Origin of the sequence: Muricoccus nepalensis (genome assembly GCF_006438825.1) — a bacterium.
Lineage (GTDB): Bacteria > Pseudomonadota > Alphaproteobacteria > Acetobacterales > Acetobacteraceae > Roseomonas > Roseomonas nepalensis.
On record NZ_RCZP01000001.1, the window covers coordinates 393,784 to 449,271 of the forward strand.

Here is a 55,488-nt window from a genome sequence, read left to right on the forward strand (position 1 = left end):
TGATCGAGTTCCTCGACGCCATGCCGCGCACCGAATCCGGCAAGCTCCAGCGCTTCGCCCTCCGCCGGATGGCCAACCCATGACCGCCCCCGGCCGGCCCGCCCCGCGCCCGGCCCCGGTGCCTGCCGCCGCCCTGCCCGCCGCCGCCTTCCGCGGCCGGGCGCGGGTCCGCTTCGGCGACTGCGACCCCGCGGGGATCGTCTTCTTCCCCAACTGGTTCACCATCGCCCACGGCACCGTGGAGGACCTCTTCCGCGAGCGCCTGCGGATCGACTTCCACGACCTCCACGGCGCCCGCGGCATCGGCACCGGCTTCGTCCACGCCGCTGCCACCTTCATGCGCCCGGGCCTGATGGGCGACGAGGTCGCGATCACCCCCCTCGTCCGACGGGTCGGCCGCGCCTCCTACGCCCTCGACGTCCACCTCCACCGCGGCGAGGAGGAGCTCGCCCGGCTCGACCTCGTGACCGCCACCACCAGCCTCGCCCGCCGCGCCAGCGTGCCCGTGCCCGACGACCTCCGCGCCGCCCTGCTGCGCTACGGCGCCGAGTGCGGGACGGTCGCCGGCCCGGAGACCGCGCCATGACCGACTCGCCGCCCGAATCCCTCCGCCCGCTCGACATCCTCCAGCCGCCGGGCTGGCCGGCCCCGCGCGGCTACGCCAACGGGGTCGCCGGGCGCGGCCGCGTCGTGCTGGTGGGCGGCCAGATCGGCTGGGACGAGGCCGGCCGCTTCGCCGAGGGCTTCGTCGCCCAGGCCGAGCGGGCGCTCCGCAACATCCTGGCCGTCCTCGCCGAGGCCGGCGCCGGGCCCGAGCACGTCGGCCGCCTCACCTGGTACGTGGTGGACATGGCCGAGTACCGCGCCTGCCTGCCCGAGCTCGGCCGCGCCTACCGCTCCGTGATGGGCCGCAACTTCCCGGCCATGGCGCTGCTCGGCGTCGTGGCGCTGGCCGAGCCCGAGGCGCGGCTCGAGATCGAGGCGACGGCGATCGTCCCGGACTGAGGGACCGGCCGCGGCCCGGCGGGCAGCTCCCGCTCCGCCGCGCAGGAGCACACCACCTGCCCGTCCCCGAGACGGTTCGGCACCGTCGGCTCCCCGCAATGCGGGCACTCGCGAACGCTCTCCATACCTCTCCCCTCCCTCGGGTCCCTCTCCGTGAAGGCATGAACGCGCCGCAGCCCAGGAAGCGTCGCGCCCCGCCTTGCCCCTGTCCCGCCCCGGTGCGAATGTCCGGCCGCCGCCGGGGGGGCCCCTCCCGGCCCCCTGCGCGCGGGCCCAGCCCGACCCCTTTTCCTGCGGGCGCCCGCCCGCCCAGTGAGCCTGCGAGGACCGGAATGGCCAAGATCAAGGTGAAGACCCCCGTCGTGGAGATGGACGGGGATGAGATGACGCGGATCATCTGGGGCTTCATCAAGGAGAAGCTGATCCTTCCGTACCTCGACGTCGACCTGAAGTACTACGACCTCGGAATCGAGTACCGCGACCAGACCGACGACCAGGTGACGGTCGATGCCGCCAACGCCACGAAGCAGTACGGCGTCGGCGTGAAGTGCGCGACGATCACCCCGGACGAGGCGCGGGTGAAGGAGTTCAACCTCAAGAAGATGTGGCGCTCCCCGAACGGGACCATCCGCAACATCCTCGACGGCACGATCTTCCGCGAGCCCATCATCTGCCAGAACGTCCCCCGCCTGGTGCCGCACTGGTCCAAGCCGATCGTCGTCGGCCGCCACGCCTTCGGCGACATCTACCGCGCGGTGGAGATGAAGGTGCCCGGCGCCGGCAAGGTCAGCATGACCTACACGCCCGCGGACGGCGGCGCCCCCGTCGAGATCGGCGACTTCGCCTTCAAGGCGCCCGGCGTCTTCATGGGCCAGCACAACCTGAACGCCTCGATCGAGGGCTTCGCCCGCGCCTCCTTCAACTACGGCCTCGCGCGCAACTACTCCGTCTACTTCAGCCACAAGAACACGATCCTCAAGGCCTATGACGGCCAGTTCAAGGACATCTTCCGCGCCATCTACGACGCCGACTTCAAGGCCGAGTACGAGAAGCGCGGCCTGACCTACGAGGACCGGCTGATCGACGACATGGTCGCCTCCGCCCTCAAGTGGGAAGGCGGCTACATCTGGGCCTGCAAGAACTACGACGGCGACGTGCAGTCCGACATCGTGGCCCAGGGCTTCGGCTCCCTCGGCCTGATGACCTCCGTGCTGCTCTCCCCCGACGGCACCACCGTCGAGTCCGAGGCCGCCCACGGCACCGTCACCCGCCACTACCGCGAGCACCAGAAGGGCCGGGAGACGAGCACCAACCCGATCGCCTCCATTTTCGCCTGGACCCGCGGCCTCGCCTACCGCGGCAAGTTCGACAACACGCCGGACGTGGTGGACTTCGCCGACGCGCTCGAGCGCGTCTGCGTCGAGACGGTCGAGGCCGGGCACATGACCAAGGACCTCGCGATCCTCATCGGCAAGGACCAGCCCTGGCTCAACACCCAGGCCTTCCTCGCCAAGCTCGACGAGAACCTGCAGAAGGCCCGCGCCTGACCCCAGGCCGGCCGCGCGCGTGAGGGAGGGGCGGGCGCCGCAAGGCCCCGCCCCTTTCCCGTGGGCCCCTTCCCATGGCCCCGTTCTTGAAAGCCCGCGGAGGACGATGACCATGCCCGGCTTCCTCACCCCGCTCGACCTGATCGCCCTCCTCGTCTTCTTCCTCTGCTGGATCGGCTACGCGACCCTGGTGGACCGCGTCCCCTCCATCCGCCGCCGCAGCGTCATCCACGCCATGGACGAGCACCGCCGCCGCTGGCTGGCCGCCGCCATCCCGAAGGACAACCGGATCGCCGACGTCGCCATCGTCGGCAACCTCATGTCCTCCACCTCCTTCCTCGCCAACACCTGCATCTTCATCATCGGCGGCGCCATGGCCCTCCTCGCCTCGCCCGAGACCGGCCGGCGGGTGCTCGGCGCCATGCCCTTCGCCGAGGGCGCGCTGACCGACGGCGGCTGGGAGGCGCGCATCCTCCTCATCCTCCTCATCTTCGTCCGCGCCTTCTTCGAGCTCACCTGGGCGCTCCGCCAGTTCAACTACGGCTCCATCCTGCTCGGCGCCCTCGGCCGGACGGAAGCCGCGCGCCCGGCGGCCGAGGTCGCGGCCCAGGTGGTCAACCGCGCCGCCCGCCACTTCAACACGGGGCTGCGCGCCTACTACTTCGGCCTCGCCGTCCTCGCCTGGATGGTCCACCCCGTGGCCTTCATGCTGGCCTCCCTCTGGGTCGTGTCCGAGCTCCACCGGCGCGAGTTCCGCTCCGCCGTGCAGGCCGCGCTCAACGCGCCGGGCTAGCGCCGCTCCTCAGCCCGCGAAGCCGAGCGCCCGCAGCGCCGCGATCGACCGCTCCGCCGAGACGTGGTGCACGAAGGTCCCGCCCTTCGCCTCCCACCCCGCGCGCGCCGAGGCCCGGTCGTCCACCAGCACGTGCCCTGGCCCCGACCAGCGCGGCTTCTCCCGGCTCAGGCAGGTGATGACCGGCACGTGCGCCCCCAGCATCCGCGCCACCCAGGCCTTCTTCTGCGAAGGCGCCCAGCTCCCCAGCGGCAGCCCCGTCAGGATGGTCGGGCGGTGCGGCGCGAGGAAGCGCCACAGCGCCTCCGGGTCGTGCAGGAAGTCCAGCGCGTGTCGAAGAAGGCCGGCGCCTTCGCCAGCGCCCTCCACAGGGCCCGCACCGGCAGCTCCTCCGGCCGCCGCCCGGTCACCGCCACCACGCCCCGGTCGAAATCCGCCAGCACCCCGTCGAGATCGACGAAAAGCCTCACGCCGCCGCGTGCTGCTCCCGCAGCTTGAGGAACTTCAGCGTCGGCCATTCCTCCTCCGCCCGGTTCCGCCGCCAGTCGCTCGTGAAGAAGGCCACCAGCGCCCCGTCATGGTCCTCCGCCGTGTCGTGCGGCGCGGAGCGGCGGAACTCGTCCATCGCCGCCCGGTCCTCGGAGGCCACCCAGCGCATCATCCCCCAGGGCGTGCTCTCGTAGCGGCTCGGCACCGAGTATTCCGCCTTCAGCCGCTCCGCCAGCACGTCGAGCTGCAGCGCGCCCACCACGCCCACCACCGGCGGCGTCCCGTCCAGCGGGCGGAAGAGCTGCACCACCCCCTCCTCGGCGAGCTGCTCCAGCGCGGTGCGCAGCTTCTTGCCGACCATCGCGTCCTCGATCATCACGCGGCGCAGGATCTCGGGCGCGAAGCTCGGCACGCCCCGGAAGTTCAGCGCCTCCCCCTCGGTCAGGGTGTCGCCGATGCGGAGGATGCCGTGGTTGGCGATCCCCACCACGTCCCCCGGCCAGGCCTCCTGCGCCACCTGTCGGTCCTGCGCGAAGAAGAACAGCGGCGCGTTGACGGGAACCTGCTTGCCCGTCCGGGTCTGCCGAAGCCGCATTCCCTTCTCCAGCCGGCCGGAGCAGATGCGGAGGAAGGCCACGCGGTCCCGGTGGTTCGGGTCCATGTTCGCCTGGATCTTGAAGACGAAGCCCGTCAGCGCCGGCTCCTCCGGGCGCACGCGCCGCGTGTCCGCCGGCCGCATCCCCGGCTGCGGCGCGAAGCGCGACAGCCCCTCCAGCAGGTGCCCGATCCCGAAGTCCCGCAGCGCCGAGCCGAAGTAGACGGGGGTCATCGTCCCCTCGCGGAAAGCCTCCAGGTCGAAGCTCTTGAAGGCCCCCGCCAGCTCCGCGCCCTCCCGCAGCGCCTCCGCCTCGGCGGCCGGCACCATCTCGTCGAGCCTCGGGTCGTCGAGCCCGGTCAGCTTCACCGGCCCGGATCCCTCCGCCAGCAGGTGCAGCGCCGGCTCCAGCATGTCGTAGGTGCCGAGGAACCCGCGCCCCGACCCCACCGGCCAGGCCGCCGGCGTCACGTCCAGCGCAAGCGTCTTCTCGATCTCGTCCAGCAGCTCGAAGACGTCCCGGCTCTCGCGGTCCATCTTGTTGATGAAGGTGATGATCGGGATGTCCCGCAGACGGCAGACCTCGAAGAGCTTCCGCGTCTGCGCCTCGATTCCCTTGGCGGCGTCGATCACCATCACCGCCGCGTCCACCGCCGTCAGCGTCCGGTAGGTGTCCTCCGAGAAGTCCTCGTGGCCCGGCGTGTCCAGCAGGTTGAACACCACCCCATCCCTCTCGAAGGTCATGACGGAGGTCGCGACCGAGATGCCGCGGTCCTGCTCGATCTTCATCCAGTCCGAGCGCGTCCGCCGCCGGTCGCCCTTGGCGCGCACCTGGCCCGCCAGCTGGATGGCGCCGCCGCGCAGCAGCAGCTTCTCCGTCAGCGTCGTCTTGCCGGCGTCGGGGTGGGCGATGATGGCGAAGGCCCGCCGCCGCGCGGCCTCGCGCGCCACGTTGGCGCTGGCGGGGTCCGTGCGGAGGGCCTCGATCGGGGTGGTCTGGTCCATGCCCGCTATCTGGCGAGGTTGCGGCCCCGCTGCAACGCATAAGGCTGCAACCCCCGGCACCCCGTGGAACAGGGCTCAGCCGTAGCGCCGACGCAGCTGGTTCAGCCCGACCGTCATCAGCCCCCCGAAGAGGATCACCAGCGTCACCGGCCGCGGCGTGCCGTCCGCGAGCAGCCCGACCGCCGTGCTGCCGAGCGCCGCCACCGCGAACTGCATCGTCCCGAGCAGCGCGGACGCCGTCCCCGCCCGCTGCCCGTGCCGCGCCAGCGCCCCCACCGCGGAGTTCGGCAGCACGAGGCTGCTCGCGGTCAGCAGCAGGACCACCGGCGGGAAGACGCCCCAGATCCCGCCCCAGCCCGTCCAGCCCAGCAGCGTCAGCAGCGCCGCGGCGCCGAGGACGGCGAAGGAGGCCGCCGTCAGCACCCGCCCGGACCCGAAGCGCGCCGCCAGCATCGGGTTGAGCTGCGCCCCCCCGATGAAGCCCGCCGCCGAGGCCCCGAAGATGATCGCGAACTGGCCGGGGGTGATCCCGAAATGCTCGATGTAGATCGCCGGTGCCCCGCTGATGTAGGCGAAGACGCAGAACATCACCGCCGAGCCCAGCAGCGCGTGGGTGAGGAAGACCGGCTCCGTCACCACGCGGCGATAGCCCCGCAGCAACCCCCAGAGCCCCTGGCGCAGCCGGCGCTCCACCGGGAGCGTGTCCGGCAGCAGCCGCCAGACGAGCAGGCAGGACAGCGCCCCGTAGCCCGCCATCACCCAGAAGATCGAGCGCCACCCCGCCACCCCCAGCAGCAGCCCGCCGAGCGAGGGCGCGAGGATCGGCGCCGCCCCCATGACGAGGATGAGCCGCGACATCAGCCGCGCCGCCTCCAGCCCCGTCGCGATGTCGCGCACCACCGCCCGCGGGATGACCGAGCTCGCCGAGGCGCCGAAGGCCGCGATCCCCCGGAAGAGCGCGAGCGTCCCCATGTCCGGCGACAGCGCGCAGCCGATGGAGGCGAGGGTGTAGACCACCGTCCCCACGATCAGCGGCCCGCGCCGCCCGAAGCGGTCGGACAGGCTGCCCTGCGTCACCTGCCCGACCGCGAGCCCGATGAACCAGGTCGCGAGCGTCAGCTGCGCGCTGCCCGCGCCCGTCCGGAACCCCGCCTCGATCGTCGGGAAGGCCGGCAGGTACATGTCGGTCGAGATCGGGTTGATCGCGGTCAGGAAGCCGAGCAGCAGGGGGAGCCAGGACGGCATGGGCACCTTCTTCCGATCACGCCCGCCTTGCTGCACCGCAGCAAGCGCCTTTGAAAGGCCTATTTCCGCATGGCCCCTGCGCCCGGGCGGCAGAATGCGACGCCGATCACTTGCGAACGATTATCATTGTCGCCAGACTGCCGGAGCACCCCGCATCGGAGAGACCCCATGACCACCCGCGGCCTTCCCACCTGGCCCTGGAGCAGTGCCGCCCCGGAGGACCTTCCCCCCGCCGAGTCCGTGCTGCTGGACGCGACCCGCGCCTGGGTGGAGGCGACCTGCGAGGGCCGGCCCGCCCTCGCCGCCCTCCGCCTGCCGCTGGTCACCGAGGGGATCGGGGAGGCCGCGCGCCCGCTCGACGCCGTGCTGCAGGGCATCGCCCTCCCGGGCTCCATGGGCTGCCGGCTCTGCCCGCGCCTCACCCCGGCCGAGGGCGCGCTGCTCATGGCCCTCGCCCTCGCCCAGCGCGCCCCGCGGCGGGAAGCGCTCGCCGCCTTCCTCCGCCTCGCACCGCCCGGCGCCGCCTACGCCGCGGTCGGGCCCGCGTTGGCCCTCGGCCTCACGCTCCGGCGCGCCGGGCTGCTCCTGGCCAACCCGCTCCGCGCGGAGCCCTGAGGCCGGCGCCGCGCCGCCCGCCGGCGCGGCCCGCCTACCAGCGGCGGGACTGCCCGCAGTCGAGGTGCACGAAGCCGTCCCGCCGGTAGAGCCCGACGCCCCCCAGCCCCATGGTCGCCGCCAGCCGCGCCATGCCCACCGAGTCCCGCCCGGGCAGCCGCATGTCCCCGGCCATGCCCGACATGTGCAGCGACACCGTCGAGACCCGCGCGAGCCGCCGCCCGAGCGCCGCGTTCGTCTCCTCGGCCCGGTAGCCGCTGATCACCTCGAAGGCCTCCGTCGCCTCCATCCGCGCGGCCACCGCGTTCATCACGTCGAACAGGCGCGGGTCCATGGGCGTCACCTCCTCGCGCGAGAGGTCGCGGAACACCCAGTCGAGCTCCTTCAGCGCCTCCGCCACGTAGCGGCCGTCGGCGAAGTAGACGCCGGAGAAGAAATCGCTCGTGTAGGCGCGCCGCACCGTCAGCCGCCGCGCGCCCCGCGCCGCCTGCGCCTCCGCCCGCCCCGGCACGGCCGCGCAGGCCAGCAGCCCGAGCCCCGCCCCGAGCAGGTTCCGCCGCCCCGTCGCGCCGCAGCAGTCGCAGGCCGGCGCCGCCGGCCGCTTGCCCCCGAAGACCCGCATCACCGCACCACCCCGCCGGAGAGGGCGACCCGCACCGCCCCCCGGTCCATCTCCCGCGCGTAGGCCTGGTCGAGGCCGTAGACATCCGGCCGCACCCGCGCCCGGCCGCCCTCCACCGTCACGGTGCTGTAGTGCAGCCGCACCGGCAGGCTCCGCCGAAGCGCGATCGTCTGGGTCTGCCGGCTGTCATAGGCGCGCGCGATGCGCGCCGCGTCCCAGCCCATGCCCTCGAGGACCACGGCCAGCAGCGCGTCGGGCTGCCCGAGCCGGATGCAGCCGGAGGAGAAGGCGCGGTCCGGCCGGCCGAAGAGGCTGCGGTCCGGCGTGTCGTGCAGGTAGATGTCGTCGGCGTTTGGCATGATGAACTTGATCCGTCCGAGCGCATTGCCGTCGCCGGCGTCCTGTCGGATGAGGTAGGGAAAGCGGTCCGCGCGCACGGCGGACCAGTCCACGCCGGCGGGATCGACCTCGATCCGCTCGCCGCCCAAGACGCTGTAGAGGCGGAAGCCCTTCGCGGTCATCCCCGCCGGGTCGCGGCGGAAGCGGGGCAGCAGGTCCTCGCGCGCGTTGCGCTCGGGCACGCCCCAGGTCGGGTTGAACTGCACGGTGGTCAGCCGCGCGCGCATCGTCGGCGTCGCGCGCGCGGGCTTGCCGACGACGACCGCCATCCGCAGCAGCGCCCGCTCCCCCTCCATCACCGTGAGCTGGAAGTCGGGGATGTTCACCTCGACGCGCCGCTCCTCCCCCGGCCGCGCCGCGTTGCGCCGGAGGTCGAGCGCGGCCCGGAGCTGCGCCACGCGCCAGGAGGCCGGGCGGTTGAGCAGCCCCTGGCTGATCGCGCCCACGCGCCCGTCCGCCTCAAGCCCGTTGGCCGCCTGCCAGCGCCGCACCGCCGCCTCGAGGGGCGCGTCGTAGGTCGCGCCGCCGTCGCGCGCCGCGGCCAGCACCGGGTCCTCGGCCCGCAGCCGCGCCCGCAGCGCCGGGACCCGGACCGCGTCCACCAGCCCGGGGTCCAGCGTCGCCGCGCCCGGGGCGATCGGCTGCCAGCCGCCGGCGGCCACGATCCCGGCGGCGCGCGCCAGCTCCGCCCGCAGCACGGCGGCGCCCTCGGGCAGGTCCGCCGCGCGGTCGATCACGCGGGCGGGCTCGGCCGCGCCCACCAGCTCGGCCTGCCAGCGCGGGAAGTCGGCCGCCGCCGGGTCGCGCAGCACGTCGCCGCGCCCGGAGGGTTGGCGCAGGCGCGCGAGCACGAGGTCCCCCATCGCGGCGTTCGCCGCGTGGTAGACCCCCGCGTGGAAGGCCGCGGGATCGGAGGCGCCGAGCCCGTCCGGCGGGATCGCGTAGGACGCGGGGTCGAGCCCCTCCTGCCCCAGGCGGCGCAGCCGCGCGGCGAGCCGGAACACGGCGTCCCAGCTCCCCGGCCCCGGCCCGGCCGGCTGGACCGGGGCGGTCTCGGCCGCCTCGGCGGAGGGCGGCAGGAACTCCGCGCGCCCGATCGAGGGAAGGAGCCCGGCCATCAGGCCGGCGAGGGCGTCGCGTCTGCGCATGGCGCACGCATAGACCCCGGGCGGGCCGGATGCCAGCCGAATGCGGCGCCTTCCCGCGCCCGGCGCGCGGGAAATCGGCCGGCCGATCAGCGGCCTGCCGGGCACGCGTCCCGCTCGCTGCCCCACCGGCGCCTCCGCCCGCGACGGGCCCGGCGCCGCTTTTCCGCCCGCCCCCGCTTGCCCCGGCCGGGCAACCCCGCGAGTCTGGCGGCATGTCACAGCACGACCCCGGGGAGGATCCCGACCCCATCCGGTCCGGCCTCGCCCGCTTCCTCGACGGCCGAATCGCCCCCGGGCTGCGCCTGGTGGCGCCCGCCCCCCTCGCCGCGCTCCCCGGCGCCCCCACCCCGCCCGAGGCGGAGCCGCCCGGCGCCGAGCTGCCGGACTGGGCCGTCGTGCCGCGCGCCGGCGCCTTCCCCGAGGAGCTCCTCCGCCGCCTGCTGGCCGAGGCCTCCCCGGTCTTCGCGAACGACGGCTACGTCGTCTTCGCCCGTCGCCCCACCTTCGGCCTGCCCAACCTCCGCGACACCCCCCCGCTGCGCGCCTTGGCCGACCGCGCGGCCGGACGGAGCGAACCGGCCCCGCCGCCCCGGCCAGCCCCCGCGCCGGGCCTGCCCCCCAGCCGGCCGCCCATCCCCCCGCCCGCGGCCCGCCCCACCGCCCCGCCGCCGCCCGCCCGCGCGGAGCCTCCCGCCCCGCCCGCGATCCCGCCCGTGCCTGCGCCCGCGACCCCGCCCGGCGAGGCCGAGTTCCCGCCTCCGCCCTCCCTCGGCGGCCCCGGCTGGGGCGGCCTGCCCGCGCGCGTCGCCGCCATGCTCGGCCCGCTTCCGGGCCGCCGGGTCGGTGCCCTCGGCACGGACGCGAACGGCACCGCCCGGGCCCTCGCCGCCGCGGCCCTACCCCCCGGCGCCCTGCTGTTCGGCGGGGAGGAGGCCCTGCCCGAGAGCTGCCTCGACGCCGCGCTCCTCCTGCCCGGCGGCGCACCGACGGGTGAGGCCGCGCGGCTGGCCGGGCTGCTCCGCCCCGGCGGCCTCGCGTTGCTGGTGGCCGAGAACGCGGCCTCCCTCGGCCGGCGCCTCGCCGCGGCGCTGAACCGCCCCGTCCCGCCCGGCGGCACCACGGCGGAGGCGCTGCGCGGCGCGGCCCACGCGGCCGGCCTCGTGCCGCTGCGCCTGGAAGGCCACGGCCTCGACGCCTGGCGCGCCACGGCCGAGGCCCCGCCCCGCGGCCTCGGCCCCATGGACGCCGCGGCCGCCCTGCTCGAGGAGGCCGGGCAGGACGCCGGCCCGCGCCACGCCGCCTGGCTCCTCCTCCTCGTCCGCAAGCCCTGATGCTAGCCGCGGAACGGTCGTGTAGTGTCGCGCCGAATGAGCAAGGGGCGCGCGGCGCATGACCTGGTCCATCGTCGCCCATGATCCCGCGACCGGCGCCTTCGCCGTCGCCGTGACCACCTGCAACTTCGCGGTCGGCGCCTCCTGCCCGCATGTCCGCGCGGGCGTGGGCGCCGTCTCCACCCAGTCCTTCACCAACCGCTACCTCGGCCCGGCGGTGCTCGACGGCATGGCGCGCGGCCTGCCCCCGGCCGCGGCGATCGAGGGCGCGCTCGCCGGCGACGACGGGCGGCACCTACGCCAGGTCCACGCGGTGGACCGCTTCGGCCGCAGCGCCGCCTTCACGGGGGCGAACTGCGTGGAATGGGCGGGGGACTACGTCGCGACCGGCTTCTCAGTCGCCGGCAACATGCTCGCGGGCCCGGCCGTGGTGAACGACACCGTCGCGGCCTTCACCATCAACGCCGGGATGCCCCTCCCCGAGCGGCTCGCCCTGGCACTCGACGCCGGCGAGGCCGCGGGCGGCGACCGGCGCGGCCGCCAGTCCGCCGCCATGCGGATGATCACGACCGAGGACTTCCCCGACCTCGACCTCCGCGTCGACGACCACCCCGAGCCCCTGGCCGAGCTGGCGCGGCTGCTCGCGATCTGGCGGCGCGACCGCGCGCCCTTCCTCGACCGGCAGCCCCGCAAGGCCAACCCCACGGGCTACGTCGACATGGAGGCCATCGAGGCCGCCTGGAAGGCCGCCGGGCTGGACCTCCGCTTCCGGCGGTAGCCCGCCTCAGGCCGCCTGGACGTCCTGCAGCCCCGCCTGCACCTGGAACTCGGCCGCCGACATCGGCCGCCCGAAGAGGAAGCCCTGCGCTTCCTCGCAGCCCTCCGCCCGCAGCATGGAGAGCTGCCCCTCGTCCTCCACCCCCTCGGCGTTCGTGATGACGTCGAGCGCGCTGCCCATCGCGATCACGGCCCGCAGCAGCGCGATGGCCTTGGGGTCGTTCTCGACGTGGCGGATGAAGGAGCGGTCCACCTTGATCTTGTCGAACCGGAACCGCTGCAGGGTCGCGAGCGAGGAGTAGCCCGTCCCGAAGTCGTCCATGGCCAGCCGGACGCCGAGGCTCCGCAGCCGCGACAGCACGGCCAGCGTGTCCGCGGTGTTCGCGAGCATGGCCGCCTCGGTGATCTCGAGCTCCAGCCGTTCCGGCGGCAGCCCCGAATGGGCCAGCGCGCGCTCCACCGTCGCGACGAAGCCCACCTGCCGCACCTGGATGGGCGAGACGTTCACCGCCAGGTTCAGCCCCTGCCAGCCGCGCGCGATCTGGCAGGCCTCCTCCAGCACCCAGGCGCCGATGGGAACGATCAGCCCCGTCTCCTCGGCCAGCGGGATGAACGTGTCGGGGCCGATCAATCCGCGGGTCGGGTGGTACCAGCGCAGCAGCGCCTCCGCCCCCTTGATCCGCCGCGTGGCCGTCGAGACCTGCGGCTGGAACAGGATCGTCAGCTCCTGCCGCTCCACGGCCTGGCGGAGATCGGCCGTCAGCGCGCGGCGCGTGCGCAGCTTCTCGTCCATCCCCGGCTCGAAGACGCGCAGGCACCCCCCGCCATCCGCCTTCGCCTGGTAGAGGGCGAGGTCCGCGTCCTGCAGCAGCGCCTCCGGCCGGTTGCCGAAGCCCTGGGTCGGCAGGACGGCGGCGCCGATCGACAGGCCCACCGCGCGGCTCTCCGTCCCCACCGGCACCGGCTCCTCCATCGCGGCGAGCAGGCGCGCGGCGAGGAGCGTGAGCCCGGCCTCGCCGTCCAGGCCGGGCGCGACGAGCACGAACTCGTCCCCGCCCACCCGGGCCAGCGTGTCGGTCGAGCGCAGGCAGCCCCGCAGGCGCCCGGCCACCACCCGCAGCACCTCGTCCCCCGCCGCGTGGCCGAGGGTGTCGTTCACCTCCTTGAAGCGGTCGAGGTCCATGGCGAGCACCACGAGCCCGGTCCCGTCGCGACGGGCCGAGGCGAAGGCGAGCTCCAGCCGGTCCCCCATCAGCGCGCGGTTGGGCAGCCCGGTCAGACCGTCGAAGTTCGCGAGCCAGCGCAGGCGCTCCGACAGGCGGCTGCGCTCCGCGGCCGTGTCCCGGAAGGAGGAGCAGGCCTCGATGAGGTCGATGATCTCGGTCGCGGCGCCCTTGGGCGGCGGCGGAATCGTCACGCTGAGGTCGCCGCGCCCGAGGCGGCGCAGCGCCTCCGTCAGCCCCGTCATGATGCCGCCGATCCGGCGCGCCGCCGCCACGGCGCCGAGGGTCAGCAGCAGGAGGAAGACGGCGACCGCCTGCGCGATGAAGCCGAGGTTCCGGTCGACCTCCGAATCCGCGAGCTCGTGCGGCACGAGCAGCAGGGCGGCGAGCCGCGGCGCCACCGGCGCCGCCTCGCCGATCCCGGGCAGCGGCACGACGGCGCCCGTCCAGCGGCGCCCGCCCGCCTCGATCGGCCCGGCCCCGGCCCGCTCCTCCGCGAGCGCGGCCAGCGCCCAGGCGGGCGCGCCCGCTCCCAGCGCGTCCCCAGTGCCGGCCAGGCTCGCCGACCGGACCTCCCGGCCCGCGACGAGCAGCATCCCGCCGCCTTCCCGGCCGACCAGCCGCTCGGCCAGCGTGTCGTCGAGGAAGGCGGCGAGCCGCAGCGCGGCGCGCGCCCCGCCGGGAAGCCCGAAGGCGACCTCGGACTGCGCCACCAGGAACTCCGGGCGCGCGCAGTCGCTCCCATCCGCCAGCGGGCAGGCCTCCGCCGCGCGCCAGCTCCGGGCGGTGCCGGCGGGCGGGGTTACGACCGCCTCGATCGAGCGGAGCATGGGCTCGGTGCGGCGAAGCTCCGCGAGAAGGCGCGCGAGGGCCTCGCCCGTCGTCACCGGGGCCCGCGGCGAATCCGCCGCCGCCAGCGCCTCCCGCAGCCCCGCGTCGCGCCCGAGCATCCGGGAGAGGCCCTCCACCCGCGCCCGGGTCTCCTCGAGCTCCGCGCCGAGCCGGGCGCCGGAGGAGTGGAGCAGCCGCTCGCCGATCCCCCCGTGGAGGTCGTGCATCAGCCAGTGGACGGAGGCGAGGAGCGCGAGGACGCAGACGACGGACGGCGCGGCCGAGAGCAGGATCACCCTCGTCCGCAAGGTTCGCAATGGGAAGAACCGTCCCGCCATCGCCCAACTCCCGTCACGTTCAGGGAGGCAGAGTGGCGGAACGGCCTTGACCGAGGGTTAAGCGCGCCCGGTCCCGCGGCGGCCCCGCGTCACGAGACGCGGCGCGCCGGCTCCGGCCCGGGGAGCTCCACCGCGATCGCCAGCGTCGAGAGGTCGCCGCCGCGCTCCAGCGAGACGTTCACCCGCTCGGGGTCGATGGAGACGTGGCGCGCCACGAGCTCCACGATCTCGCGCTGGAGCTTCGGCAGGAAGTCCTCCCCCTTGCGGGAGATGCGCTCGTGCGCGAGGACGATCTGCAGGCGCTCCTTCGCCTGGGGCGCCGTGGCAGGGGCCTCTTCCTGCTTGTTGCGGAAGAAGTGCAGCCAGTTCATGCGGCCCTCCCGCCGAACAGGCGAGAGAAGAAGCCCTTCTTCTCGTAATCGGTGAAGCGCATCTTCCGGTCCTCGCCCAGGAAGCGGGCAACCGCGTCCTTGTAGGCCTGGCCGGCCGGCGAAGGCTCGTCCAAAATCACGGGATTGCCCGTGTTGGAGGCCTTCAGCACGCTCTCGCTCTCGGGGATGACGCCGAGCAGCGGGATGCGCAGGATGTCCTGGATGTCGTCGAGCTTCAGCATCTCGCCCTTCTCCACCCGGTTCGGGTCGTAGCGGGTGACGAGGAGGTGCTCCTTCACGGGGTCCTTCTTCTCCTCGGCGCGCTTGGACTTGGACTGCAGCACGCCGAGGATCCGGTCGCTGTCGCGCACCGAGGAGACCTCAGGGTTCGTCACCACGATCGCCTGGTCGGCGAAGTAGAGCGCGAGCAGCGCGCCCTTCTCGATGCCCGCGGGGCTGTCGCAGAGGATGTAGTCGAAGTCCTTCGACAGCTCCTCGATGACGGTCGCGACGCCCTCCTTGGTCAGCGCGTCCTTGTCCCGCGTCTGGCTCGCCGGCAGGATCGACAGCGTGTCCACGCGCTTGTCGCGGATCAGCGCCTGGCTCAGCCGGGCCTCGCCGCTGATGACGTTGACGATGTCGAACACGACCCGCCGCTCGACGCCCATGATCAGGTCGAGGTTGCGCAGCCCGACGTCGAAGTCGATCACCACGGTCTTCTTGCCGGACTGGGCCAGCCCCGTCGCGAACGCTGCCGAGGACGTGGTCTTGCCCACGCCTCCCTTGCCCGAAGTCACCACGATTACTTGCGCCATGCGCAGATCTCCGCCCCCTTAAACCCTCGTCCGCCCGGCCGGCCGCGTCTTTCGCACGCCCGGCCTCGGCCCTGGAAGGGCCTTCCGCCGGATGCCTGCGAGCGCCCCGCCCGGCGGCTCAACCCAGCTTGTCGAACCGCATGCTCTCGCCGATCAGGCAGACCTGCACCGGCCGCCCGAGCGGCGCATCCCCCAGCCCGTCGCGCACCGCGTAGTAGCCGGCGATGGAGACGAGCTCGGGCTCGAAATTCAGCGCGAAGATCCGGGCCGCCCGGTTCTCCGCCCCGCCGGCGATCGCGCGGCCCTTGAGCGTGCCGTAGACGTGGACGTTCCCGTCCGCGATCACCTCGGCGCCCGGGTTGACCGTGCCGCGGATGATGAGGTCGCTGCCCTGGGCCCAGATGCGCTGCCCCGCGCGCACGGCCTGGTCGATGATCATCGTCGGCTGCCAGCCCGAGGGCGGCGGCGCCTCCGGCGTGGCCTGCGGCTCGGGCGCTGGCAAGGGCATCGGGGCCGGCTCGGCCGAGACGGGCGGCGCCTGCTCCCCCCCGGCGGCGCGGAGCGGCGGCAGCCCGGCCGCCTGGGCCGCGGCCCGGAGCTCCGGCGCGCCGCCCGTGGTGCCGATGGGCGCGATCTGCACGGCGCGCAGCTGCGCGGTCAGGTGCCCGAAATCCGGCGCGGCCGCGGGGTCGAGGTCGTCCAGCCCGAGCACGATGGGCGCGTTGCGCAGGAAGCCCGGCGCGCGGCGGAACTGGTCCGCCAGCGCCGGCACGATCACCTCCACCCGGGGATCGAGCAGGCGCAGGACCAGCAGGTTGAAGTTCGCCCCGCGCAGCCGGAACGGCTCCAGTCGGGCTTCGGACGCGGGGGAGGACATTCTGTCGTCAAGGTTCCAGGGCGTTGGGCCGCGGCGTCACATTACAGCGAACTCCGCCGCAGGCGAAGCCTTGCGTGGTCGATCGCGCGAGGGGAGTTTGCGCGCGACCACCCCCGAGGAGACCCCATGAGCGAGAGGAAGCGCCCGATCCGGGCCGATTACCGGCATTTCCTGGCCATTCCCACCCGCTGGGGCGACAACGACGCCTACGCGCATATCAACAACACCGTTTATTATTCCTTCTTCGACACCGTCGTCTCCCGCTTCCTCCTCGAGTCCGGGGCCATCGACCTCAAGACCTCGGCGGTCATCGGCGTGGTCGTGGAGACCGGCTGCCGCTACCTCGCCCCCGTCTCCTTCCCCGACCTGGTCACGGCCGGCCTCCGCGTCGCCCGCCTCGGCCGCACCTCCATCCGCTACGAGATCGGCATCTTCCGCAACGACGAGGACGCGGCGAGCGCCGAGGGCCACTTCATCCACGTCTACGTGGACCGCGCCACGCAAACGGTCCCCACCCCCCTGCCCCCGGCGCTCCGCGACGCCGTCGCGCCCCTTCTCGTCGGCTGAGACGCCCCTTCAGGCGGCCGGCGTCGCCCCGGCCGGCCCGCCCTCGGGCAGGAAGCGCACCCCGGCCCGCGCCAGGCCGCCGCCGATGCCGACGGGCGTCCCGTCCGCCCGCCAGCAGGCGGCGCCGGTCATCTCACCCTCCGGCCCAAAGGCGATGGCCCCCATGCCGCCGCCGACCGCCCGCACCCGCTCCACCCGGTGGCCGCGCGCGACCAGCGCCGCCTCCGTCTCAGCGGAGATCCCGGGCTCGAGCTCCAGGAGGTGCCCCTGGGTCCAGACCCGCGGCGCCTCCACGGCCTCCTGCAGCGACATGCCGTGGTCGATCAGGTTGATCACCGCCTGCATGGCCGAGCCGAAGATGCGGAGCCCCCCCGGCAGCCCCAGCGCCATCACCGGCGCCCCGTCCCGCAGCACGATGGTCGGCGCCATGGAGGTGAAGACCCGCTTGCCCGGCGCGACCGAGAGCGCCCGCCCGGGATGCGGGTCGAAGTTGTACATGTAGTTGTTGGCGACCATCCCCGTGCCCGGCACGGTGAAGCGCGCGCCGAAGAGGCTGTTGATGGTCTGGGTCGAGGAGACGATCGTCCCCCGGTCGTCCGCGACCGTCACGTGCGTGGTGTTCGCCGATTCGAGCAGCCCCGGCCCGGGCGCCCAGTCCCGCGCCCGGTCCATCGACACCTCCGCCCGCCGCGCGGCCGCGTAGGCCTTGGAGGTCAGCAGCCCCACCGGCACCGCGACGAAGGCGGGGTCGGCCGTCGCCACCGCCCGGTCCGCGAAGGCCATCTTCAGCGCCTCCGCCAGCAGGTGCACCCCGTCCGGCGTGCCCGCGCCCAGCGCGCGGAGGTCGTACCCCTCGAGCAGGTTCAGCATCCCCGCCACGTGCACCCCGGCCGAGGAGGGCGGCGGCGGCCCGATCACCTCGTACCCCCGGTAGAGCGCCCGGATCGGCTCCCGCTCGACCGGCGCCACGCCCCGGAGGTCCGCCGCCGTGATCAGCCCGCCCGCCGCCCGCATATGCGTGGCCAGCGCCTCGCCGAGCGGCCCGTCGTGCAGCGCCTCCGCCCCGTCCCGGGCGACCAGCCGGAGGCTCTCCGCGTAGTCCCCCCGCACCACCCGCTCCCCGGCGCGGACCGGCGCCCCGCCCGGCAGGAAGACGGCTGCGAGGCCGGGGTCCGTCGCGAGCTCCCGCGCGTTGTCCCCCACGCTGTCCGCGAGATAGGGCGTCGCCCGCCACCCCCGCGCCGCGAGCCGGATCGCCGGCTCCAGCACCTCCGCCAGCGGCAGGGTCCCGTAGGCGGAGAGCGTGTGGCACCAGGCCCTGAGCGCCCCCGGCACCGCCATGGCCAGCGGCCCCAGATGGTTCCGCCGCCCCTCCGTCTCCTGGTAGTCCGGCAGCACGTCGGACACCGTGCGGTACATGTCCGGCCGCGCCGCGGCGGGCGCGGTGGAGAGGCCGTCCACGACCACGTGCCGCCCGTCCGGCAGCCGCAGGTGGGCGACGCCCCCGCCGAGGATGCCGACCATCATCGGCTCCACCACCGTCAGCGCGAAGAGCGCGGCGATGGCCGCGTCCACCGCGTTCCCGCCCGCGAGCAGCATCTCCGCCCCCGCCCCGGAGGCCAGCGGGTGGTTCGTCACCACCATGCCCTTGCGGGCGGCGACGGGATGCTTCTCGGTCATGGACGTTCCCCTAGTCAGCTCGCTGCCGGCGCAGCGCCAGGTCGAGCAGCAGCAACAGCACGGTCATCCCCACCAGCAGCACGGCGACCGCCGCCATGGCCGGGTCCAGGTTCTCGTTGATGCCGTCCCAGATCTTGCGCGGCAGGGTGAAGACCCGGCGCGAGGCGATGAAGAGCACCACCACCAGCTCGTCCCAGGAATGGATGAAGGCGAAGATCGCGCCCGAGACGATGCCCGGCATGATCCGCGGCAGGATGACCCAGCGCAGCGTCTGCGCCAGCGTCGCCCCCATCCCCCGCGCCGCGCTCTCGAGCCGCGGGTCGAAGGCGGCCAGCGCCGTCGAGACGGTGATGACCACGTAGGGGATCCCCGTCACCCCGTGCGCGACCACCACCCCCGTGAAGCTGTCGAGCAGCCCGAGGCGCGCGAAATAGCGGTAGAGCCCGACCGCGTAGGCGATGCTCGGGATGATGATCGGCAGCAGCATCAGCGCCCGCACGAGCTCCGTGCTCCGCCGCGACAGCCGCCAGCACCCGATCGCGCAGGCCGTGCCCAGCACCACCGCGACGAGCGTCGAGGCCGAGGCGATGAGGGCCGACTGCCCGATCGCGTCCGTCCAGGCCGGCGTCGTCAGCAGCCGCGCGTAGTGCTGCAGCGACAGCGCCTCGTACGGCAGCGAGAGGAAGCGCTGGTCGGTCAGCGAGACCGGCAGGATGATGGTGATCGGCAGCAGGAGGTAGAGCACCGTCGCCCAGGAGACCCAGGCGCTCAACCATCCCGGCCGGTGTCCGCCCATCCCGCTAGCCCCCCGCCCCGAAGAGCCGCCGCAGGTTCACCAGCCGCGAGAAGACCGCGAGGGTCGCCAGGATCGCCACCACCAGCACCGTCGCCAGCATCGCCCCCAACCCCCAGCGGATGAGGTCGAGGATCTGCAGCTTGATCCACTCCGCCGCCATCAGCGTCTTGCCGCCGCCGAGGATCGCCGGCGTGATGTAGAAGCCGAGCGAGAAGATGAAGACGAGCACCCCCGCCGCGATCACACCGGGCAGGGACAGGGGCAGGAACACCCGCAGGAAGGCCCCCGCCCGCCCCGCGCCGAGCCCGCGCGCCGCCGCCAGCACCCGCGGGTCGATCTCCCGCATGGCCGAGAGCATCGGCAGCACCGCGTAGGGCACCATGTAGTGCACCATCCCCACCACGATCCCGAACTCGTTCCACACCAGCGCCAGCGGCTGCTCGATGGCGCCCGCCGCCATCAGCCCCTGGTTCACCAGCCCCTGCCGCCGCAGCAGCGTCACCCAGGCGAAGGCGCGCACGAGGACGCTGATCCAGAGCGGCACCAGCACGGCCAGCAGCCACCATCGCTGCGCCCGCGGCCCCGAGAGCGCGATGCGGTAGGCCAGCGCGTAGCCCAGCAACAGGGCGATCGCCGTCGTCACCACCCCGATCCGCAGCGTCGTCCCGATCACCCGCTGCACGCTCTCGCTCGTCAGCAGCCGCTCGTAGTTGCCGAGGCCGGGCTGCGGCTCGGTGAAGCTGATCGCCAGCACCTGCAGGATCGGCGCGACGTAGAAGGCGGTCATCAGCAGGAAGGCCGGCAGGATCAGCCCCCACCAGCCGAGGGCGTGCCGGCCCGCCGGCCTCACGCGGGGTCTTCCGCCACGGCCACCGCCGCCCCGCGCGGCCAGCCGAGCCGCACCGGCATCCCCTCCGCCGGCACCAGCGGGATGCGCCAGGCCGGCAGGTGCACCTTCAGCTCGCCGAGATCCGCGGTCGCGACGGTGATCGCGTAGCCCGCGCCGAGATAGGACCAGGCGGCGATCCGCCCCTCCACCACGTTCTCCTCGCCCTCGCCCTCCGCGAGCACCGTGATCTTCTCGGGCCGGAGCGACAGCAGCGCGGGCCCGGGCGGCGCCTCGCCCACGCCGAGCACGCGGGTCCCGCCGCGCCGCAGCACGATGCCGCCCGCGTCCCGCTCCGCCTCGCCCTCGACGAAGTTCGACCGCCCGAGGAACCCCGCCACGAAGCGCGTCGCCGGCCGCTCGTAGAGCGCGCTCGGCGCCCCCACCTGCACCAGCCGCCCGGCGTTGAGGATCGCGATCTCGTCGGACAGCGAGAGCGCCTCCTCCTGGTCGTGCGTCACGTTGATGAAGGTGCGCCCGACCCGCCGGTGCAGCGCCTTCAGCTCGTCCTGCAGCTCCGCCCGCAGCTTCTTGTCGAGCGCCGAGAGCGGCTCGTCCAGCAGCAGCAGCGCGGGATCGAAGACCAGCGCGCGCGCCAGCGCCACCCGCTGCTGCTGCCCGCCCGAGAGCTGCGACGGCCGCCGGTCCGCGAACTGGTCCAGCTGCACGAGGTCGAGCGTCGCCCGCACCCGCGCGTCCCGCTCCGCCCGCCCGAGCCGCCGCACGCGCAGCGGGAAGGCGACGTTCTCCGCCACCGTCATGTGCGGGAAGAGCGCGTAGCCCTGGAAGACCATCCCGAACTCGCGCCGCTCCGGCGGCACGGCGGTGATGTCGCGCCCGTCCAGCAGCACGCGCCCCTCGCTCGGCTCCACGAAGCCCGCGATCATCATCAGGATCGTCGTCTTGCCCGACCCCGAAGGCCCGAGCAGCGTCAGGAACCGCCCGCTGCCCACCTCCAGCGAGGCGTCCTGCACGGCCACGAAGCTGCCGTAGCGCTTCGAGAGCCCCTGCAGCGAGAGCGCGTGCCCCGCGCGGCCGCTCACGTCCGGTAGTCCGGCTGCTCGCGGTCCATCTTCCGCCGCAGCGCCTGCCAGGGCAGCCAGCCCTTCACGGGGCTCTCGCCCATCTGGTCGCGCGCGCGCACCACCACCTCCTCCGGCGGCACGGAGAGCGGCGCGCCCGTGGACTGCGCGGCCACCTGGATGCGGCAGGACTGCTCGAGGTAGTACATCCAGTAGAAGGCCTCGGCCACCGTGCGCCCCGCCGTCAGCAGCCCGTGGTTGCGCAGGATCATGCAGGGCCTCTCGCCCATGTCCCGCACCAGCCGCTCGCGCTCGGCAAGGTTGTCCTCCGCCGCGATCCCCTCGTAGTCGTGCACCGCGACGCGCCCGTGGAACTCCGTGCCCATCTGGTTCAGCGGCAGCAGCCCGCCCGCCTGCGCGGCCACCACCATCCCCGCCAGCGTGTGCGTGTGCATCACGCATTGCGCGTGGGGCGCGCCGAGATGCAGCGCCGAGTGGATCACGAAGCCCGCCGGGTTCACCGGCCAGTCCGTCCGCTGCGCCGGCTCCCCCGCCGCGTCCACCAGCACGAGGGAGGAGGCCGTCACCTCCTCGAACAGCAGGCCGTAGGGGTTCACCAGGAACCGATGGCCCTCCCCCGGCACCCGCACGGAAAGATGCGTGTAGACGAGGTCCGTCATCCCGAAATGCGCGAAGAGCCGATACGCCGCGGCCAGGTCGCGCCGAAGCTCCGCCTCGTCCGGCACGTGGTCCGGGTCGGGCCGCGCGGGCGGGGGCGGCATGGGCATGTCAGTAACCCCGCACGGGATCATAGAGGTTGGGCAGCGGCCCGCCCGCCTCGAACCCCGCGATCGCCTCCGCCACGTAGCGCGCCCGCTCCCGCCGCCGCGCCACGCTCGCGACATGCGGCGTGACCGTCACCTTCGGGTGGGACCAGAGCGGGCTCTCGGCCGGAAGCGGCTCGGGGTCGAAGACGTCCAGCACCGCGCCGGACAACTGCCCGGAATCGAGCGCCGCCACAAGGTCGGGCACCACCGCGTGCGGGCCCCGCGCCGCGTTCACGAAGCCCGCCCCCGGCCGCAGCTTCGCCAGCAGCTCCCGGTTCACGATCCCCGCCGTCTCCGGCGTCGCGGGCAGCAGGCAGACCAGCACGTCCGCCCGCGCGAGGAAGGCGTCCAACTCCCCCGCCCCCGCGAAGCTCTCCACCCCCTCCACCGCCTTGCGCGTCCGCGACCAGCCGGCCACGCGATAGCCCAGGCCCCGCAGCATCGGCGCGGCGGCCGCCCCCAGCGCGCCCATCCCCATGATGCCGACCGTCAGGTCCCGCGCCGTGTCCTCGCCGACCTTGTACTCCCAGCGCCGCTCCGCCTGGGCGCGGGCGAAGTCGCGGCCGTGGCGCAGCAACGTCAGGCAGGCCCAGGCGACGTACTCGCCCATGCGCTGCCCCGGCTCCTCCCCGCCCATCCGCACCAGCGGCACGTGCCGCGGCCAGGTGGGATCGGTGGTGATGTGGTCCACCCCCGCGCCGAGCGAGAAGATCGCGCGCAGGTTCGGCAGCCCCGCGAGCCAACCCGGCGCCGGTGCCCAGGTCAGCACGTAGCGCGCCTCCTCCGGCCGCGCGTCCGGCGCGTCGAAGGGCCGCGCCACCAGCCCCGGGCGCAGCTCCCCCAGCAGGTCGCACCAGAGCTGGCGCGTCCGCGCGCCCTCCACCTTCACCAGCAGCATTGGCTCAGCCCGTGATGACGTCGACCACGTCGGCGTTCAGCTCGGTGTAGTGGTCGCCCCACCAGTTGCCGTCGAGGATCACCTGCTGGCGCGCGTTCTCCGGGTCCGTCGGGTTGAAGCGCCGGAACTCCGCCGGCACCAGCGCCGCGGCCCGCGGGTTGGTCGGCCCGTTGCCCATGAACTTCAGCAGCTCGACCTGCGGCTCGGGGTTGGCCAGCATGCTCGCCAGCAGCCGCTGCGTCGCGGCCCCGCCCGGCGCGCCGCGCGGGATCACGAAGATGCCGGCCTGCAGCAGCCCCTGGTTCCAGGTGAACTTGATCCGCCCGTTCGTCTCCTGCTCCAGCACCTTCGCCCGCGTGTGCCAGATCTGCCCCATCACCGCCTCGCCGGTGCGCAGGAACTGCTCGCTCTCGGAGCCGTTCGTCCAGAACACCGCGTTCCGGCGGATCTCCCGCAGCTTGGCCAGGCAGGCGCGCGCGTCGAGCGGGTAGAGCCGCGCGGGGTCCTTGCCGAGCGCCATCTGCGCCGCGTCCATCACTGCCAGCGCGTCCCGCCGCAGCAGCCGCGTGCCCGGGAAGCGCCGCTGGTCCCAGAAGTCCGCCCAGCTCTGCGGCGGCCCGTTCGGGAACTTGCTGCTGTCGTAGGCGAGCACCGAGGAGAAGGAGTAGGGCGCCGCCCCGTACTCCAGCGTGAAGGCCTCATCGATTGCGTCGCTCTTCTTCACGACGCCGTAGTCGATGCGCTGGACAAGGTTCCCCTTGCCCAGCACGCGCGAGGAGGAGGCGGAGCTGTCGCAGAGGTCCCAGGTGACGGAGCCGCTCTCGACCATGCTCTTGATGCGCCCGGCCGAGGGGCCCGTGCTGTTCTGCACGACCTTGAGGCCGGGGTTCGCGGCCTCGAAGGGCGCGCCGTAGTGGCGCGCGAAGCCCTCGTTCGCGACGCCGCCCCAGTTCACGATCACCAGCTCCCGCGCGCCCTGGGCCTGCGCGCCCTGGGTCACCGCGTCCCCGGCCGCGACCAGGCCCATCGCGGCCAGCGCCCGCAACGCGCCGCGCCGGTCGACGCCGCCCCGCGACAGCGCGCGCCGCGCGAGGTCCAGGCAATCCTCGTGGAAGCTCTGCCCCATCGCTGTCTCCTCTCTCGCCCTTGCCGAAAGCGGCCCCCGGGGCGACCCTGCCGGTCCGTGAGAGCGACGCCAGCAAGTTTGATACCAGGACGGGCCGCGAAGCAATGAGCCACCCCCTCTTCGCCGAAGGCTTCAAGACCACGCCCTGGTGGTGGGAGGAAGCCGAGCCCGCGCCGCGCCCGGCGGCGCTGCCCGACCGCGCGGAGGTCGTCATCGTCGGCGGCGGCTATGCCGGTCTCTCCGCCGCCCTCACCCTCGCGCGCCTCGGCCACCGCCCCGTCGTGCTCGACGCCGAGCGCATCGGCTGGGGCGCCTCCTCGCGCAACGGCGGCATGGTCTCGGGCGCGCTCAAGCTCGCCTCGGGCGACCTGGCGCGGAGGCTCGGCGCCGAGCGCGCGGCCGCCATCGCGCGCGACGGCGCCGCCTCCTTCCCCTTCCTCGAGGAGCTCATCGCACGGGAGGGCATCGACTGCGACTACGCGCGCTGCGGCCGCTTCGCCGCCGCCTGGACTCCCGCCCACTACCGCGCGCAGGCCGCCAAGGCCGCCTTCATCGCCGAGGCCACGGGCCTGCCCACCGCCATGCTCCCCCGCGCGCGCCAGCGCGAGGCGCTCGGCAGCGACCACTACCACGGCGGCATGCTGGCCGCCGCGACCGGCAGCCTGCACCCCGGCAAGTACGCCCGCGGCCTCGCCGCCGCCGCGGCGAAGGCCGGCGCCGCGCTCGTGGACGGCACGCGCGCGGAAGGCATCGCCCGCGCCGGCGACGGCTTCGCGCTCCGCACCGCGCGCGGCACGCTCCGCGCGGACGCCGTGCTCGTCACGACCAACGGCTACTCGATCGACGGCGAGGGCCGCAGCGCCATGCCCTGGCTCGCCCGCCGCGTGATTCCCGTCGGCTCCTACATCATCGCGACCGAGGAGATCGACCCGGCCAGGATGGACTGCCTCTTCCCCGGCCGCCGCATGATCAGCGACACCAAGCGCGTGCTGAACTACTTCCGCCCCTCGCCCGACGGCCGGCGCATCCTCTGGGGCGGCCGCGCCTCCTTCGGCCCCACCACGCCCGAGGCGGCCGCGCCCGTGCTGCACGGCTTCATGACCGCCGCCTTCCCGGAGCTCGCCCGGACGCGCATCACCCATTCCTGGACGGGGAACGTCGCCTTCACCTTCGACTTCCTGCCCCATCTCGGCACCGAGGGCGGCATCCACTACGCCGCGGGCTGCCAGGGCTCGGGCGTCGCCATGGCGAGCTTCCTCGGCCACCGCGCGGGGCTGCGCATCGCGGGCGCCGAGAACGCGCCCTTCGCCCTCGCCGACCTGCCCTTCCCCAGCGCCCCGACCTACCGCGGCAGGCCCTGGTTCCTGCCTCTCGTCGGCGGCTGGTACCGCCTGCGCGACCGCCTCGACCGCCTCGCGGCCTGAGGCGCCTCAGAACAGCGGGATCACCCCGATCAGCGCGCTGAAGACGAGCATCACCGCGGCCATGCCGAGCGACCAGGGCAGCGTGAAGCGCTGGTGCGCGCCGAAGTCGACGCCGCAGAGCCCGACGAGGAGGTAGGTCGAGGCCACGAGCGGGCTCAGCAGGTGCACCTGCTGCCCGACGAGCGAGGCCCGCCCGATCACCTGCGGCGAGTGCCCGAAGGCCGCCCCCGCCTCGGCCAGGATCGGCAGCACGCCGAAGTAGAAGGCGTCGTTCGAGATGAAGAAGGTGAAGGGAATGCTCAGCACCGCCGTGATCGCGGGGATGTAGGGCCCGGCGCTCGCGGGGATGACCGCCGTCACGCTCCGCGCCATCGCGTCCACCATGCCGGTGCCCGAGAGGATCCCCGTGAAGATCCCCGCTGCGAAGATCAGCGACACCACCGCGAGGACGTTCGGCGCGTGCGCCGCCAGACGCTCCTTCTGCTCCTTCAGGTCGGGGTAGTTGATCAGCGTCGCCAGCGCGAAGCCGATCATGAACAGCACGGGCAGCGGCAGCACGCCGAGGAAGAGGCACACCATCAGCGCCACCGTCAGCCCGAGGTTGACGAAGAGCAGGTGCGGCCGCCGCTCCGCCGGGTGGGGCGCGTCCGTGTCCACCACGCCGCCCGACGGCGCCGGCACGTCCTCCAGCCCCGGCAGGTTCGCCACCCCGATCCGCGCCCGCTCCCGCCGCCCGAGGAACCAGGCGACGCCGAGCGTGAAGAGGAAGCAGCCCACCATCGTCGGCACGAGCGGCACGAAGAGATCGTTGACGTCGACGTGCAGCGCGCTCGCCGCCCGCGCCGTCGGCCCGCCCCAGGGGGTGAGGTTCGTGTTGCCCGCGGCGAGCATGATCACGCAGGCCGCGATCAGCGGGTTCATCCCCAGCCGCCGGTAGAGCGGCAGCATCGCCGTCGTCGTGATGATGTAGCTCGTGGAGCTGTCCCCATCGAGCGAGACGATCGTCGCCAGCACTGCGGTCCCGATCACGATCCGCACGGGGTCGCCGTGGACCAGCCGCAGCACCGTCCGCGCCACGGGGTCGAACAGCCCGGCGTCGATCATGATCCCGAAGAAGAGGATCGCGAAGAGAAGCAGCACCCCCGTCGGCGCCAGGTTCCGGATGCCCGCCAGGATCATCGGCCCGATGTCGATCGAGGACACCCCGAGCGCCGCCCCGAGCAGCGCGAAGGCGACCGGCACCAGGATCAGCGCCAGCAGCGCCGACAGGCGGTCGGTCATGATCAGCGCCATGAAAACGATGACCATGACATAGGCCAGGACTGTCAGCATGTTCCCTCCGAAGGCGCCGTTCCGCCCCTCGAGGGGTCCTATAGGGCGGCCGCCGCCGGATGCGAACCTCCCCCGCCCGCGCCCTTCCCGGCCGCGGGCGCCCCTAGCCCCCCGTCTCCACCGCCTGCCGCACCGCCTCGACCAGCCCCCGGAACTCCGCCGCCCGGGGCGAGCGCGCCCGCCAGGCCAACCCGAGCGTGCGGGACGCCCCCTCCTCCAGCGGCCGGAGCGCGAGCGAGGCCCCGGCCAGCACGCCCCCCTGCACCGCCAGCCGCGGCAGCAGGGTGATGCCGAGGTCGCCCGCCACCATCTGGACGAGCGTGTGCAGCGAGGTCGCGGAGAAGCCCTCCCCCGCCCGCGCGGCCGGCAGGCGGCAGGCGGCCAGCGCGTGCTCGCGCAGGCAGTGCCCGTCCTCCAGCAGCAGCAGCCGCTCCGTCGCGAGCGAGCCCATGGGCAGGGAGGCGAGCCCGGCCAGCCGGTGCGATTCCGGCATCGCGACCAGGAAGGGGTCCTCCGCCACCACCTGCGTCTCCACCCCCCGCAGCCCCGAGGGCAGCGCGAGCAGCAGCAGGTCCAGCCGCCCCGCCTCCAGCTCCTCCCCCAGCCGGTCCGTCAGGTCCTCCCGCAGCCAGAGCCGCAGCCGCGGATGGGCCGCCCGCAGCGCCGGCATCAGCCGCGGCAGCAGGAAGGGCCCGATTGTCGGGATCACGCCGAGCCGCAGCGGCCCCGTCAGCGGCTCCCTCGCCGACTGCGCCGTTTCCGCCACGGCGGAGAGCGCCGAGAGCGCCTCCCGCGCCCGCGCCACCAGCTCGAGCCCGAGCGGCGTGAAGGCCGGCCGCTTGGAGGGCCCGCGCTCGAGGATGGCGGCGTCGAGCTGCCGCTCCAGCGCGATCACCCCTGCCGAGAGGGTGCTCTGCGTCACCGCGCAGGCCGAGGCCGCCCGGCCGAAATGCCCCTGCTCCGCGAGGGCGACGAGGTAGCGGAGCTGCTGGGGGCTGGGAAGGCTGATCATCGTTGGAATCGATCATCCACTCGAAAACAATTCATTGGAAGCGGGAAATGCTGCGCCGCATATAAGGGACAGGGCCGTTGCCGATTCGTCGGCGCCTCGCTCCCCGGCCCCCAGGCCAATTCCCAGGGGCCGGACCAGACCAGATCCTCAGGAGAAACCCCGCGCATGCTGACCGTCGGCGATCGCTTCCCCTCCTTCAAGCTCACCGCCGTCGAGGGCGGCCCCAAGGGGCTCGACTTGAACACCGCCTTCACGACCGTCACCGAGGCCGACCAAGCCGGCAAGTGGAAGCTCGTCTTCTTCTGGCCGAAGGACTTCACCTTCGTCTGCCCGACCGAGATCGTCGCCTTCGGCAAGCTCGCCCGCGAGTTCGAGGACCGCGACACCGTGATCTACGGCGTCTCGACCGACAGCGAGTTCGTCCACATGAACTGGCGCCTCCACCACGCCGACCTGAAGGACCTCCCCTTCGCCATGCTCGCCGACATCAAGCGCGAGCTGTCCCAGGGCTGCGGCGTCCTCGACAAGAACGAGGGCGTGGCGCTCCGCGCGACCTTCCTCGTCGACCCCGAGGGCATCATCCGCTACGTCGGCGTGAACGACCTCTCGGTCGGCCGCAACCCGCAGGAGGTGCTCCGCATCCTCGACGCGCTGCAGACCGACGAGCTCTGCCCCTGCAACTGGCAGAAGGGCGAGGACGTCCTCAAGGCCGCCTGACCCCCGCCCCGCCCCCTTCCCGGGGGCGGGACCCTCGCGGGCCGCGCCACCCCCAGGCGCGCCCCGTCCCGGGATCGCCCTCCCCCCGGGGATGATCCCGCCGGCCCTCCCGCGCGAGCCGGTCCCGGCGGAACGTCCCGCCACCGGCCGCGCGGGAGCGGTGCGCCGGCGCGACGGCCCGCCGCCGCCCCCGCGCACCGCCTCCCGATACCCCTGCCCCTGAACCGGAGACGACGATGTCCCTCGACGCCCTGCGCGATCGGCTGCCCGACTACGCCCGCGACCTCCGCCTGAACCTCGGCAGCCTCGCCACCGAGCCGGTCCTCTCGGAGCAGCAGCGCGCCGGCTGCTTCGTGGTCAGCGCGCTGGCCTCCCGCAACGCCGAGGTCTCGAACGCCCTCGTCGCCGAGTTCGGCCCCAAGCTCTCCCCCGAGGCGCTCACCGCCGCCAAGGCCGCGGCCGCCATCATGGGCATGAACAACATCTACTACCGCTTCACCCACATGGTGCACGGCGACTACGGCAAGATGCCCGCCAAGCTCCGCATGAACATCATGGCCAAGCCTGGCGTCGACAAGGCCGACTTCGAGCTCTGGTCGCTCGCCGTCTCCGCGGTGAACGGCTGCGGCATGTGCATGGAGAGCCACGAGCGCGTGGTGCGCGAGCACGGCGTGACCGCCGAGCAGGTCCAGGCCGCGGTCCGCATCGCCGCCGTGGTCCACGCCGTCGCGTCGGTGCTGGACGGCGAGGACGCCCTCGCCAAGGCCGCGTGAGGCCGCTCCGGGCTTAACCGTTCCGCAAGGCGGGCAGGGCAAACCTGCCCGCATGGCGACACCTGGCGGCGCACCGACGAATCAACCGGCGCCCCGCGCCCCGGGCACGGATCTGCGCGACCGGTTCCTCACCTTCGCCTTCGCCGCGGCCGACCTCCTGGTGGAGACCGGCCCACACGCCACCATCACCTTCGCCGCCGGCGCCTTCCGCCACCACCTGGGCGAGGCGCCAGAGGCCTTCGTCGGCCGCCCGCTCGACTGCCTCATCGCCGCGGAGGAGCGGGGCGCGCTCGGCATGGCCATCCAGCTCCTGGCCGCCCGGGGCCGCCTGCCCCCCACCGCCATCCGCCTGAACGACGCGAAGGGCACGGCCTTCTCCCTCGCGGGCCTCGCCCCGGCCGGGCCGCAGGGCCAGTTCTGCCTCACCTTCGGCCCCCTGCCCGCCCCCCCGCGCGCCGCCGCCGTGGCGGAGAACGCCGCCTTCGGCCGCGCCGCCGCCGGCATGATCCGCGGCCCCGCCGCCAGCGCCGCCCTCGCCCTCATCGACCTGCCGGACGAGATCCGCCGCATCGTCGCCCGCCGCCCCGAGCTCTCCGCCGAGCTCGACGCCGCCCTCCTGGAGGGGGCCGGCGGCGGCCTCACCGGCCGGCTCTCGCCCGGCCGCTACGGCCTCCTCGTGGGGCGCGAGCTGCCCGACCTCCCCTCCCTCGCCGCCCGGATGGAATCGGTCCTTCTCTCCTACGGCCTTGGCGGCGAGGTCAGCACCTGCAACCTGCCCCTCGAGGCCGAGGCCCTCACCCCCGCCCAGGCCACCCGCGCGCTCCGCCACGCCCTCGCCCATTTCGCGGGCCAGGGCATGGCCGGGCTCGCGGCCGGGGGGCTGACCGGGGCGCTGCGCGAGATCGCGGCCCAGGCCGGCAGCATCCGCCGCGTCATCGGGGAGCGCCGCTTCGAGCTTCTCTACCAGCCGATCGTCGACCTCCGCGGCCGCCGCGTCCACCACCACGAGGCGCTGCTCCGCCCGGACGGCTACGGCGTCGACGCCTTCATCCGCTGCGCCGAGACGGTCGGCCTGACGGAGGAGATGGACCTCGCCGTCACCGACCGCGTGCTGGACGCGCTGCGCTTCAACACCGGCGCCCGCATCGCCCTCAACATCTCCGGCCTCTCCATGCAGAGCGCCCGCTTCCGCGCCCTCCTGCAGGAGCGGCTCGACGCCAGCGCCGCCCTGCTGCCCCGCGTGATGGTCGAACTCACCGAATCCGTCGAGATTGAGGACGAGGTCGAGGCCCGCGCGACGCTGGACATGCTCCGCGCCCGCGGGATCGCCCTCTGCATCGACGACTTCGGTGCCGGTGCCGCCGCCTTCCGCTACCTCCGCAACTTCCCGGTCGACTGGGTGAAGGTGGACGGCGCCTACGTCCAGAACGCGGTCCGCAGCGAGCGCGACCGCTCCTTCGTCGCCAGCATGGTCGACCTCAGCCTCGCCGTCGGCGCCCGCGTCATCGCCGAGCAGGTCGAGACGGAGGAGCACGCCGCCGTCGTGGCCGGCCTCGGGGTCGAGCTCGCCCAGGGCTACCTCTTCGCCCGCCCCGGCCGCCTCCCCACCGCCGCCGCGCCGCTCCGCCGCGCCGGCTGAGGCCCGCCCCGCCTTAGCCGCCGTAGCCCGCCATCCGGGGCAGCCAGAGCGCGATGCCCGGGAAGGCGATCAGCAGCGCCGTCCCCGCCGCCAGCATGAGCATGTAGGGGATGATGGAGCGGTTCACCTCCGCCAGCGGCGCCCCCGTGATCGCCTTGATCACCACGAGGTTCATCGCGACCGGCGGGCTGATCAGCGCCATCTCGAGCGAGACCGTCAGCAGCACCCCGTACCAGACCTTGTCGATGCCGAGCGCCGCCAGCGAGGGCAGGATGGCCGGCATGGTCAGCAGGATGATCGAGAAGCTCTCCAGCACGAGGCCGAGGACGAAGAGCAGCACCATCATCGCGACGAGGAACCCCGTGCGGGACAGCCCCATCTCCGTCACCAGCGCCGCCAGCTCCTGCGGGATGCGCAGCTTCGTCAGCATGTAGCCGTAGACGGCGGCGCCGGCGATGATCATGAGCAGCATCGCGCTCGTCCGCGTCGCGTCCCCCACCCCGTCCCAGAGGTCGCGCCAAGTCAGCGTGCGGTAGACGATCGCGCCGATCGCGATCGCGTAGAGCGTCCCGGCCCCTGCCGCCTCGGTCGCCGTGAAGACCCCCATGTAGATGCCGCCGAGCACGAAGACCGGCAGCGTCATCGACCAGCCCGCGCGGCGGAGCGAGGTGCCGACCCGCTCCGGCGGCGGCTCGTCCGCCGGCGCCACGGCCCGCCCCTCCGTCAGGAAGATGTAGACCGCGAAGACGAGCGCCATCATCAGCCCCGGCACCACGCCCGCGAGGAACAGCGCCCCCACGCTCGTCTCCGTCACGAAGGCGTAGAGCACCATCGGCGCCGAGGGCGGGATAAGGATGCCGAGCGTCCCGCCCCCCGCCACCACCCCGAAGGCGCCCTGGCGCGACATGCCGTAGCGGAGCATCTGCGGGATCGCGATCTTGCCGATGGTCAGCGCCGTCGCGACCGAGGACCCGCAGATCGCGGCGAACACCGTGCAGGCGAGCACGGTCGCGATGCCCACGCCACCCCGCACCCCGCGCAGCATCGCGAAGGCCGCGCCGTAGAGGTCGTTCACCACCCGCCCGCGCACCATCACATGCGCCATCAGCATGAACAGCGGGATGGCCACCAGCAGGTAGCCGTTGAGGTTGCCGATGACGATCTCGCCGAGCGCGGGGATGCCTCCCTCGACCCAGAGCAGCACCGCGAGCGGCAGCAGGAACAGCGCCGCGAACATCGGCAGGCCGAGGTAGAGCAGCCCGATCAGCGCGGCCATGAGGACGAGGAAGGACACCGACCGCTACTCCCCGCGTGCCAGCGTGTCGCGCGGCAGTTCCTCGTCCCCGGTCGGCAGGTGCTCGGGCACGCCGCCCGCGACCAGCACCGCGCATTGCGCCAGCGACACCAGCAGCAGCACCGCCGCCCCCACGGGCAGCAGCAGCTGGACCCACCACTCCGGGATCTCCGCCACGTCCGTCACCAGCCCGACCATCCGCGAGAAGGCCACCGTCTCCCACCCCGCCCAGAGCAGGATGCCCGCGACGAGGGCGACCGAGGCCGCGCCCGCGAGATGCGCCGCCCGCGCGAGCCGCGGCCCCATCCGCCCCACCGCGACGTCGACGCCGATGTGCTCGAAGCGCCGCTGCGCCTCGGGCGCGGCCAGCAGCACGAGCGCCAGCACCAGCCAGCCCGCCACCTTGTCGATCCAGGGCAGCGGCGTCTGGAAGACGTAGCGCGCCACCACCGAGGCCCCGATCAGCCCGAGGCAGACCAGCGTCGAGAGGGAGGCCAGCCAGCAGGCGAGCCGGGAGACGAGGGCGACCGCGCGCAGCACCCTCAGACCGCCCGCAGCAGGTCCAGCAGCCGCGGCCCGTTCTCCGGCGACTGCCGCAGGAAGGCGTCCATCACGGGCTTCTGCATCACGTCCCGCCAGCGGCCCGCCGCCTCGGGCGTCTGCACCGTCAGCTCCATCCCCTTGGCGCGCAGCTCGCCCACCGCGGCCTCGGCGGTGCGCACGGTCACGTCCACCGCCTCCGCCTCCGCCCGCGCCAGCCCGGCCTCTATCACGGCGCGCGCCTCGGGCCGCAGCCCGTCCCACCAGCGCGGGTTCACGTAGACCTGGGTGGAGACGCTGAAGAAGGGCGAGACCGTCCCGTATTTCTGCACCTCGTAGAAGCGGCGCGACACGGCCGCCGAGACGTCCGTCAGCCCGGCGTCGAGGATGCCCGACTGCAGCGCCCCCACTACCTCCGGCGCCGGCGTCGCGGCCGGCGCCGCGCCCACCGCGGTCAGCGCCTGGTCGATGAGGCTGTTGATCCCCCGGATCTTCACGCCCCGGAAGTCCTCGGGGTTGACCAGTGGCTTCCGCCCGGAGGTGAAGATCGCGGAGTTGGTGGTGAACAGCCAGGCCACCGAGCGCACCGCCCGCCGCGCCGTGATCCCGTCCAGGAAGCGCCGCGCCTCGGACTTCGGGAAGCGCCGGTTCTGCTCGACCTCCGTGAAGAAGAAGGGGATCGTCGGCGCCGACATCTCGGGGATGGTGTTCCCCCAGGTGAAGTTCGTCGCCACCGCCGCCTCGAAGGCCCCGCGGGCCACGCCCGGGAAGTTCTCGGCCACCCGCGCGAGCTGCTCGGCCGGGTAGACCTGCACCTCCACCGCCCCGTTGCTCGCCGCCTTCACGCCCGCCGCGAAGTCCGCCAGCACGCCCGCGATGTGATGCGACGGCGGGTACTGGTGCGACAGCCGCATCACCGTCGCGCCCGCCGCCGTCCCCTGGGCCGAGGCCCGTCGGAGAGCGGGCACCGGCAGCGCGGCCGCGAGGGGCAGGGCAAGGAGATGGCGTCGTTGCATGGCTGCTCTCCGGATCTCGTTGCCCGGGGTTTTCGGCGCCGTCCCCCCGCCGGTCAAGCGCACGGCCCCCAGTCCCCTGGCCCCCAGCTCCCCGACCGCTAGTCCCCCGGCCCGCCCAGCAGCCCCCGCAGCGCCCCGGGCGCAAGGATCGAGAGGGGGTCGAGCTGGAAGTCGGGGTCGTCCAGCTTCCCCGTCATGCGGAAGTTGGCGGCAAACACCCCCCCGTTCCGCTCGGCCGTGAAGAGCCGCCCAATGCCGGGCAGGCGCCCGAGCGCGCTGTTCAGCGCGTAGGAGGGGATCACCGTCCCCCGGAGGTCGTAGCGCTCCGCCTCCCGCAGGATGCGTCCCTCCACCGTGATCCCCAGCGAGGCCGAGACCGCCCGCGCCTCGCGCAGCGTCAGCGCCTGCGGCGTCAGGGTGAAGGGCGCGCTCGCCACCGTGAAGCGCAGCCCCGGCCCCCGCGCCGCCTCGGGGATGCCGTAGATGGACAACGCTTGCAGCACCTTGCCGATGGAGGCCGCCTCCCGCACCCCGAAGTCGCGCAGCTCCGCGACCCCCGTCAGCGGCGCGCCCGGCGCGTTGCTGGGCCACTCGCCGGAGGCGTGGAAGGCGCCGTCGTCGAGCGCGTCGAAGAGGCCGATGTCGCGCAGCAGCGTGCCCAGCCCCTCCACCCGCGCCTCCATCGCCCGCCCGGCGCCGCGCGGCACCACCACCGCCTCGAAGCCGCCGCCCCGCAGCCCGCGCCCGCTCGCCCGCAGCTCCCGCAGCACGCCCCGCGCGTCCATGAACAACGCCGCCTGCACCGGCGCCAGCTCCCGCCCCTCCTCCAGCAGCACCCGATCGAAGGCGGCCTCGACCCGCACCGCGGTCTCCGCCCCCCCGCTCCCGCCCCCCGCGCCCCGCCGCCGCTCGCGCAGCAGCCCGCGCGCGTCGAGCAGCGTGCCCCGCACCCGGATGTCCCAGGCCTCCCCCGGCCCGCCCGGCGAGGCGAAGCGGCCCGTGAAGCGGCTGCCACCGATCCGCGCCTCGATCACGTCCGCGCCGTAGATGCCGCTGCCCCGCCCGAAGGCGACGCCGCCGCGCACGCTCAGCGCCGGCCCCTCCACCCGCACCTCGTCGAGCGCCACCAGCTCGTCGCCGCGGAAGCGCAGCACCCCCTCGGCCCGGGCGGCCACCCCCGGCGCCTTCACGTAGTCGAAGGGCCTGAGCGCGAGCCGCGTGTCGCGGAGGTCCGCCCGCACCGCCACCTCCGCCTCGCGCGAGCGGTGCCGCTCCACCTGCGCGACGTAGCCGAGCGGCCCCGTGGCATAGGGCGCGGCCTCCACCCCGAGCGCCCGCAGGTCCGCGGCCTCGGCCCGCCCCTCCACCCGCACCCGCTCCGTCACCTGGGAGGGCGGGCCGTTCCGGAAGTCGAGCTGCGCCTCCAGCCGGCCCGGGATCGGCCCCAGCCGCGCGTTGCCCGACAGCTTCATCCCCGCGAGGTCCACCTGCACCTCGAGGTCCGCCCGCTCCACCGGCTGGCCCCGGATGAAGTCGGCGATCCGCCCGTTGATCACCCGCCCCGTCGCGGAGACCCCCACCTCCTCCGTCCGCAGGTCCTTCTTCAGCGGCGTGGTGACGCTCAGCCGCGCGTCCACGCTCCCCCCCGCCGCGCCCAGCTCCAGCGGGCGCTTGTCGAAGAGATGCAGGCGCGGGTGGCGCACGATCGTCAGCACGTCCGCGAGCGGCCCGGTCACCCGCCCCTCCAGCTCCATCTTTTCGGCGTCGACGTCGAGGTCGAAGAGCCGCACCCGCGCCTCGGGCACGGAGAGCCCGGTGCCGGACTGCCGGTTCGCCCGCGCCTGCACCACCACCTCGGGCAGCGTGAAGGTGATCAGCCCGTCCGCCCCCTCCAGCGGCGGGATGGGCCGCAGCCAGTGGACCGTCGCCCCCTCCGCCCGCAGCGTGCCGTCCAGCGCCGTCACCCGCGGCTGGGGCAGGCCCGGCCCCATCTCGCCCCGCAGCGTCCAGCGGCCGTCCCGCCCCACCCCGGCCGTCAGGTTCTCGACGAGCCAGGCGCGCACGTTCACCGCGAGGTCGGACGGCCAGAGGCGCTCGAGGTCCACCACCGCCACCTGGTCCAGCCCGACCTCGACCTGCCCCTGCCAGACCTCGCCCTTCCGGTCCGCGCTCCCCGTCGCGCTCACCCGCGTCGGCCGCGCGCCGGGCCGGAGCGCGGGGATGGCCAGCTCCGCCCGCTCCAGCTCCAGCCGCGCCCCGTCGTTGCTCAGCACCAGCCGCGCCCCCTCGAAGGGGATGCGCCGGTCGGTCGCCACCACCTGCCCGCGCTCGGACCGGAGCTCCGCCCGGCCCGTGAAGCGCCCGTCCCCGAAGTCGTAGCGCCCGCTCAGCCGCGCCCCGAGCTCCGCCTCCAGCACCGAGAGCGCCCGGAAGGAGGGCAGCGCGAGGGCGAGCGCCGCCGGGCTCACCGCGTCGATCTCGAGCGCCGCCTCCGCCACCGGCGGGTCGCCCGCCGCCCGCCCGATGATCCGCACGGGGATCTGCTGCCCGCCCACGAGCAGCGATCCCGACCCCGCCATGCCGAGCGTCCCGTCCTCGGCGCGGGTGAGGGAGAGGCCGACCTCGTCGAGGGACCAGTTGAAGCGCAGCGGGTCGTCGCGCACCTGCACCAGCCCGCTCTCGATCCGGAGCTCGCGGAGCGAGGCGAGGGGTGAATCCGTGCCTGGCCCGCGCAGCGCCCGGGCCAGCGCCTCCCGCCCCGCCTCCAGGCTCTCCCGCGGCGTCTCCTCCTTGGCCCCCTCCCCGGGCGGCGGCGCCTCGGGCGCGACGCCGAGGTCGAGCGTGAGGTCCCCCTCCCTGTTCCGCTGGAGCGACACCGCGGGGTCGCGCAGCACCACCCGCTCGGGCGCCACCACCCCGCGCACCAGCGGGGCCGCGGCCAGCGTCACCTCGGCCGAGGCGAGCGAGGCCCGCGTCGCCCCGCCCGCGTCCACCGCGCGCAGCGCGTCCAGCCGCAGCCGGAGCGGCGCCGGCGCCCCGTCCTGCCACCCCTCCCAGGCCACCCAGGCCTGCCCGAAGGTGATCCGCACCCCCGGCGCCATCCCCGTCAGCCGCGCCGCGACGGCCTCGTTCACCGCGGGGATGGAGGGGAGCGCCAGCGGCCCCTGCGCCAGCCGCCAGCCGAGCGCCGCCAGCCCGACGCCGAGCAGGAGCGCGGCGAGCAGCAGGAGGCGGAAAAGGAAGGAAAGGGCCCCCACCACCCCCCGCCCGGCGTGCCCCCCCACTTGACCAACGAGGCGCCTCACGCGTTGCCTGCGGGTCGATGTCGATCACCGAAGACGGCCGCCGCCACCCGCCGACCCCCTTCGACCCGGGGGCCGCCGAACGGCTGGCGGAGGATTTCGCCGCCCGCGGCGCCGCCGAGGCCGCCTACGCCGCCTCGCCCGCCGGCGCGGCGCTCCTCGCGGCGCTGGGCGGCCACAGCCCCTTCCTCGCCGACCTCGCGCTGCGCGAGGCGACGACCCTGCTCCGCCTGGCCGAGCGCGGCGCGGACCAGGCCCTCGCCGCCGCGCTGGACCCCCTCGGCCGGGCGGATCCGGGCGCCAGCTTCGCCCAGCTCGGCGCCGTGCTGCGCCAGGCGAAACGGCAGGCCGCCCTCATCGTCGCCTGCGCCGACCTCACGGGGGAATGGAGCCTCGACCGGGTCACCGGCGCCCTCTCGACCCTCGCCGAGACCTGCATCGACCTCGCGGCCGCGCACCTCCTGCGGGAGGCCGCGGCGCGCGGCGACATCGCCCTGCCCAACGCCGCGAAGCGCGACGCCCGGAGCGCCAGCAAGGGCTCGGGCCTCGTCGTCCTCGGCATGGGCAAGCTCGGCGGGCGCGAGCTGAACTACTCCTCCGACGTCGATCTGATGATCCTCTTCGATCCAGCCGCCGCAACGGACCCGGACGCCGCCCAGGGCACCTTCGTGCGCCTGGCGCGCGACCTCGTGCGGCTGCTGGAGGAACGCACGGCGGAGGGATACGTCTTCCGGACTGATCTGCGCCTCCGTCCGGACCCGGCCGCGACTCCGCTCGCCGTCTCGATACAGGCGGCGATCACCTATTACGAGAGCTTCGGGCAGAATTGGGAACGGGCCGCCATGCTCAAGGCCCGCCCCGTCGCCGGCGACCGCGCCCTCGGCGAGGCCTTCCTGGCGGAGATCCGCCCCTTCGTCTGGCGCCGCCACCTCGACTTCGCGATGATCGCCGACATCCACTCCATCAAGCGCCAGATCCACGCCGTCCACGGCAGCAAGCGGGGCGCCGGGGCCGAGATCGCGGTGGCCGGGCACGACGTGAAGCTCGGCCGCGGCGGCATCCGCGAGATCGAGTTCACGGCCCAGGTCGCCCAGCTCATCTGGGGCGGGCGCGACCCGACGCTCCGCGACCCCACCACACTCGGCGCCCTCGTGGCGCTGGCCGGCGCCGGCCGCATGGACCGCCGCGCCGCGGCCGAGCTCGCCGACGCCTACGTCTTCCTCCGCGACGTCGAGCACCGCCTGCAGATGGTCGCCGACCGCCAGACCCACCGCCTGCCCGAGGACGCCGACGGCCTCGCCCGCATCGCCTCCTTCATGGGCTTCGACGGCACCGATGCCTTTGCCGCCGCCCTCACCGGCCACCTCCGCCGCGTCGCCGGCCAGTACTCCCGCCAGTTCGAGGCCTCCCCCGCCCTCAGCCTGCCCGCCGGCGAGGGGGTGGAGGGCGGCAACCTCGTCTTCACCGGCCCCGAGAGCGACCCGGCGACCCTCGAGACCCTCGCCGGCATGGGCTACGCCAACCCGGCCGGCGCCTCGGCCATGGTCCGCGCCTGGCACCACGGCAACCGCCGCGGCACCCGCAGCGCCCGGGCGCGGGAGCTGCTGACAGCCCTCATGCCCGCCCTCCTCGCGGCCTTCGCCCACCAGCCCGAGCCCGACGCCGCCCTCGGCCGCTTCGACGCCCTGCTGGAACGCCTGCCGGCCGGGGTGCAGGTGCTCAGCCTCCTGCACCGCAACCCCGCCCTGCTCGAGCGCGTCGCCGGCATCCTCGGCGCCGCCCCGGCGCTCGCCGACCACCTCGCCCGCGACCCCTCCGCGCTGGAGGGGCTGCTGGCGGGCGGCACGGGCCAGGCGGCGGCCGCCATCCCCGCCCTCGTCGGCGCCGCCCGCCACTACGAGGAGGCCCTCGAATCGGTGCGCCGCATGGTGACGGAGGGCCGCTTCGAGGTGGACGTGGCGGCCCTCGAGGGCGCGCTCGACGTGGACGCCGCCGGCATCGCCCGCAGCGAACTCGCCGACGCCGCCATCGCCTGCCTCCTCCCCCAGGTCGCGAAGGACTTCGCGACCCGCCACGGCAAGGTCGCGGGCGGCGCCATGGCGGTCGTCGGCATGGGCAAGCTCGGCAGCCGGGAGATGCTGCCGGGCTCGGACCTCGACCTCGTCCTCATCTACGACCACGCGGACGACGCGGCCGAGAGCGACGGCCCGAAGCCGCTCGCCGTCCCCACCTACTTCGCCCGCCTGGCCGCCCAGTTCGTCGCGGCGCTCACCGCGCCCGGCGCCGAGGGCAAGCCCTACGAGGTGGACATGCGCCTCCGCCCCTCCGGCAACAAAGGCCCCGTCGCCGCCAGCATCGCCGCCTTCGAGCGCTACCACGGCCCGAAGGAGGGGGGCGGCCCCGGCACCGGCGGCGCCTGGACCTGGGAGCGCATGGCCCTCACCCGCGCCCGCCCCGTCGCCGGCCCGCCCGCGCTGCGCAAGCGAATCGCCGAGTGCTGCCGCGACGCTCTCATCGCCCATGCCGGCCCGCAGGCGATCACCGACGCGCTCGCCATGCGCGCCCGCATGCTGCGCGACCTGCCCCCCGACGGCCCTTGGGACGTGAAGGCCATCCCCGGCGGGCTGGTGGAGGTGGAGTTCATCGCCCAGAGCCTGCAATGCGCCCACGCCGCCGCCCACCCGCGCATCCTCGCCCCCGCCACGCGCGACGCCCTGACCGCCCTCGCCCGCGCCGGCCTGCTCGAACGCGAGGAGGCTGAGACGCTGATCCGGGCGGAGCGCTTCTGGCGCAGCCTGCAGTCCCTCCTCCGCCTGACCGTCGGCCGGGCGCGGACGGAGGCGCTGCCCCCCGCCTCCGCCCAGGCGCTGCTGCGCGCCCTCGCCCCCACCCTCGAGGAGCCGCCCGTTGACCTCCCCGCGCTCCGCGGGCAGATGCGCGAGGTCGCGGCCGCCGTGCGCTCCATCTTCGAGCGCCGCCTCGGGCCGCTGCCGATGAAGGGGGCCGCATGATCGAGGTCGGGAGCAAGGCGCCGGAGTTCGACCTGCCGGCGGCGGGCGGAGGGCGCGCGAGCGCGGCCCTCCTGCGCGGCCGCCGCTACGCCCTCTACTTCTACCCCAAGGCCGACACCTCCGGCTGCACGGTCCAGGCCCAGGGCGTGCAGGAGAACCTGGCGGCGCTCGAGCGCGCGGGCATCACCGTCATCGGCGTCTCGCCCGACCCCGTGAAGAAGCTCGACGCCTTCGCGAAGAAGTTCGGCCTCACCTTCACCCTCGCCTCCGACGCCGACCAGTCGCTGGCCGCCGCCTACGACGCCTGGGTCGAGAAATCGATGTACGGCCGCAAGTACATGGGCATGGAGCGCAGCACCTTCCTTGTCGCCGCGGACGGCACGGTCGAGGCGATCTGGCGCAAGGTGAAGCCGGCCGAGCACGCGGCCCTCCTCCTCGCCGCTGCCTGAAACGATCCCACGCGGGGTGGACAGGCGGCGCATCCTCCCCTTTCCTGCGCGCACGACCGGACTGAAGGGGCGTGCGATGCGGCGGAACCTGGTGAAGCTTCTCGTGGTGGCGGCGCTCGCCGCCCCCCTGGCCGCGGCGGACGCCCAGCAGCCGGCGCCCCAGCCGGCCGCCCTGCCCGAGGGGCAGGCCGCGCCCCACGCCTGGCTCTTCGGAAGCTGGACCGGCGGCATCTTCCCCGCCACCGAGACCGAGGGCGCCGAGTGCGCGGCCCAGCCCACCGTCATCTTCACGCGCGACGTCGTCATGCGCGTCTCGGTGCTGGAGGTCCCCTACCGCCAGCGCCTGATCGAGACCGTCTCGGGCGGCCCCGACGCCGTCGAGTTCCGCCTGGCGCCGCCCGCCGCGTCCATCCCCCCGCTCGGCGGCCGCCTGCCGCCCGACAGCGCCTTCGGCTGCGCCAACCCGAACAACCTGCGGGTGGAGCGGCGTGGGCCGAACGAGATCGTCTTCCCCAACTGCGCGGAATTCCCGAGCCCCCTGAAGCGCTGCACCACGGCGCGCTGACCCGCCCGGCGGCCCCGTGGACGACCCCGCCCCGCCCGGTCCCCCCGGGGCCGAGGACGCGCCGCCCCTGCGCCTGACCGCCCACAGCCTGGGCACCCCGCCGCCGACCCTCCGCCCTGCCCCCGCGCGGCGGGACTGGATGGACGCGACCCCCCAGGCCTTCGCCAACCGCTGCCTGCCGCTCACCATCGCCAACGCCCATGGCTGGGAGGTCGTGGGGGAGGCCGGTTTCGAGGCCTGGTGGAACGGCGGCCCCAACGCCTCCGACATCACCATCCGCCGGGAGGGCGAGGGCCGGCCGGTGCCCGTCAGCCATTTCGGCTCGGGGGTGCTCACCTTCCACATCGACCTTGTCTTCCGCACCGACCCCGGCGTCAGCCTTTGGGTCTCCGGCCCGCCCAACCGGCCCAAGGACGGCATCGCGCCGCTGACGGGCCTCGTCGAGACCGACTGGTCGCCCGCCACCTTCACCATGAACTGGCGCTTCACCCGCCCACGCCACCCCGTGCGCTTCGCGCCCGGCGAGCCCGTCTGCTTCCTCTTCCCCATCCCGCGGAACCTCATCGACCGCGTCGAGCCAATCCTCCGCCCGATCGCCGAGGACCCCGCCCTCGACGCCGCCTACCGCGAGTGGTCCGCCTCCCGCGCCGGCTTCAACGCGGCGCTGAAGGAGCCGGGCAGCGAGGCCCGCGCCCAGGGCTGGCAGCGCGACTACCACCGCGGCCGCATCGGCCCGGCCGAGGCCGACGACCACCGCACCCGCCTCCGCCCGAAGCCCTTCGCGCGCGGCTGAGGCTGGTGCGTCAGGCCGGGCGGCTCACGCCGGCAGCGTCGCCACCGCCAGCAGCCCGCCCCCGGGCCGGTTCCGCAGCACCACGTCGCCCCCATGCGCGCGCAGGATGTTCCGCGCGATCGGCAGGCCGAGCCCCACGCCGCCGGTCTCGCGGTTGCGGCTCGTCTCCAGCCGGCGGAAGGGCTGGAACACCGCCTCCTGGCTCTCCTCGGGGATGCCCGGCCCCTCGTCCTCCACCCGGATCTGGATCGTCCCCGGCGCGGCGCCGCCGGCCCCCGGCGGCACGAGCACCACGCGCGCGGCGTTCCCGTAGTTCGCCGCGTTGGCCACCAAGTTCGCCAGCGCCCGCTTGAGCGCGATCGGCCGCCCCCGCACCGTCAGCCGCTCCGGCCCCTCGTAGGCGAAGGTCTCCGGCGCCGCCGCGGGCCGCGCGTCCGCCGCCTCGTCCAGCACCGTCCGGCAGAGGGCCGCGAGGTCGAGCGGCACCGAGGGCTCGGCCGCCGCGTCGTCGCGCGCGAAGGCGAGGGTCGCGTTCACCATCGCCTCCATCTCCTCGAGGTCGGCGAGCATCTTTCCGCGCTGCTCCTCGTCCTCCATGAACTCGGCGCGCAGCTTCAGCCGCGTGATGGGCGTGCGCAGGTCGTGCCCGATCGCCGCCAGCATCTGCGTGCGGTCGCCGACGAAGCGCCGGATCCGCTCGGCCATCGTGTTGAAGGCGTGGGCGGCGGTCGAGACCTCGAGCGGCCCGTCCTCCGGCATGGGCGGCGCGTTCACGTCGCGCCCCAGCGCGTTGGCCGCCCGCGCGAGGTCCCGCACCGGGCGCGTCAGCCGCCGCGTCGCCCAGACGATCAGCGCCGCCGCCGCCACCGTCATCAGCAGGAAGGCGATGAGGAAGGTCTCGGAGTGCCAGGGCCGGAGCGGCGGCATGTGCAGCCGGAGATTCACCCAGGCGCTCCCGTCCGGCAGCAGGGCCGAGACGTAGAGCGTCCCGAAGCCCATCCCCGCCTGCACCTCCCGCGCCCGCCAGCGCGGCGGCCCGCCGAGGAGGATCTCGGGCCGGACCATGCGCAGCACCTCGGGCGGCGCCGGCAGCATCCCCGTCCGCACCGCCGACCCCGCCTCGAGCGCCGCCTCCAGCCCCTCCGGCAGCTCGAGCTCCGCCAGCATGGCCGCCCGCCGGTCGGGCGGGCTGATCACCATGCTCCGCCAGAGCCCGAAGACGCGGGACGAGGTCTCCCGCTCCATCGCCGCCCGCTGCAGGTCCACCCGGTCCAGCGCGTGGATGGTCAGCCCCGCCGCCTGCACGGCCATGAGGGCGAGGAGCAGGAACAGCGCCGTGCGCGCGGCCAGCGTCCGCGGCCGCACCCGGCGCAGCAGCCGCCTCATACCGGGCCGCCCCCCATCGGCGCATGGGCCGCCTCAGGGGGCCGGCGCATTAGGCCGCCCGCTCGACGTCGGCCGCCAGCACGTAGCCGCCGCCGCGCACGGTCTTGATGAGGCTCGGGTTGCGCCCGTCGTCCTCGAGCTTGCGCCGCAGCCGCGAGACCGCGACGTCGATCGCCCGGTCGAAGGGCCCGGCCTGACGCCCGCGCAGCAGGTCCATGAGCATGTCCCGCGTCAGCACCCGGTTCGGCCGCTCCACCAGCACGGTCAGCAGCTCGTACTCGCCCCCCGTCAGCGGCACCTCTGCCCCGTCGGGGTTCAGCAGGCGGCGCCGCTGCGGCTCCAGCACCCAGCCGCCGAAGCGGATCGCGCTCGGCAGCGGGTCCCGCCGGGCGCCCTCCCCGTGCGCGCGGCGCATCACGGCGCGGATGCGCGCCAGCAGCTCGCGCGGGTTGAAGGGCTTGGCCACGTAGTCGTCGGCGCCCAGCTCCAGCCCCACGATCCGGTCGGTCTCCTCGCCCATTGCCGTCAGCATCACGATCGGCACGTCCGACTGCCCCCGCAGCCAGCGCGCGAAGTCGAGCCCCGATTCGCCGGGCATCATCAGGTCGAGCACGACGATGTGGTAGCGCCCCAGCGGCCAGACCTTGCGCGCCTCCCGCGCCTCCCGCGCCGTGGTGACGCGGAAGCCCTGCTTCTCCAGGAAGCGGGCGAGCAGGTCGCGGATCTCGCGGTCGTCGTCCACGACCAGGATGTGCGGGGCGGTTTCCATTACGGGTACATAGCGCGCCCCGGGCCCCTGTCGCGGGCGGCGCTTGTTACATTCCATGTCCGGACCCCGCTTCGTTGCCCGGCGTTTCACGGTCACGGGATCGCGCCTTCAACCGGCGCCCCGGCGTGCCAGATATCGGCCAACGGCGGCGCCCTCCCCCCCCCAATCCCCGGGGCGCCGTCGCAGGAACGGCGGTGGGCGGCTCGCATCCCCCCTTGTCGCGGCGCCCGCCGCCGTTCACCTACCCCGCCCGATGCCCGGAACGCCCCCCGCCGCCGTCGCGCCCGCCGCCCTGGCCGGTGAGCCGCCCGCCTGGGCCGCCACCGGCCTCGCCGCCCTGGCCCTCGCCGACCCCCTCCTCCACGGCGTGCTCGCCACGGCCGGGCCCCTGCTCTGGCGGCGCCGCGCCCCGGGCTTCCCCGGCCTGCTGCGGGCCATCTGCGGCCAGCAGATCAGCAACCACGCCGCCGGCGCCATCTGGGCGCGCCTCCGCGCCCTGCCCGGCGCCCTCGACCCCCGGGGCCTGCTCGCGCTGGACGACGCCGCCCTCTGCGGCGCGGCCGGCCTGTCGCGCCCCAAGGCCGCCCACGCCCGCAGCCTCGCCGCCGCCATCCTCGAGGGACGCCTCCGCCTCCACGACCTGCCGGCCATGACGGACGCCGAGGCCGTGGCGCACCTCTCCGAGACCCGCGGGCTCGGCCGCTGGACGGCCCAGGTCCACCTCCTCTTCGCCGAGGACCGGCCGGACCTCTTCCCGGAGGGCGACCTCGCCCTCGCCGCCTCCCTCGCCCATCTCCGCGGCCTGCCCGCGCGCCCGGCGCCCCGCGCCCTGGCCGCCCTGGCGGAGGACTGGGCCCCCTGGCGCTCGCTCGCCGCCCGGCTTCTCTGGCACCACTGGCGCCACGCCACCGGGCGCCCCGGCAAGGACCCCGAGGATGACGGCTGACCCAGGGAACCCCGGCCTGGCCGCGGGCCGGACGATCACCTTCCTCTACACGCGGGACCTGCCCCGCCTTGCCCGCTTCTACGAGGAGGTGCTCGGCCTCGAGCATCTGGTCAGCCAGCAATCCCCGGCCGGCGGCCGCGTCCGCCTCCTCCGCGCGAGCGCGACGGCCCTCCTCGGCCTCTGCGACATCCCCGGCCGCCCCCTCGGCACGGCGGGCGTGCTCGTCAGCTTCGCGGTCGCCGACCTCGACGCCGCCGTCACCGCGCTCGCCGCCCGGGGGGTGGCCTTCGAGGGCCCGCCCTCCCTCGGCATGGGCGGCACCGTCCGCAGCGCCTTCTTCCGCGATCCCGAGGGCTACCGCCTGGAGGTCCAGTCCTTCCTGCGGGACGGCGGGGCGGCCTGGCTTCCATGACCCGTCAGTAGCCCAGCGCCACTGCCGCCTCGCCGATCGCCCAGAACAGTGGGAAGGCGATCACGAAGGCCAGCATGGTCTCGCGCAGGGCGTCGTTGGGGAGGAGGGGGCGGGTTGCGGCGTGGAGGTATCGCATGGACGTTAGTGAACAAAACATGAACTAATCGGACAAGCATAGACTGCGTCCCGCCCCCCCGCCGCCCGGACACGAACCCGTGCGCGGCCGCGCCGCCCCCGTCGGCCCGCGCCCGGCCCCTCCCCCCTCGCCCGGCACGCCACTTGCTGCGACATTGGGGACAGCGGCCCGTCCCGGCCGCACCACACGGGGGGACAAGGTGCCGGCCTTCGACGAGATGCACGAGAACGGACGGGTTCGCGCCCCTTACGCGGGGATCGCGCGCTACCTCGAGGCGGCCGGGGGCCAGGAGCTCGAGGCCAAGCGGCGTGAGGCCGAGGTCCTGTTCCGGCGCATCGGCGTGACCTTCGCCGTCTACACCGAGGGCGGCGACCCCGAGCGCCTCATCCCCTTCGACGTCATCCCCCGCATCATCGGGCGCGGCGAGTGGGAAGGCCTCCGGCGCGGGCTGGAGCAACGGGTCCGCGCCCTCAACGCCTTCCTCGCCGACGTCTACGGCCCCCGCCGCATCCTGGACGCCGGCCTCGTCCCCGCCGACCTCGTCCTGAAGAACGAGGGCTACCGCGCGATCATGGAGGGCTTCACGCCCCCGGGCGGCGTCTACACCGTCATCTCCGGCATCGACCTCGTCCGCACCGGCCCCGACGAGTTCTTCGTGCTCGAGGACAACTGCCGCGTGCCCTCCGGCGTCTCCTACATGCTCGAGAACCGCGAGGCGATGATGCGCCTCCTCCCCAACCTCTGCGCCGCCCACCGCATCGCGCCCGTCAGCCACTACCCCGAGGAGCTGCTCGAGACCCTCAAGTCCCTCGCGCCCCCGGCCTGCAGCGGCGAGCCCACCGTGGTCGTCCTCACCCCCGGCCCCTTCAACTCCGCCTATTACGAGCACTCCTTCCTCGCGGACGAGATGGGCGTGGAGCTGGTGGAGGGCGCGGACCTCTTCGTGCGCGACGAGACCGTCTTCATGCGCACCACCGCCGGCCCGCGCCGCGTCGACGTCATCTACCGCCGCGTGGACGACGAGTTCCTCGACCCCCTCGCCTTCCGCGAGGATTCGACCCTCGGCGTTCCCGGCCTCATGACCGCCTACCTCGCCGGGCGCGTGACCCTGGCCAATGCCCCCGGCGCCGGCATCGCCGACGACAAGGCGATCTACCCCTTCGTGCCCGAGATGATCCGCTTCTACCTCTCGGAGGAGCCGATCCTCCGCAACGTGCCGACCTACATGTGCGAGCGGGACGAGGACCGCGACTACGTCCTCGCCCATCTCGGGGAGCTCGTGGTGAAGCTCGCGCGCGGCTCGGGCGGCTACGGCATGCTCGTCGGACCCCACAGCACCGCGGAGGAGCGCGCGGTCTTCGACGCCCGCATCCGCGAGCGCCCCGCCGACTACATCGCCCAGCCCACCCTCGCCCTCTCCACCGTGCCCACCCTCTGCGCGGGCGGCATGGCGCCCCGCCACGTCGACCTCCGCCCCTTCGTCCTCTTCGGGCGCGAGCAGGTGCGCATGGTCCCGGGCGGCCTCACCCGCGTCGCGCTGCGCGAGGGCTCGCTCGTCGTGAACTCCTCCCAGGGGGGCGGCACGAAGGACACCTGGGTGCTCGAGCAGGACCCGCCCCCCATGTCCCAATCCATGGGCCCGGGCACCATGACCCAGAGCCTGGGCGGCATGACCCAGACCCTCGGTGCCATGGACCCCATCCCCCGGAAGCCCCGCTGATGCTCGCCCGCACCGCCGACAGCCTCTTCTGGCTCGGCCGCTACATGGAGCGCGCGGGCAACGTCGCGCGCAGCCTGAACGCCTCGCTCCGCATGGCCGCCCTCGCCGCCCCCCGCGGCACCGAGACCGCGGAGTGGGAGGGGCTGCTCGCCGCCACCGGCACCGGCGCCCACTACGCGGAGCTCTACGGCGAGCCCACCCCCGACGGCGCTGCCCGCTGGCTCACCCTCGACACGCTGAACCCCTCCTCCGTCAGCGCCTGCTTCGAGGCCGCCCGCCGCAACGCCCGCGCCGTCCGCACGGCGCTGACCGTCGACATGTGGGAGGCCGTGAACGACAGCTGGATCGACCTCCGCAAGCTCGATCCCGGCGACGCCGGCGGCGACCGGCTGATGGGCTTCCTAGACTGGGTGATGTCGCGCGCCGTGCTGTTCAACGGCGCCGCCATGGACACCATGCTGCGCGACGACGCCTGGCGCTTCGTCCGCCTCGGCACGATGCTCGAGCGCGCGGACAACACCGCCCGCCTCCTCGCCTCCCGCCGCCACGCCTTCCTGCCCGGCGCCGAGGAGGACGCGGCGAGCCACGCGCAGTGGCAGGGGCTGCTCCGCTCCGTCTCGGCGCTGCGCGCCTACCAGCACATGTTCCGCGACCGCCTCCGCCCCGCGCGCGTCGTGGAGCTGCTGCTCATGCGCCCCGAGCACCCCCGCTCCGTCTCCGCCTGCTACGAGGAGGTGAACGCCATCCTCAGCGTCCTCGCGATGTCGGACGGCGAGGACCGCGTCGCCTGCCGCCGCCTGGCCGCGGCGCTGCGCGGCCGCTGCGTGGCGCAGAGCCCGGCGCGCCTCATGGACGGCGGCCTGCACGACCTCCTGGCGGAGGTGATCGACGGCAACGGCAACCTCGGCACCTCCATCGGGAAGTGCTTCCTGGTGGGCTAGCGCCCCACGAGGCGCCCCACGAAGCGCCCTACCGGGCTGCCGGAAACGAAGCGGCCGCTCGCGTGTTGCCCTCGCGCGAGGCAGGAGCCCGGACGGGAGCCACGGTGATGACCTACTGCGTCGGCCTCTTCCTGCGGGGCGGGCTCGTGATGCTCGGGGACACCCGCACCAACGCGGGCGTCGACAACGTCTCCACCTTCGCCAAGCTCTACACCGCGGGGGTGGAGGGGGAGCGCGCCCTCTGCCTCCTCTCCGCCGGCAACCTCGGCATCACCCAGGCCGTCTGGAACCGCCTGCAGGAGGGCGTGCTCCTCGACGGCGAGACGCAGACGCTGCTCACCGTGCCGACCATGTTCCGCGCGGCCCAGCTCGCCGGCGCCGCCATCCGCTCGGTCTTCGCGACGGACGGCGCAGCGCTGAAGGCCCAGGGCCTCTCCTTCAGCGCCTCCTTCCTCATCGGCGGTCAGGTGAAGGGCGGGCCGCACCGCCTCTTCCTCGTCTACTCCGCCGGCAACTTCATCGAGGCCACGGCCGACACCCCCTTCCTGCAGATCGGGGAGCACAAGTACGGCAAGCCGATCATCACCCGCGTGCTGACCCACGACACGCCGCCCGAGGACGGGGTGAAGCTCGTGCTCGTCAGCATGGACGACACGCTGCGCACCAACCTCTCCGTCGGCCTGCCGCTCGACCTGCTCGTCTACCGCGCGGACTCCCTCGCCCTCTCCCCGGTCCGCCGCATCACGGCCGACGACCCCTACTTCGCGGGCCTGCGCGAGGGATGGTCCGGCCGGATGCGCCAGACCTTCCGCGACCTCCCCTCCCCCGACTGGCTCTGAGCCCGGCCCGTGGGGTGGATCGGTCAGACCGGGATCTCCGCCGCCGCGCGCGGCTCGTGCATCGGGCAGCCGCTGTGCTCGGCGCGGAAGCGCGAGGACATCTCGTAGGCGGGCTTGCGGGCGCGGTTGATGGAGCCAAGCGGCCGGTGCGCCGCCAGCCCGTGCCAGGGGCTGAAGGACATGCCGAGGTCCACCGCGCGCGACCGCTCCTCGCTCCAGGAGGGCTGCGCGGGGACGCGGAGGCGGGCAACGGTCACGAAGGGGCTCGCCTCCTCCGGCCAGGGCACGGAGGCGTCCTCGACGGGCATCGTCTCCGCATCGGTGCAGAGCTGCACGCGCAGCTCCCACTCCGCGTCCTGCGAGGCGAAGTAGGCCATCACCTCCTCCCGCAGCGCCTCCGGCCGGCCGGCCACGTCGACCTTCCGGCCGGCGTAGCGCCGCAGCAGGGGCGTGACGGGGGCGACGGAGAACTTCGCGACGTAGGGGCCGTAGAGGAAGGGGGTCGCGCTGTAGAAGGTCTCGCCGAGGATATGCGTGTTCGGGTGGCCGCCGAGCGCGCTCAGCGTCGGGCTCTTGCCGCCCACGGCCTCGAGCGCCGCCTCCGCGCCGCGGAGAACGGCCGAGGCGGCCTTCTTGAGGACCTGCGGCGTGTCGGTCGTCGCGGCCAGCACGCGCGCGCTGGCGAGGAAGCGCTTGGCCGAGGGCGCCACGAAGGCGGGGGCGTTCACGAGGACGAAGTCCTGCGTCGCCATCCCCTCCGAGCCTGGCAGGCGCTCCCCCTCCACGCCCACCACCTTCACCGCCAGGCCGCGCGGGACGGAGACGCTGTCGTCGAGCAGGTCGCCCGGGTTGGTGGAGAAGCGGAGCACCGCGGGGTAGGTGGCGGGGCGGGCGAAGAGGCCCTGGGCGTAGCGGGGCGCGAAGCCGCCGAGGACCGTCAGCTCCCCGCGGAGCAGGCCGTGGCTCTTCGCGTGGACGGCGCGGACGGGGTAGCCGTAATGCGCGTTGGTGGTCTCGACGATGCCGCGCATGGTCTCGACGAGGCCCGCGGTCGTCTCGGCCTCGTCGGGCTCGCGGTGCTCGAGCTCGGGGCTGTAGGGGACGGGATCCTGGATCATGCGGGGCTCCTGCGAACCCGCCTCCAACGCGCCGGGCGACCGTCCCGTTTCGGGGGCGCAAGGCGGATGTGGCGGGGATGCCACAGGCGCCGGCGTCTTGTTCACGGGACTGTGAATGAGCGATCAAGCGTTGCTAACGTCAGCCCATGAGCACCTTCCGAGCCCTCTCCCTCCCCGGCCGCGTCGTCCTCGTGCACGACATGCCCGACCAAGTCGTGGTCTCCGAGTTCGACGTCGCCGAGGCGTCGACGCTCCTGCGCCAGATCGAGGACGCGCTGGCCAGCGTGCTGCGCGGCCTGTCCGAGCAGGCCAGCGGGCCGCTGCTGCCCGAAACGGTGGGCTGACGCCCTCACGCCGTCACGCGGCCAGCGCGCCGCGGATCGCGGCGAGGGCCTCTCCGGCGCGGGCGCCCTCCGGGCCGCCGGCCTGGGCCATGTCCGGGCGCCCGCCGCCGCCCTTGCCGCCGACCGCGGCCGAGGCGGCGCGGACGAGGGTGACGGCGTCCGCCTTGCCCTTCGCGGCCTCGCCGACGGCGACGACGATGCTCGCCTTGCCCTCCGCGGAGGAGACGAGGGCGACGACGTCAGCGGTGCCGCCCTTGAGGATGGCTTCCGCGAGGCCCTTGAGGTCGCGGGGCGGGACTTCGCCGAGGTCGCGCAGCGAGACGCGGAGGCCGGCGAGCTCCTCGACCTCGGCGGCGCTGCCGCCGGTGGCGAGCTTGCGGCGGAGGTCGGCGACCTCGCGCTCGAGCTTGCGGCGATCCTCGAGGAGGGCCGCGATTCGGGCGGGGACCTCATGGGCCGGGACCTTGAGGCTGGCCGCGGCCTCGCGGAGGAGGCGCTCCTCCTCCTCGATGATGGCCAGCGCCGCGGGGCCGGTGACGGCCTCCACGCGGCGGACGCCGGCGGCAACGGCGCCTTCATTGACGATCTTGAAGAGGCCGATGTCGCCGGTGCGGGCGACGTGGGTGCCGCCGCAGAGCTCCAGGCTGTAGACGCCGTGACGCGAGGTGGCCTCGGGGTCGTGGGCCATGCCGACGACGCGGACCTCGTCGCCGTACTTCTCGCCGAAGAGGGCCATGGCGCCGGCCTCGACGGCCTGCTCGGGCGTCATCAGGCGGGTGGTGACCTCGGCGTTCTCGCGGATGCGGGCGTTCACCTCCTGCTCGACCCAGGCGAGGTCCTCGGGGGATATCGGCGTGGGCTGGGAAACGTCGAAGCGGAGGCGGTCGGGGGCGTTGAGGCTGCCCTTCTGGGCGACGTGGTCGCCGAGGCGGCGGCGGAGCGCCTCGTGCAGGAGGTGGGTGGCGCTGTGGTGGGCGCGGATGGCGCTGCGGCGGGAGTGGGCGACCTCCGCCAGGACGGCGGCGCCGGTGGTGGCGGTGCCGTGCTGGACGGTGCCGAGATGGACGAAGAGGCCGAGCTTCTTCTGGGTGTCGCGGATCGCGATCTGGAGGCCGTCGGCGGTGATGAGGCCGGCGTCGCCGACCTGGCCGCCGGACTCCGCGTAGAAGGGGGTCTGGTTGAGGACGACGGAGACCTCGGTGCCCTCGGGGGCGGTGGTGACCTCCTGGCCGTTCGCGACGAGGGCGAGGATGGAGGCCTCGGCGCGCTCGGTGGTGTAGCCCTGGAACTCGGTGCCGGTGCCGAGGCGTTCCTTGATGTCGAACCAGAGGGATTCGGTGGCGGCGTCGCCGGTGCCGGACCAGGCGGCGCGAGCGCGGCGGCGCTGCTCGGCCATGGCGGTCTCGAAGCCGGCGGTGTCGACGGGGCGGCCCTCGGCGCGGAGCGCGTCCTGGGTGAGGTCGAGGGGGAAGCCGAAGGTGTCGTAGAGGCGGAAGGCGACGTCGCCCGGGAGGGGCTGGCGGTCGCCGAGCTTGGCGGTTTCCTCGGCGAGGAGGCCGAGGCCGCGCTCGAGGAGGTGGCGGAAGCGGGTTTCCTCGAGGCGCAGCGTCTCGGTGATGAGGGATTCGGCGCGGACGAGCTCGGGGTAGGCGGCGCCCATCTGGCGGTTCAGCACGGGGACCAGGCGGGGGAGCAGCGGGTCGCGCGCGCCCATCATGTGGGCGTGGCGCATGGCGCGGCGGAGGATGCGGCGGAGGACGTAGCCGCGGCCCTCGTTGGAGGGGAGGACGCCTTCCGCGATGAGGAAGGCGCCGGAGCGGAGGTGGTCGGCGACGACGCGGTGGCTGGCCTTGAAGGGGCCGTCGGGGTCCTGGCCGGTGGCCTCCGCACTGGCGAGGATGATCGCGCGGAAGGTGTCGGTGTCGTAGTTGTCGTGGACGCCCTGGAGGATCGCGGTGAAGCGCTCCATGCCCATGCCAGTGTCGATGGAGGGGCGCGGGAGGGGGCGGCGGGTGCCGGCCGGCTCCTCCAGGTACTGCATGAAGACGAGGTTCCAGATCTCGATGAAGCGGTCGCCGTCCTCGTCCGGGGAGCCGGGGGGGCCGCCGGGGATCGCCTCGCCGTGGTCGTAGAAGATCTCGGAGCAGGGGCCGCAGGGGCCGGTGTCGCCCATGCGCCAGAAGTTGTCCGAGGTCGCGATGCGGATGATCTTCTCGTCCGGCAGGCCCGCGATCTTGCGCCAGAGGGCGGCGGCGTCCTCGTCCTCGCTGTAGACGGTGACGAGGAGCTTCTCCTTGGGGAGCGCGAAGTCGCGCGTCAGCAGGGTCCAGGCGTGGGTGATCGCCTGCTCCTTGAAGTAGTCGCCGAAGGAGAAGTTCCCCAGCATCTCGAAGAAGGTGTGGTGGCGGGCGGTGTAGCCGACGTTGTCGAGGTCGTTGTGCTTGCCGCCGGCGCGGACGCATTTCTGGGCGGTGGTGGCGCGGTTGTAGGGGCGGCGCTCCGCCCCCGTGAAGACGTTCTTGAACTGCACCATGCCGGAGTTGGTGAAGAGCAGCGTGGGGTCGTTGCGCGGCACCAGGGGGCTGCTGTCCACGACGGAATGTCCGTTGCGGGCGAAGTAGTCCAGGAAGGTGGCGCGGACGTCGTTGCTGCTGGTCATGGCGGTGGTTTTGGTTCCGATTCCTCGCGGGAACGCGACCGGGGCGTGTAGCCCGGCGGGGGGCGGCGCGTCGAGGGGCGGGGCCGGCGGCGCGATCACGGCCACGCATTCCTGACCGAGGCGGGGATGCGCTTGCGGCCGAGGGCGGCTTTCGCGAGGGCGGTGAGGGCTTTCAGGTGGGCTTTGGCCGCCGCGAGGGAGGCGCGGGTGGGTTCGAGGCGGGGGTGCGGGGCCCGCGCGACGATTTCGGACAAATGCGGGTCGGGGAGGAGCCAGGGCGGGGCGTTGAGCGCGCTGCGGAGGCCGAGCCGGCGGATGAGGAGAAGGAGGGGCATGCCGCCGAGGCGAGCCGCGCGACGGGTGGCGCGGCAGATGGCGTACTCGATGGTGCGGAGGGGGTGGTTGGGGGCGGCGTCGTGCAGGGCCTCGAGCAGGCGCTGCCAGAGGCCGGCGTGGGTGAGGCGGCGGAAGAAGCGGGCGACGGTCTGGGGGTTGCCGTACTCGGGCGGGAGGGTGCGCCAGGGGTCGCCCAGGGTGTGGGCGAGGTGGAAGAGGGCGTCCATGCGGGCGCGGAGGTCGGGGATGCGGCGGCCCTGCGGGGCGCGGGGGAGGACGTAGGGGAGGAGGGCAGCCCAGGCGTCGTCGGAGAGGGGGGTCCAGGGGCGGGGTGGGGTGAGGCGGGACATGGGGGCTCCTCCCTTCGAACCATGCACGCTGAAGGAATTTTTTCCTTTTGTCAAGAACTGATTAGATCCACGATCTCTCACCCACAAACGTCGCTCCCCATCAACGATCACAAACGTTCTGTTAAAAGCCGAACTCCACCGCGTCGTAAAAACAGATCAGCTTTCGAAAGAAAGATGCGTAAGAGCCCTTAAGCATTCTCTGTACATTCTGCTCAAGGAATACCCGCAAGACATTTGTATCCACTTCGTCTCTTTGCTGAAAGGGAATCATCAATAAAGCTTTCTCTGGCGTAGTCTTCTCCAACATCTCTGCCGTTGTTAGCCCAAAAAATTCGCGTTCATATTGTTTGCGGTAGCTTTCGACTTCAAAGCCTTCTTTGTTCGTTCTTTTCACGATCGTTCTAGCCGCATCAAAGTCGGATCGGTCCAGAGCTGCCTGCGAATCGACTCCAGCAGCACGCAAATAGCGGAAGGCAGGGATATATCGATTGGACAACCTCAAGAAAGAAGGATAAGACGATTTTAGCAGATCAACCGCCGAATACTGAGATTGATCCCGAACTATGTCCGCAAGAATGTCATCCGGAAGCACCCCCGCATATCCACGGGCACCCAAAGACGATCTAACAAGGTCAGAATGAATTTCGAATGCTTCACTCTGCTGTTTCGTTGCAACACCCACTCCAACTACAAACTCCACATCTTCCTTCTGGTCTATCTCATCTAGATCTAACACAGCAAGTTTGGTCTCAGGTGTCGACGACCGCACCAACTCGTACATCTGCTCTTTACAATACCGAAGTACACGCGCCGGAATGCGTCTCTTGGTGGCATCAACGGCCGCGTAAATCTTAGAAAAATCGTCAGTTATAATATTCGTAACTCGAATTCGATCTCGGCCGATGGTTATCATAGCTCCTTCAAACGCGTCCCCCTGACCTTCGGCAGGTCGTCCCACAAAGATGAGATTACGTTCGAATTGCACTAGTTTATCAGGCGTTAAGCATTCAGCAATAGAAGCAATAATTGCTTGTATATGTGGGTCGTTGATCGAGTAACCTAAGAAAATCACTGGATGCTCGACGAAGATTGTAATTAGCTTGGCCGCCAGATAGGGATTTCTCTTCTGAAAATCAGCGTAATCTTCACGAGTAAGTACCAAAGACGCAGGCTGACTAGAGCAGCCGTGTATTTTGTAGATCTCCGCAACGGATTGAGGGTTTGAAAATAACAGCTCCTGCTGCCCTATGAAGACTTTATAATCAGGAAAGAGTTCTTCAAGAAGCAGGTCCCAGTTAGTAGTAATAATACCATCAACGTTCATCTGGGAGAGGAGTTCTATCTCCTGCTTCAACATGCCATCCCTCTCGTAATCTACCGAAATAGCACGAAGGTGATTCGAGATTTCAATTTTGAGCGCTGACGCAAAATCATTAACCTGCCCACCAAATAAACGTCTGCTTTGCTCATAATCGGGAGCTGCCCACCAAAACTCGTGAAAGTCCTTCGCAATCAATGATGCTGTGTATGGCAAATCGCCATTGGCGCTAGAAAGATAGTAGCGATAATCCTTGAGTCCTACGCAAAAACGCTCCAGCAACTTGGACCACGTTTCTAGCCCGATGTAGCGCCGGGCAAAGCCGGAACCAACAAAGAGGAAAGGTGCCCCACCACTTCTCTGGAGAAGTTGCGTGAGTTCTACCGTGATGTCTACCACTACTTACTCCCACAAAAATAGCGGCACTATCAACAAATGGACCTGCTCAAGGGTCCACATTTTTATTGCGACCATTCTAAGCAAAAAAGGCCGCAATCCATAAGGATTGCGGCCGAACTT

The 55,488-nt window shown here is 73.4% G+C and carries 52 protein-coding genes (1 of these 52 only partly in view); 23 read left to right on the forward strand and 29 right to left on the reverse strand.

The annotated features are described in order from the left end of the window. From EAH89_RS01710 to EAH89_RS01730, 5 genes are all read left to right on the forward strand, one after another. A protein-coding gene (locus EAH89_RS01710) for an AMP-binding protein (protein ID WP_140881023.1) crosses the window boundary here: on the forward strand, positions 1-83 show its final stretch. 1,576 nt of this gene lie to the left of the window's left edge; only the last 83 of its 1,659 coding nucleotides appear in the window; its start codon lies off the left edge, out of view; its stop codon occupies positions 81-83. Further along, a complete protein-coding gene (locus tag EAH89_RS01715; protein WP_140881024.1) occupies positions 80-586 on the forward strand; it encodes an acyl-CoA thioesterase in 507 nt (168 codons plus the stop codon). Before EAH89_RS01710 ends, EAH89_RS01715 begins: the two co-directional genes overlap by 4 nt. Then, positions 583-1,005: a RidA family protein gene (locus EAH89_RS01720; protein WP_140881025.1), complete on the forward strand. Its 423-nt coding sequence runs from the start codon at positions 583-585 to the stop codon at positions 1,003-1,005. Before EAH89_RS01715 ends, EAH89_RS01720 begins: the two co-directional genes overlap by 4 nt. Before the next feature lie 332 nt (positions 1,006-1,337). Continuing rightward, on the forward strand, positions 1,338-2,552 hold the full coding sequence (locus EAH89_RS01725) for an NADP-dependent isocitrate dehydrogenase (protein ID WP_140881026.1): 1,215 nt from the start codon (positions 1,338-1,340) through the stop codon (positions 2,550-2,552). A gap of 112 nt (positions 2,553-2,664) precedes the next feature. Next, positions 2,665-3,345 (forward strand): DUF599 domain-containing protein, encoded by a 681-nt coding sequence (locus EAH89_RS01730; RefSeq protein ID WP_241666792.1) that lies wholly within the window; start codon positions 2,665-2,667, stop codon positions 3,343-3,345. A gap of 9 nt (positions 3,346-3,354) precedes the next feature. On the opposite strand, the gene EAH89_RS01735 is transcribed toward EAH89_RS01730, so the two are convergent. The 3 genes from EAH89_RS01735 to EAH89_RS01745 form a co-directional block, all read right to left on the reverse strand. Then, positions 3,355-3,714 (reverse strand): hypothetical protein, encoded by a 360-nt coding sequence (locus EAH89_RS01735; RefSeq protein ID WP_241666793.1) that lies wholly within the window; start codon positions 3,712-3,714, stop codon positions 3,355-3,357. Positions 3,715-3,811: 97 nt separating this feature from the next. Continuing rightward, complete coding sequence (locus EAH89_RS01740; protein WP_140881028.1) at positions 3,812-5,434, reverse strand: peptide chain release factor 3; 1,623 nt, start codon at positions 5,432-5,434, stop codon at positions 3,812-3,814. A 75-nt stretch (positions 5,435-5,509) separates the two neighbouring features. Further along, the gene (locus tag EAH89_RS01745; protein ID WP_140881029.1) at positions 5,510-6,679 is read right to left on the reverse strand and encodes a multidrug effflux MFS transporter; all 1,170 of its coding nucleotides are present in this window, start codon (positions 6,677-6,679) and stop codon (positions 5,510-5,512) included. 168 nt (positions 6,680-6,847) lie between these two features. Between EAH89_RS01745 and EAH89_RS01750 the strand changes: the two genes are divergently transcribed. Then, complete coding sequence (locus EAH89_RS01750) at positions 6,848-7,294, forward strand: hypothetical protein (protein WP_140881030.1); 447 nt, start codon at positions 6,848-6,850, stop codon at positions 7,292-7,294. 34 nt (positions 7,295-7,328) lie between these two features. On the opposite strand, the gene EAH89_RS01755 is transcribed toward EAH89_RS01750, so the two are convergent. Together EAH89_RS01755 and EAH89_RS01760 are read right to left on the reverse strand one after the other, a co-directional pair. Continuing rightward, positions 7,329-7,916, reverse strand: coding sequence for a YcbK family protein (locus EAH89_RS01755; RefSeq protein ID WP_140881031.1), 588 nt, complete (start codon positions 7,914-7,916; stop codon positions 7,329-7,331). Beyond that, entirely contained in the window at positions 7,916-9,463 is a 1,548-nt protein-coding gene (locus EAH89_RS01760; RefSeq protein WP_241666794.1) for a L,D-transpeptidase family protein, read from the reverse strand. The genes EAH89_RS01755 and EAH89_RS01760 overlap by 1 nt, the downstream gene beginning before the upstream one ends. Positions 9,464-9,675: 212 nt before the next feature. On the opposite strand from EAH89_RS01760, the gene EAH89_RS01765 reads away from it, so the two are divergent. Both EAH89_RS01765 and EAH89_RS01770 read left to right on the forward strand, forming a co-directional pair. After that, entirely contained in the window at positions 9,676-10,794 is a 1,119-nt protein-coding gene (locus EAH89_RS01765) for a hypothetical protein (protein WP_140881032.1), read from the forward strand. Positions 10,795-10,852: 58 nt separating this feature from the next. Next, positions 10,853-11,572, forward strand: coding sequence for a DUF1028 domain-containing protein (locus EAH89_RS01770; protein ID WP_140881033.1), 720 nt, complete (start codon positions 10,853-10,855; stop codon positions 11,570-11,572). Between the two features lie 6 nt (positions 11,573-11,578). On the opposite strand, the gene EAH89_RS01775 is transcribed toward EAH89_RS01770, so the two are convergent. From EAH89_RS01775 to minC, 4 genes are all read right to left on the reverse strand, one after another. After that, a complete protein-coding gene (locus tag EAH89_RS01775) occupies positions 11,579-13,921 on the reverse strand; it encodes a putative bifunctional diguanylate cyclase/phosphodiesterase (RefSeq protein WP_140881034.1) in 2,343 nt (780 codons plus the stop codon). A 131-nt stretch (positions 13,922-14,052) separates the two neighbouring features. Beyond that, the gene (gene minE, locus EAH89_RS01780; RefSeq protein ID WP_140881035.1) at positions 14,053-14,334 is read right to left on the reverse strand and encodes a cell division topological specificity factor MinE; all 282 of its coding nucleotides are present in this window, start codon (positions 14,332-14,334) and stop codon (positions 14,053-14,055) included. Next, on the reverse strand, positions 14,331-15,149 hold the full coding sequence (minD, locus tag EAH89_RS01785) for a septum site-determining protein MinD (protein WP_140881036.1): 819 nt from the start codon (positions 15,147-15,149) through the stop codon (positions 14,331-14,333). Before minD ends, minE begins: the two co-directional genes overlap by 4 nt. A gap of 118 nt (positions 15,150-15,267) precedes the next feature. After that, complete coding sequence (gene minC, locus EAH89_RS01790; protein WP_140881037.1) at positions 15,268-16,026, reverse strand: septum site-determining protein MinC; 759 nt, start codon at positions 16,024-16,026, stop codon at positions 15,268-15,270. Between the two features lie 126 nt (positions 16,027-16,152). On the opposite strand from minC, the gene EAH89_RS01795 reads away from it, so the two are divergent. Next, on the forward strand, positions 16,153-16,593 hold the full coding sequence (locus tag EAH89_RS01795; RefSeq protein ID WP_140881038.1) for an acyl-CoA thioesterase: 441 nt from the start codon (positions 16,153-16,155) through the stop codon (positions 16,591-16,593). Positions 16,594-16,602: 9 nt separating this feature from the next. On the opposite strand, the gene ggt is transcribed toward EAH89_RS01795, so the two are convergent. The 7 genes from ggt to EAH89_RS01830 are packed head-to-tail and all read right to left on the reverse strand — an operon-like array spanning position 16,603 to position 23,828. Continuing rightward, positions 16,603-18,273 (reverse strand): gamma-glutamyltransferase, encoded by a 1,671-nt coding sequence (ggt, locus tag EAH89_RS01800; protein ID WP_241666795.1) that lies wholly within the window; start codon positions 18,271-18,273, stop codon positions 16,603-16,605. Positions 18,274-18,283: 10 nt separating this feature from the next. Beyond that, positions 18,284-19,045, reverse strand: a complete 762-nt coding sequence (locus EAH89_RS01805; protein ID WP_241666796.1) for an ABC transporter permease — start codon at positions 19,043-19,045, stop codon at positions 18,284-18,286. Positions 19,046-19,073: 28 nt separating this feature from the next. Continuing rightward, positions 19,074-19,919 carry an ABC transporter permease gene (locus EAH89_RS01810; RefSeq protein ID WP_241666797.1) on the reverse strand — a complete coding sequence of 282 codons (846 nt, stop codon included), beginning with the start codon at positions 19,917-19,919 and terminating at the stop codon, positions 19,074-19,076. After that, complete coding sequence (locus EAH89_RS01815; protein ID WP_140881040.1) at positions 19,916-20,998, reverse strand: ABC transporter ATP-binding protein; 1,083 nt, start codon at positions 20,996-20,998, stop codon at positions 19,916-19,918. The genes EAH89_RS01810 and EAH89_RS01815 overlap by 4 nt, the downstream gene beginning before the upstream one ends. Further along, positions 20,995-21,765 (reverse strand): class II aldolase/adducin family protein, encoded by a 771-nt coding sequence (locus tag EAH89_RS01820; protein WP_140881041.1) that lies wholly within the window; start codon positions 21,763-21,765, stop codon positions 20,995-20,997. The genes EAH89_RS01815 and EAH89_RS01820 overlap by 4 nt, the downstream gene beginning before the upstream one ends. Before the next feature lies 1 nt (position 21,766). Then, positions 21,767-22,702, reverse strand: coding sequence for a 2-hydroxyacid dehydrogenase (locus EAH89_RS01825; RefSeq protein WP_140881042.1), 936 nt, complete (start codon positions 22,700-22,702; stop codon positions 21,767-21,769). Between the two features lie 4 nt (positions 22,703-22,706). Next, the gene (locus tag EAH89_RS01830; protein ID WP_140881043.1) at positions 22,707-23,828 is read right to left on the reverse strand and encodes an extracellular solute-binding protein; all 1,122 of its coding nucleotides are present in this window, start codon (positions 23,826-23,828) and stop codon (positions 22,707-22,709) included. 104 nt (positions 23,829-23,932) lie between these two features. Between EAH89_RS01830 and EAH89_RS01835 the strand changes: the two genes are divergently transcribed. Then, positions 23,933-25,252, forward strand: coding sequence for an NAD(P)/FAD-dependent oxidoreductase (locus tag EAH89_RS01835; protein ID WP_140881044.1), 1,320 nt, complete (start codon positions 23,933-23,935; stop codon positions 25,250-25,252). Positions 25,253-25,258: 6 nt separating this feature from the next. On the opposite strand, the gene EAH89_RS01840 is transcribed toward EAH89_RS01835, so the two are convergent. Both EAH89_RS01840 and EAH89_RS01845 read right to left on the reverse strand, forming a co-directional pair. Next, positions 25,259-26,584, reverse strand: a complete 1,326-nt coding sequence (locus EAH89_RS01840; RefSeq protein WP_140881045.1) for a CitMHS family transporter — start codon at positions 26,582-26,584, stop codon at positions 25,259-25,261. Positions 26,585-26,687: 103 nt separating this feature from the next. Then, positions 26,688-27,596: a hydrogen peroxide-inducible genes activator gene (locus EAH89_RS01845; RefSeq protein WP_140881046.1), complete on the reverse strand. Its 909-nt coding sequence runs from the start codon at positions 27,594-27,596 to the stop codon at positions 26,688-26,690. 165 nt (positions 27,597-27,761) lie between these two features. Between EAH89_RS01845 and EAH89_RS01850 the strand changes: the two genes are divergently transcribed. The 3 genes from EAH89_RS01850 (at position 27,762) to EAH89_RS01860 (ending at position 30,725) form a co-directional block, all read left to right on the forward strand. Beyond that, the gene (locus EAH89_RS01850; protein WP_140881047.1) at positions 27,762-28,313 is read left to right on the forward strand and encodes a peroxiredoxin; all 552 of its coding nucleotides are present in this window, start codon (positions 27,762-27,764) and stop codon (positions 28,311-28,313) included. A 236-nt stretch (positions 28,314-28,549) separates the two neighbouring features. After that, the gene (locus EAH89_RS01855; protein WP_140881048.1) at positions 28,550-29,086 is read left to right on the forward strand and encodes a carboxymuconolactone decarboxylase family protein; all 537 of its coding nucleotides are present in this window, start codon (positions 28,550-28,552) and stop codon (positions 29,084-29,086) included. Positions 29,087-29,138: 52 nt separating this feature from the next. Beyond that, the gene (locus tag EAH89_RS01860) at positions 29,139-30,725 is read left to right on the forward strand and encodes an EAL domain-containing protein (RefSeq protein WP_140881049.1); all 1,587 of its coding nucleotides are present in this window, start codon (positions 29,139-29,141) and stop codon (positions 30,723-30,725) included. 13 nt (positions 30,726-30,738) lie between these two features. Here EAH89_RS01860 and EAH89_RS01865 read toward each other — a convergent pair whose 3' ends face one another. The 4 genes from EAH89_RS01865 to EAH89_RS01880 all read right to left on the reverse strand — a co-directional run bounded on the left by EAH89_RS01865 (position 30,739) and on the right by EAH89_RS01880 (position 36,832). After that, entirely contained in the window at positions 30,739-32,019 is a 1,281-nt protein-coding gene (locus tag EAH89_RS01865; protein WP_140881050.1) for a TRAP transporter large permease, read from the reverse strand. Positions 32,020-32,025: 6 nt separating this feature from the next. Then, positions 32,026-32,559, reverse strand: a complete 534-nt coding sequence (locus EAH89_RS01870; RefSeq protein ID WP_161993450.1) for a TRAP transporter small permease — start codon at positions 32,557-32,559, stop codon at positions 32,026-32,028. A gap of 2 nt (positions 32,560-32,561) precedes the next feature. Continuing rightward, positions 32,562-33,575: a TRAP transporter substrate-binding protein DctP gene (gene dctP, locus EAH89_RS01875; protein WP_140881052.1), complete on the reverse strand. Its 1,014-nt coding sequence runs from the start codon at positions 33,573-33,575 to the stop codon at positions 32,562-32,564. A gap of 98 nt (positions 33,576-33,673) precedes the next feature. Beyond that, positions 33,674-36,832: a YhdP family protein gene (locus tag EAH89_RS01880; RefSeq protein ID WP_140881053.1), complete on the reverse strand. Its 3,159-nt coding sequence runs from the start codon at positions 36,830-36,832 to the stop codon at positions 33,674-33,676. A gap of 65 nt (positions 36,833-36,897) precedes the next feature. Here EAH89_RS01880 and EAH89_RS01885 point away from each other — a divergent pair, with 65 nt between their 5' ends. From EAH89_RS01885 to EAH89_RS01900, 4 genes are all read left to right on the forward strand, one after another. Beyond that, positions 36,898-39,888 (forward strand): bifunctional [glutamine synthetase] adenylyltransferase/[glutamine synthetase]-adenylyl-L-tyrosine phosphorylase, encoded by a 2,991-nt coding sequence (locus EAH89_RS01885; protein WP_140881054.1) that lies wholly within the window; start codon positions 36,898-36,900, stop codon positions 39,886-39,888. Further along, entirely contained in the window at positions 39,885-40,337 is a 453-nt protein-coding gene (locus EAH89_RS01890; protein ID WP_140881055.1) for a peroxiredoxin, read from the forward strand. The genes EAH89_RS01885 and EAH89_RS01890 overlap by 4 nt, the downstream gene beginning before the upstream one ends. A 76-nt stretch (positions 40,338-40,413) precedes the next feature. Further along, the gene (locus tag EAH89_RS01895; RefSeq protein ID WP_194152292.1) at positions 40,414-40,902 is read left to right on the forward strand and encodes a hypothetical protein; all 489 of its coding nucleotides are present in this window, start codon (positions 40,414-40,416) and stop codon (positions 40,900-40,902) included. 16 nt (positions 40,903-40,918) lie between these two features. Next, a complete protein-coding gene (locus EAH89_RS01900; protein ID WP_241666798.1) occupies positions 40,919-41,695 on the forward strand; it encodes a DUF6065 family protein in 777 nt (258 codons plus the stop codon). Between the two features lie 24 nt (positions 41,696-41,719). On the opposite strand, the gene EAH89_RS01905 is transcribed toward EAH89_RS01900, so the two are convergent. Together EAH89_RS01905 and EAH89_RS01910 are read right to left on the reverse strand one after the other, a co-directional pair. Then, positions 41,720-43,081 carry an ATP-binding protein gene (locus EAH89_RS01905; protein ID WP_241666799.1) on the reverse strand — a complete coding sequence of 454 codons (1,362 nt, stop codon included), beginning with the start codon at positions 43,079-43,081 and terminating at the stop codon, positions 41,720-41,722. A 49-nt stretch (positions 43,082-43,130) separates the two neighbouring features. Then, a complete protein-coding gene (locus tag EAH89_RS01910; RefSeq protein ID WP_140881056.1) occupies positions 43,131-43,850 on the reverse strand; it encodes a response regulator in 720 nt (239 codons plus the stop codon). A 253-nt stretch (positions 43,851-44,103) separates the two neighbouring features. Here EAH89_RS01910 and EAH89_RS01915 point away from each other — a divergent pair, with 253 nt between their 5' ends. Together EAH89_RS01915 and EAH89_RS01920 are read left to right on the forward strand one after the other, a co-directional pair. Continuing rightward, entirely contained in the window at positions 44,104-44,796 is a 693-nt protein-coding gene (locus tag EAH89_RS01915; protein WP_161993451.1) for a DNA-3-methyladenine glycosylase family protein, read from the forward strand. Continuing rightward, a complete protein-coding gene (locus EAH89_RS01920) occupies positions 44,786-45,208 on the forward strand; it encodes a VOC family protein (RefSeq protein ID WP_140881058.1) in 423 nt (140 codons plus the stop codon). Before EAH89_RS01915 ends, EAH89_RS01920 begins: the two co-directional genes overlap by 11 nt. 4 nt (positions 45,209-45,212) lie before the next feature. On the opposite strand, the gene EAH89_RS32990 is transcribed toward EAH89_RS01920, so the two are convergent. Further along, the gene (locus EAH89_RS32990; RefSeq protein WP_277753757.1) at positions 45,213-45,344 is read right to left on the reverse strand and encodes a hypothetical protein; all 132 of its coding nucleotides are present in this window, start codon (positions 45,342-45,344) and stop codon (positions 45,213-45,215) included. A 199-nt stretch (positions 45,345-45,543) separates the two neighbouring features. On the opposite strand from EAH89_RS32990, the gene EAH89_RS01925 reads away from it, so the two are divergent. The 3 genes from EAH89_RS01925 (at position 45,544) to EAH89_RS01935 (ending at position 48,844) form a co-directional block, all read left to right on the forward strand. Further along, a complete protein-coding gene (locus tag EAH89_RS01925; protein WP_456306478.1) occupies positions 45,544-47,064 on the forward strand; it encodes a circularly permuted type 2 ATP-grasp protein in 1,521 nt (506 codons plus the stop codon). After that, complete coding sequence (locus tag EAH89_RS01930; protein WP_140881059.1) at positions 47,064-48,005, forward strand: alpha-E domain-containing protein; 942 nt, start codon at positions 47,064-47,066, stop codon at positions 48,003-48,005. The genes EAH89_RS01925 and EAH89_RS01930 overlap by 1 nt, the downstream gene beginning before the upstream one ends. Positions 48,006-48,112: 107 nt before the next feature. Then, entirely contained in the window at positions 48,113-48,844 is a 732-nt protein-coding gene (locus EAH89_RS01935) for a peptidase (RefSeq protein ID WP_140881060.1), read from the forward strand. A gap of 23 nt (positions 48,845-48,867) precedes the next feature. On the opposite strand, the gene EAH89_RS01940 is transcribed toward EAH89_RS01935, so the two are convergent. Continuing rightward, the gene (locus tag EAH89_RS01940; protein ID WP_140881061.1) at positions 48,868-49,962 is read right to left on the reverse strand and encodes a catalase family protein; all 1,095 of its coding nucleotides are present in this window, start codon (positions 49,960-49,962) and stop codon (positions 48,868-48,870) included. 146 nt (positions 49,963-50,108) lie between these two features. Here EAH89_RS01940 and EAH89_RS01945 point away from each other — a divergent pair, with 146 nt between their 5' ends. Beyond that, entirely contained in the window at positions 50,109-50,306 is a 198-nt protein-coding gene (locus EAH89_RS01945) for a hypothetical protein (RefSeq protein ID WP_140881062.1), read from the forward strand. Positions 50,307-50,319: 13 nt separating this feature from the next. Here the strand turns inward: EAH89_RS01945 and alaS are convergent, their stop codons facing one another. From alaS to EAH89_RS01960, 3 genes are all read right to left on the reverse strand, one after another. After that, entirely contained in the window at positions 50,320-52,965 is a 2,646-nt protein-coding gene (gene alaS, locus EAH89_RS01950; RefSeq protein WP_140881063.1) for an alanine--tRNA ligase, read from the reverse strand. A 95-nt stretch (positions 52,966-53,060) separates the two neighbouring features. After that, positions 53,061-53,651, reverse strand: a complete 591-nt coding sequence (locus EAH89_RS01955) for a transposase (RefSeq protein WP_140881064.1) — start codon at positions 53,649-53,651, stop codon at positions 53,061-53,063. A 121-nt stretch (positions 53,652-53,772) separates the two neighbouring features. Beyond that, complete coding sequence (locus EAH89_RS01960; RefSeq protein WP_140881065.1) at positions 53,773-55,368, reverse strand: SIR2 family protein; 1,596 nt, start codon at positions 55,366-55,368, stop codon at positions 53,773-53,775. Positions 55,369-55,488: the final 120 nt, after the last annotated feature.

Bases quoted from the DNA above. Each gene is read 5' to 3' on its own strand.
- minD (WP_140881036.1), bottom strand. From the start codon at position 15,149: ATGGCGCAAGTAATCGTGGTGACTTCGGGCAAGGGAGGCGTGGGCAAG.
- EAH89_RS01895 (WP_194152292.1), top strand. From the start codon at position 40,414: ATGCGGCGGAACCTGGTGAAGCTTCTCGTGGTGGCGGCGCTCGCCGCC.
- EAH89_RS01755 (WP_140881031.1), bottom strand. From the start codon at position 7,916: ATGCGGGTCTTCGGGGGCAAGCGGCCGGCGGCGCCGGCCTGCGACTGC.
- EAH89_RS01830 (WP_140881043.1), bottom strand. From the start codon at position 23,828: ATGGGGCAGAGCTTCCACGAGGATTGCCTGGACCTCGCGCGGCGCGCG.
- EAH89_RS01720 (WP_140881025.1), top strand. From the start codon at position 583: ATGACCGACTCGCCGCCCGAATCCCTCCGCCCGCTCGACATCCTCCAG.
- EAH89_RS01940 (WP_140881061.1), bottom strand. From the start codon at position 49,962: ATGATCCAGGATCCCGTCCCCTACAGCCCCGAGCTCGAGCACCGCGAG.
- dctP (WP_140881052.1), bottom strand. From the start codon at position 33,575: ATGCAACGACGCCATCTCCTTGCCCTGCCCCTCGCGGCCGCGCTGCCG.
- EAH89_RS01850 (WP_140881047.1), top strand. From the start codon at position 27,762: ATGCTGACCGTCGGCGATCGCTTCCCCTCCTTCAAGCTCACCGCCGTC.
- EAH89_RS01770 (WP_140881033.1), top strand. From the start codon at position 10,853: ATGACCTGGTCCATCGTCGCCCATGATCCCGCGACCGGCGCCTTCGCC.
- EAH89_RS01915 (WP_161993451.1), top strand. From the start codon at position 44,104: ATGCCCGGAACGCCCCCCGCCGCCGTCGCGCCCGCCGCCCTGGCCGGT.
- EAH89_RS01860 (WP_140881049.1), top strand. From the start codon at position 29,139: ATGGCGACACCTGGCGGCGCACCGACGAATCAACCGGCGCCCCGCGCC.
- EAH89_RS01855 (WP_140881048.1), top strand. From the start codon at position 28,550: ATGTCCCTCGACGCCCTGCGCGATCGGCTGCCCGACTACGCCCGCGAC.
- minC (WP_140881037.1), bottom strand. From the start codon at position 16,026: ATGTCCTCCCCCGCGTCCGAAGCCCGACTGGAGCCGTTCCGGCTGCGC.
- EAH89_RS01840 (WP_140881045.1), bottom strand. From the start codon at position 26,584: ATGCTGACAGTCCTGGCCTATGTCATGGTCATCGTTTTCATGGCGCTG.
- EAH89_RS01930 (WP_140881059.1), top strand. From the start codon at position 47,064: ATGCTCGCCCGCACCGCCGACAGCCTCTTCTGGCTCGGCCGCTACATG.
- EAH89_RS01825 (WP_140881042.1), bottom strand. From the start codon at position 22,702: ATGCTGCTGGTGAAGGTGGAGGGCGCGCGGACGCGCCAGCTCTGGTGC.
- EAH89_RS01955 (WP_140881064.1), bottom strand. From the start codon at position 53,651: ATGTCCCGCCTCACCCCACCCCGCCCCTGGACCCCCCTCTCCGACGAC.
- EAH89_RS01715 (WP_140881024.1), top strand. From the start codon at position 80: ATGACCGCCCCCGGCCGGCCCGCCCCGCGCCCGGCCCCGGTGCCTGCC.
- EAH89_RS01935 (WP_140881060.1), top strand. From the start codon at position 48,113: ATGACCTACTGCGTCGGCCTCTTCCTGCGGGGCGGGCTCGTGATGCTC.
- EAH89_RS01910 (WP_140881056.1), bottom strand. From the start codon at position 43,850: ATGGAAACCGCCCCGCACATCCTGGTCGTGGACGACGACCGCGAGATC.
- EAH89_RS01920 (WP_140881058.1), top strand. From the start codon at position 44,786: ATGACGGCTGACCCAGGGAACCCCGGCCTGGCCGCGGGCCGGACGATC.
- EAH89_RS01945 (WP_140881062.1), top strand. From the start codon at position 50,109: ATGAGCACCTTCCGAGCCCTCTCCCTCCCCGGCCGCGTCGTCCTCGTG.
- EAH89_RS01795 (WP_140881038.1), top strand. From the start codon at position 16,153: ATGAGCGAGAGGAAGCGCCCGATCCGGGCCGATTACCGGCATTTCCTG.
- EAH89_RS01725 (WP_140881026.1), top strand. From the start codon at position 1,338: ATGGCCAAGATCAAGGTGAAGACCCCCGTCGTGGAGATGGACGGGGAT.
- ggt (WP_241666795.1), bottom strand. From the start codon at position 18,273: ATGACCGAGAAGCATCCCGTCGCCGCCCGCAAGGGCATGGTGGTGACG.
- EAH89_RS01740 (WP_140881028.1), bottom strand. From the start codon at position 5,434: ATGGACCAGACCACCCCGATCGAGGCCCTCCGCACGGACCCCGCCAGC.
- EAH89_RS01890 (WP_140881055.1), top strand. From the start codon at position 39,885: ATGATCGAGGTCGGGAGCAAGGCGCCGGAGTTCGACCTGCCGGCGGCG.
- EAH89_RS01730 (WP_241666792.1), top strand. From the start codon at position 2,665: ATGCCCGGCTTCCTCACCCCGCTCGACCTGATCGCCCTCCTCGTCTTC.
- EAH89_RS01765 (WP_140881032.1), top strand. From the start codon at position 9,676: ATGTCACAGCACGACCCCGGGGAGGATCCCGACCCCATCCGGTCCGGC.
- EAH89_RS01845 (WP_140881046.1), bottom strand. From the start codon at position 27,596: ATGATCAGCCTTCCCAGCCCCCAGCAGCTCCGCTACCTCGTCGCCCTC.
- EAH89_RS01760 (WP_241666794.1), bottom strand. From the start codon at position 9,463: ATGCGCAGACGCGACGCCCTCGCCGGCCTGATGGCCGGGCTCCTTCCC.
- EAH89_RS01835 (WP_140881044.1), top strand. From the start codon at position 23,933: ATGAGCCACCCCCTCTTCGCCGAAGGCTTCAAGACCACGCCCTGGTGG.
- EAH89_RS01905 (WP_241666799.1), bottom strand. From the start codon at position 43,081: ATGAGGCGGCTGCTGCGCCGGGTGCGGCCGCGGACGCTGGCCGCGCGC.
- EAH89_RS01745 (WP_140881029.1), bottom strand. From the start codon at position 6,679: ATGCCGTCCTGGCTCCCCCTGCTGCTCGGCTTCCTGACCGCGATCAAC.
- EAH89_RS32990 (WP_277753757.1), bottom strand. From the start codon at position 45,344: ATGCGATACCTCCACGCCGCAACCCGCCCCCTCCTCCCCAACGACGCC.
- EAH89_RS01820 (WP_140881041.1), bottom strand. From the start codon at position 21,765: ATGCCCATGCCGCCCCCGCCCGCGCGGCCCGACCCGGACCACGTGCCG.
- alaS (WP_140881063.1), bottom strand. From the start codon at position 52,965: ATGACCAGCAGCAACGACGTCCGCGCCACCTTCCTGGACTACTTCGCC.
- EAH89_RS01885 (WP_140881054.1), top strand. From the start codon at position 36,898: ATGTCGATCACCGAAGACGGCCGCCGCCACCCGCCGACCCCCTTCGAC.
- minE (WP_140881035.1), bottom strand. From the start codon at position 14,334: ATGAACTGGCTGCACTTCTTCCGCAACAAGCAGGAAGAGGCCCCTGCC.
- EAH89_RS01750 (WP_140881030.1), top strand. From the start codon at position 6,848: ATGACCACCCGCGGCCTTCCCACCTGGCCCTGGAGCAGTGCCGCCCCG.